Raw genomic sequence first — 55,674 nt, forward strand, 5'->3', positions numbered from 1 at the left:
TCTCCTTCGTCCACATGGGCGCCCCTTCAAATTCGGACCGCCTCCCTTGAATCACAAACGATTCCGATGATTCAAGATGTTCTCGGACAGATACTTAGGGCGTCCATCCCTGACGCGATCGGCGCGGTCAGTCGGAGAGCGTCGCCCGCGCATACGTGGGCGGAGGGACAAGCATGGAGAGGAAGAGTGCGGCCGTGGGAGGCCGTGACGGGTTGGAAGTTGCGAGAGAGGCTCGCGGCGCCCGTCGCGGAGATCCGCAATGTCCAAACACCATTCCCGGACGCGCACCAGGCAAGACCGGTTGTGCCTGTATGACGAAATTACCGATAAGATCATCGCTGAGCTGGAGGCTGGCCATGTACCCTGGGTTCAGCCATGGGAGAATGCTGCAGAAAAAGCACTCCCGGTCATGCCGAGAAACGCCGCGACGAATCGTCAGTACAGCGGCGTGAACATCCTGATACTCTGGAGTGCGGCCCGCGAGCGCGGGTTCTCAAGTCAGCGCTGGCTCACCTACCGTCAGGCGCTCGCGACCGGAAGTCACATCCGCAAGGGCGAACGCGGCACCACCATCGTTCACGCTGATCACTTCGTGCCGCGTGACGAAAAGCTGCGCGCGTACGAGACCGGCGAGGAGGCGCAAGCTGTTCCATTCTTGAAGCGCTTTACCGTCTTCAATGTCGACCAATGCGACGGTGCACTCCCCGCAGAAATAGCGACCGCTGCGCCACCGCAGCGACCCGACATGATTGAACCGACGGTTGAGGCCTTGATCAAGGCGACCGGTATCGATTTCCGCATCGGCGGCAACCGCGCATTCTATGCGCCGTCTGACGACTATGTCCAGGTGCCGCCGCCTGCAGCCTATTTCGAGCCGATCAATTGGCACCGCACTGCGCTCCACGAACTTGGCCACGCGAGCGGTCATCCCTCGCGCCTCAACCGCGATCTTGGTGGCTGCTACGGCACGAAGAGATACGCATTCGAGGAACTGGTTGCGGAACTCTGTGCCGCGTTCTGCTGCACATCACTCGGCATCGTACCGACCGTGCGCCACGCCGACTATATCGGCTCGTGGCTTGAGATCCTGCGGGAGGATAACCGCGCAATTCTGCGTGCGGCATCGAAGGCGAGCAAGGCCGCCGACTTCCTGCTCGGCTTCCTTCCAAAGCAGTCACGAGCCGTGCCGGCCGACTCTGTCGGGGCCGAGGAGGAAACATGATCGACATTTGGTGACGTGCCCGAAAGAAAGAGGGCGGCGCGTGGCGCCATGACGGGTTGGAGGCCGAGAGAGAGGTCCTTCGGTCGCCCGTCGTGGAGACCTCAAATGACAATCGCTGTCCAAACGAGACTGCTTTCACCCTCATGTAACGGTCCGGTTGCTCGGACGGGCAAAGAGGGGGCGGGTTAATGCGGCGCGATGCGTCCGAACTGGCACGTCGCCTCGCGCGTGAGGCCGAGGCGGTGTGTCGACACTATCTCTCCAACGGCTGCCGGCAGGGTCGCTATTGGGTCGTCGGGGACTGCAGAAATACACCCGGCCGCTCGCTGTTCGTCCGGTTGAACCAATCGCCCAAGAGGCCCGCCGGCAAGTGGACGGATGCCGCAACCGGGGAGCATGGCGATCTTCTCGACATTATCAAGGCCAGCTGCGGGCTGGTCGATTTCCGCGACGTCGTCGAAGAGGCGCGGCGATTCCTGAACATGCCTCGACCCGATTCCCGACCGGCAGTTGCTGACCGTCTGCTACGGCAACGCGGATCTGTAGAGGCCGCACGTCGGCTCTTTGCCATGTCACAGCCGATCGGTCGGACTGTCGCTCAAATCTATCTGCGGCAACGCGGCATCAATTCCATCCACGATGACGGCGCGCTGCGCTTCCACGCGCATTGCTACTACCGGCCCAACGTAGACTCTCCGCCCCTGTTCGGGCCGGCAATGATCGCTCGTGTGACCGATCTCAAGGGGAAGTTCACCGGCGTACACCGGACCTGGCTTCATCCGTCAGGATACGGGAAGGCGCCGGTCGAAACACCGCGGCGTGCAATGGGCGATCTCCTCGGTAACGCAGTGCGTTTCGGGTCAGTTGACGACGTGCTGGTGGCAGGCGAGGGCATTGAAACCATGCTGTCGCTTCGTTACGTGTTGCGGAGCATGCCGATGGTAGCAGCCCTTTCGGCCAACCACCTCGCCGCTCTACTGCTCCCGCTGTCGCTGCGCAGGCTCTACATCGCGCGCGATGCGGACGCGGCTGGAATGGCGGCAGCGATGACCTTGACGAGCCGCGCAGAGGCTGTCGGCATCGAGGTCTTCATTCTGTCGCCCAAGTTCGAGGACTTCAACGCTGACCTCTGCAAGTTGGACGCTGAATTATTCCGAGCGGCATTACGTGAACAGCTCGCTTCTCGGGACATCGTCCGGTTCCTGCCATGAATGAGCCGCGATCGATTCGGGATAGCGGCAATCTCGCGGTCACGGATCGTCGTGGTCGGCCGATGCGAGGTCACCTGTGCCGGGCGGGGCCCCGCCACGGCCTTCTAGAGGGCGATCGGACGGCAGGTGGACCGGGCCTACAATGGCTGCGCCCGGCTATTTTCCGCCGGCCCTGCGGGCCTTTGCATCGCGAAACAAAATAGCCGGCCTTCGCCATCCTCCGCTCCGCTTCGGCCCGTCGGCTTGCGCCTTTGGGTTCTGGTCCGCTCCGCCTGCCGTCTTCTGATCGCCACGAAGACCGCGATGGGCGCGGCCGATCCAGCAAAAGGAGCCTCACCATGACGACCGACCGTGACGATACCGAGTTCGAACCGCAGCATGCCTCATCACCAACGGATCACCTGCTCAACGAGCTTCAGCTCCACGGCCACCGTCCTTTCGAGGACGAGCTCGATCCCAGACCGCTTCCCGAGGGCAAAGCAATCGCGGGCGCCATTGCCGACATGTTTGACGCCTTGGTCGCGACCTTGGGCGACACCCGGCTCGAACCCGACCTGGAGAACCTGCTCTGGTCGACCGTCAATCTATTCCACCGTGCCACGGGCCGCATCGAGCGAGAGCTCGACGACAATGAGCAAGCGCAACAGAGGAGCCAGCGAGAGCAGAATGGATCGGAGGTGCGATCGCTTGAACTCGAGCGGCTTACGGCCGAAGGCGTCACACTCATAGAGCGCCGCAATGCCATGGAGCTTTTCCGTGAACTGGCCACCGATCAATTCGAACTTCACACCGGCTCGCCCTGGCGTCCCCGTGCCGGGTCGCTGGTCAATCATCGCACGCTCACGTCAGCGATGATCGATAGCCGCGACTTCCTGGCTGCCAAGCAGCGGGCGGAAACCGAGACGATGTTGCCGTCGGGATCCAAGATCGCGTTTACCGGGGGCTTCGATTTCAACGATCACCTCCTGATCTGGGACCGGCTCGACAAGGTCCACGCCAAGTACCCCGACATGGTCTTGTTGCACGGCGGATCTCCGAAAGGTGCTGAACTGATCGCCGCCAAATGGGCCACCGACCGCAAGGTGGCTCAGATCGCATTCAAGCCCGACTGGACCAAGCATGCCAAGGCGGCTCCGTTCAAACGCAACGACGCGATGCTCGCACTACTGCCAATCGGCGTCATGCACTTTCCTGGTTCCGGAATACAAGATAACCTTGCCGACAAGGCCCGGAAGTTCGGCATTCCCGTCTGGAAATTCGGCGGCGCGTAAGCGCCGCTTCATGCGCACCTCGTCATCAAAAGCCGGCGCTCTGAATAGTGAACGTCTCGCCGGGGGTACTCGGGCCAGGGCCCGCCGTCATCTGCGATGCCGGCGTCGCTATCACTGCCTCTGTCCCGGGTACCCTCTTGACCGGTCTCGACGTCCGCGGGTTCACTTCGCTGCGCTCCGTCTGACACGCTATTTCAGTTGAAGGCGATGCGCTTCGCGCCCGCCTTGCCTTCACGGCAACAGGTGTGTTTTGGCGCCATAGCAATCGGCACCACGGCTTGAATTTCAGATGACCAGCCTTGCCGGGCCCGGAAGATCGATCGGGGCCGTATCGGGCGAACCTTAGTCGGCTGTCTCTGCCAATGCGCCGTGGGGATGAGCCTGCCCGTCGATCGAAATTGCTCGCAATCGAGGCGTTGATCGGGCCGCGGGATAGACCGCTGGGTAACGTGGCCGAGGCCGAGCGCTTGATCGCTGACGTCTCTCACCTTGCTCGCACGACCAACGCAGCACACGGGCATCTCAACGCAAATGCTCAAGGCGATCAACTACGCCTATTCCTTCGCGTCTGTTTCCGTTTCTTCACCTGAACGCAGCGACATCTTGTGCAGTACAGCCGAGGTTGGCCAAGACTTCTCCGGAGGATGCCGTTCGATGACGGACCACCTGGCCTCTTGATGGCTTGATCTGGCCCAAGAGCGGCTGCGCCTCGATCGCCTCAACGCAACGCCGCGGGGCGACTTTCTTCCCCTGGGCTAACGCCCATTCCTCGCGAGGCAAGAAAGTCTCCCCACTGGCGTCCTCCGCTGCGCTCCGGCCCGCAGGCGGGTGCGTCGTCGATCGTCTTTGGCCCGTAGATCGCCATCGAGGCCGCGATGGTCGCACCTCGAAACATCAAGGAGAAGTGACATGGCTAACATCGGTTATTTCAAGAAAGTCGGCCGCGAGTTGCAGGGCGAGATCGTCACCCTGAGCCTCCAGACCAGGGGCGTCAGGATCGTAGCCGAGACCAACCGATCCAACGATAATGCCCCGAGCCATCGCATCTTCGTCGGCCGCGCAGAGATCGGCGCCGCCTGGTCGAAGCGCTCCGAGGAGGGCCGCGACTACCTCTCGCTCAAGCTCGACGATCCCTCGTTCAACGCGCCGATCTACGCGAACCTGTTCGAAGACGAGGAAGGTGACGGCTTTACCCTCATCTGGTCGCGGCTGCGCAAGAACGGCGACTGAGGTTCGACCACTAAAAAGAGCCCCGTCCGGTCCGCCGGGCGGGGCTTCGCATCAGCGGGCAAGCCATCGCCGGCCAAGCCGCGATCAAGGCATTGAACTGGCGCTCGAGGCACGAGCGACGAAGCATCTGAACAGGGGCATTGACTTCATGTGCCTGTCCGCGCGGCTCTCGAAGATGAAGGTGTTCCGCGCCGGTCCGTGTCAGCAATGCGTCCGGGATCGACCACGCACCGTAGGCCGCGGCGGGCGGCTGCAGCACTTTCTGAATTCCTGGGACCTTCGATCCCTGAGACCTCCAGATCGGCGGCGGCGCAAGGTAAATGGACTGGCACTGGCGGGCTCAAAAGCAGTGGAGGGTTGTCCTCCTTTATAGCGTCAGCGCCCGTTTGAGATCGTCGTGCTCGAAAGCGCTGGCCATGCGGTTGATCTCGGCCGAGCGGGCGCCGACCGCCCTGGCCGTGTCGCGCCAGGTCGCGGTCACGGTCGCGACTTCTTTGATGATCGTGCGAGCCTGCAGCAACGTGAGTGCGAAATATCCGGACGCCGCTTCCAGCAGGTCGAGTGAACAGGTGCCCTCGTCGAGATCGATGTTCGTCGTCAGCACCCGAGCCTTGAGATCAGTTGGAACGGGATTGAGATCATATGCCGGCGAGAGAGACCAACCCGCCTTTCCAAGCCACAGGAAGCCGTGATTGCGGAGGTGGTCGTCGACATTGGAAATCAGCACGTTGAAGGCGACACGCCGATAGAGGGCATGGGCGTCTGTCCTTGCCTGAGCGCCGTGTTGGGCAAGGGCATCGACGATCTCCGGATAGCTGCCGCGCTCGCCGTCCTTGGCGCCGATCATCGCCATCGCCGACAGGAATGGGATGCGGATCGCACCATTGCGGTCGAAGCGCCGCGACAACATGACCGGCTTGCCGGCGATGTCGATCAGCTCGTGCTGAGGAATGGCGATACCTGCCTTGCCTGCCAGCCGCAGAGCGATCTCTTCCCAAGTCTCCATGCTATAGTCGTCGGTCTCCTTTGGGAATTTGGCCATGGAGAGGTGACCATGCTGGTCGATGACCGACGCCTTCGGACGTGCGCCGCCGAGGGAAGAGCCGGGGGCAAAGATGAGTTGGAGGTCCTCATCCGTTTCCTCATCCCGGAGAATCCGCTCGGTGATTTGGAGCAACCGGCCAAGTTCGATCAGGGCAGGAACGCCGGCGCGAATTGGTTTCTGGAAAACCTCGTCGCCAGCCCAGCGGAAGCGGAGCGCGCCAAGCCGTGTCTCGTCGGCTACGCCGAGCAGGTAGTCGCTTTCCGTGAGGGGGCGAACGGCTCGGCCTTCGTGTTCCGCGAGGCGACGCTCGGCGCGTTGCATCAGGCGACGACCCCAGGTATCCGGCGCCGAGTCTCCGATCGAACCGAAGGTCGCTAGTCCGGCACGGGGAGCGAAGGGACCGCGGGTGAGCGCCAGTGCCGGCTCCAGCGAGAAGCGGTCCGGATCCTCAAGCCATGTGTCGTCATATTCGAAGAGGATGGTCTCCGCGCCTCGGACGCGATTGCTCCTCGCCAGCCCGATCGGGCGTGTGCGCCCGTCGAGGTCGATATGTACTTCGAAGTCAGCCATCGTGGGACGACCTGGCCGGCCGCTTGAGGTGGACGCGTTTGGGCAGATCAGCGCTAGCCAGAGCCCGCCCGACGCTGTCGTTGCTGATGTCGGCGACCTGGTTCAGGCCGTCGAGTAAACCGAGCGCCTGTAGGACGCCGGCATAAATGCCGATGCCGACGTTGGTGTCGCCGGCTTCGACCCTTTGCAATGTCGAGCGAGACGTGAAGGCGCGCTCGGCCACAACCGCCATCGGAAGCCGTCTGCGTCGACGGGCATCATGTATGTCCGTCCCCAGCTTGCGCACCACGCGTCGGACGGCAGCAGGGGGGGTATGTGGGGTGGGCATTTTGGCACCTTCGCACTACAAATTGAGCCGGTATGTAGCACCAAGCTCACAATTTATCCATACATCGGAAGCCTTACCCGATAATGGATTGAAGTATAATAATACCTCTATCTCGCGGCGTCGTTCACCGCCTTTGCCGCGCGATGATCTGTGATGCCCCCGCCATTGCACCACCGCGGGGCTTGAGCAAGCCGCCCGGCTCGGCGCCTATTGTTGGAACAGAGAGGTCGGCAGCAAGACGCTGGGGATTGCGAGCTTCAACCTCCGCGCTGTCTGCATGAACCGCAATCTCTGGGGTATCGAGAATTTCGATGAGATCTCTATCCGACATTCGAAGTTCGCGGCGCAACGCTTTGCGCATGAAGCCGCCCCGCACTGACGAGCTTCGCCAACTCGTCACCCGCGCCATTCGTCGCCGGCAAAGCGAAGCGCTTGATGGAGCGTGCTATCTGAAGACATAGGCCGCGTAACCGGGCGCCAGTTGCGCGGCCTCGCTTCTAGGCCCATCGCATCGCCGCCCGGATCGGCGGCGATGACGCGTTTTCGCGTCCGGCGCTCGCCGGGCCTCCGGCCCGGCTCACGATAAAGGAACAAACTAGAAGGGAGACACCCTTGGCATCTAGCCACTCCCAAGACGGAACAGCCGCGAACAGTTATTTCTTCTTGCGATTCGGTCGGATTGGCTTGCGACCCTTGGGCAATGTCTTGGGCGTCGTCGCTCCTTTGGGCGGCTGAACGAAGAATTCCGATAGCTGAACACCAAGCGTTTCCGCCAGTCGATCAAGCAGATCAATCGTTGGGTTCTCCGATTGCCGTTCGAGGCCGCTCATGTATGAGCGATCGATCCCGGCATCGTACGCCAATTGCTCTTGCGGAATGCCGCGATCGACGCGGATCCTGCGGACATTCCAGGCCACAAGCGCACGAGCTTTCATGCGCAAAAGCAGCCATTTGGTAGGCCATTAAACCACTGGCTATAACCGATCTATTTCGATAGTCTAATCCATAAGATAGGATCAGGCTTCAATGAAGCACCGTATGCTACATGAAAAGACCGCCAGTGGACCCCGACGTTGAAGATGTCGCGCCAAATGAGCCGGCGCTGACGGCCTATGACGAACAGCATGTCGTCACGTACATTCGTCTTCTGCAGGCGGAGGGTGAGGGAGCGGACTGGCGGGAGGTGGCTCGTATCGTCCTACATATCGATCCGGAGCGAGAGCCGGACCGTGCGCGGACTGCATATCAGACCCATCTCGCGCGGGCCAAATGGGTGACCGAGCAGGGGCGCCTCTTACGCGGCGCTGGCTCGAAATAGAAGAAAATCGCCGATTAGAGGCGTGCAGCCAAAATTATTTTCTCTCGCTAACCGGTGGTCATTCCGGTGCACCACGTGGTGCCAAACTAGGGGCTTCCTACAACCGCCTCGTTCATACCTATTGCGCCGCAATCCTTGTTAGCCACGTGCAATGGGGCGGAAGCAATGCCTGAATTCGACTGGCGGTCGCCGGATTCCTACAAAAGCCTACAAGACGCCGAAATCACCGACATCGCCTGGGAATGTCTTCGTCGAAACGCGGACTATCGACGTGATTACGAAGCGATGATCGCTAGCAGCCCAGATAGCCAAGCGACCGCGGAGTTCAGGAGGAGGTGGGGCATCTGCTTTCGCCCATGACCCCCAGCGGTCCTTCGACGAGCAGATAATCTTTTGGGCGCCTGAGGTTCTAACGACCGTGGTTCCAGTCAGGGTCGCGTCGACCGCAGATCGCAGTTCGGCCTCTCTGCCACTGCTCGACCTTACAGCGGGGCAGGTGCGCCACGCCGCTGACGGCTGGCATATTGTGCTGCGCATCGCGACGACGGATCACCGTGTCTGGTCCAAAGAGCCTCCCGTGGTCGGCGCGCCATACGCAGCCGAATTGCCGTTTGACGGCGATTTGGAAGCGCGCGCCTATGCAGCCCGGCGGCTGTGGCGCGCAATGAATGGACGCGCGCCAGGTCCTGTCTTTCACAAATTATCTAAGCAGCGGCGCGAACGCCTGAGCGCCGCCATCCGTGCGCTCGATGCGCATACTGCCGGTGGCAGCTATCGTATGACTGCGGAAGCGCTGTTCGGCAAAAAGCGCATCCCTGATCGCGCCTGGAAGACGCACGATTTGCGCAATCGAACGGTCCGCTTGGTGCAGGGCGGCCTCGCGTTGGTACGCGGAGGCTACCGCAAACTTCTGCGGCCCGGCCGCAGGCACAAGTAGCCCTTCGGCCGAGGGGTATCGAAAATTGACCCCCCGATATTCGGCATCCCCCTCCGATACCGCGCTTCTCCATGATGACCGCACACACGTCGGCGCCGCCATGCGCGGTGCGCCGTCACCTTGGAGTGCTCAAATGCCCGATTCGATGGCCGGTCTACCCCCGCGCTTCCTGCGCACGCCGGAGGCCGCGCGTTATCTTGGCCTCTCGGGTCGAACGCTTGAGAAGCACCGGACGTACGGCACCGGGCCGACGTATCGGAAGATTGGCGGACGTGTCGTCTACGCCCTGGATGATCTGAAGGCGTGGGCCGATCTCGGCGCCAAGACGTCGACGTCCGATCCCGGGAAGCGGACCGTGCTGCCCGCCAAGAAGCACCCGGTGCTGCGCCCATATGCGGGCCAGGAACGTCGCTGATCGCCGCGTGAGAGCAGTGACCATGCGGCGCAAAATCGGTGCGCGAGGTTTCGCGAACTGGTGCAAGGTTTCGCGAAACGGCTCCAGGATTCGCGAACTGGATTCACGAACCAGGAGCTGGATCATGAGTAGATCCTGCGATCTGCGTAGCTCTCTGCGGCTTGGGCTTCCATGGACGGTGACGCCGCCCCGGCCTGGCGCGATGGACGCGAAGCAATCTGGACGCCTGGTCCGGGCTGAGAATGATGCCGAACTGGGTCAGCGCTGCACTGATCACTGCGCCGCGACGCTGACGCGCGCGATCGGCAGCGATCCATTTCCCCAACGCCTCGGCTTGCGCTCCGCTCAGTTGCGACCGGCGTCGAGGACGCTCCAGCGCAGCTTCCAGGCCGTGCGTTGCAGCGTGGTGCAGCCAACGACAGAGCGTTTGCCTGGTGACGCCGACGCTCTCCGCTGCAACCTCGACGGGCGTTCCGTCGCGGACCCCCGCGAAGGCGAACAAACGCTGACGACGCAATCTGTAGCGCTCGCTGAGAGCTCGGTCGCGCAATTCATTTCCAGTCTCCGGAAGAGCTATGATCCAACTGCGCCAACTCCAGGGTCCTCTTGGCGAAGGAGCATTTGCCCGCGTCAGGATCACGCGCAGCCGGTCGCCGATCTCGGAGGACAGGTCTGGCACACGAGTGAGCAGGCGATCGAGCCGAGGGGCGTGCAGAATCGCGATAGTGGCCGGCAGGCGTGTCGGGAGGCCTCGCGCGGCGCCGGCAGCACGTCGACAAGCTGGCCGACATTGATCGAGCGGACGCGGGCATATCTCATCGCTTGCTCCGCAAGCACCGCGTCAACCGGCGCGCTCCTTAGCGGAAGCAAACGCTTTGCGGCTTCAAGGTGCGGACCGCGGATGCCGCGCTCGGTAGCGATCCTGAATCGCGTACCGTTGCTGCGCGCCCAACCCCGAGCAGCTGCAAAGGCTGGCCGGAGCCTGTGCCATCTCGCGCGCAAGTCAGCCCGATATTTGATCTCGACGATATCGGTGCGGCCGTCGCTCCAAATCACGCGGAAGTCCGGCGTATATCGGCGCTGCCGACCTTCATGCTCAAAACGGATTGTCACCGGCTGCGCCGTTATGACGGCGCCCGCATCCATGAAGCTCGCGAGCGTCACGAAGTCCCGCTCCAGCGCCCTCTCATGCTCCGTCACGCCAGTCGGCAACGACTGGAATCCGGTCACATGCGACCGCCGGCTCAGCGGAATGCGCCGCAAATCGCCCTCCATCCGGAAAACGACTCAGTACGCAATCCCCGCACATTTTGGGATCAGTTCACAAACATGGAACGGACTCTATGCACACAAGTCCTTGGTCAGACTCAGGTCCACTCGCCAGCCGATTCACGAAACCTCGCGCACCGACAGCCGCACTGGACTCGATTGGCGAGGCCGGGCCGCGAGTCGTGCTTGCCTTCGCCAGCCGCGTACGTACTTCGCCGACCGCAAAGCTCACGGCTCTCAGCTCCAGCATCAAGGAGCCGCGGCATGAGTGACCTCACCGAAGTAGAAGTCCTGTGGCTTGAGAAGCGCATCGAAAACCGCATTCGGTTCGGTCGCATCGTCAAGGAACGGAAGCTTGATCGTCACCGGCGTGTTCTGTCATTTGCGCCCGGCAGCATTTTTGCCTTCGTCCGTTGGACCTCCAACGACTTTGGCACGATCATTTCGCGGGTCGACATCTTGCGCGCGGTCGCGCCGCGACAGCGCTGCTCAACGGTGCCGTATGTGACGCCCGGCGGCGAGATCTTGCTGCGACTCTCCGGCTGGCCAAAGGTCGAACGCGTGCTGCAAATGACCGATGCCATCGAGGCGCTCGCTATCGATCCAGCCGACGTCGCTCCCGATCATTGGCATCACGTTCATAACCGTCTGTCCGTCAACGAAAACCCGCGTCCTTACACGAAGGCACGCCACCAGGCTTGGCTCCATCGTCAGAGAGTAATGCGATGACGAGCCGCCTGATGACGCTGACCACGATGTTTGCGGTAACTGCCGCACTTGTCGCGACAATCGTGCTGGAGCCGCTTCCGCTCTACATCTGGAATGCATCGGCGAGCGTGCCGGTCGGCCTCTATCGTTTACGGCCAGCGATGCGCTTCCATGTCACCGAGCTGGTCGCGGTTCAGCCGCCGGAGCCGCTCGCGACTTTCCTCGACCTGAACCGATATTTGCCGGTCGGCGTCCCTATGCTCAAGCGGGTCTTGGCGCTGCCGGGGCAGACGGTCTGCAGAAGCGGGCTCACTATTTCCGTCGATGGAATTGCTGTCGGCGAGGCGCGCGATCGCGATCGGGGCGGCCGGCCGCTGCCGAAATGGCAGGGCTGCCGCATCGTCGGCAAGGGCGAGCTCTTCCTCATGAACTGGCAGTCGGGCGACTCCCTTGACGGTCGATATTTTGGATTCCTTCCGGCATCGGCCGTGATCGGCCGCGCCCTCCCGGTGTGGACGCGGGAGGAATGATCGTGCCTGTTCTGCGTTTCTGTCCTGCCATTCCTCTGTTCGATCAAGTGCAGGACCATTCCTCCGTCCCGACCAAAGTTTGCAAGGCCGACGCGCGCAGCGGCGGTCCAGGGCGGCTGAAAGGCCGGCGCGAAGCGGCTTTACCCTGGACGGGCGAGAGCACGCCGGCACGCTTGCTTTTGTTCGAGAGGAGCTTGCACGCTGTCGTACTGTTGTTCGCTGCGCTCACCGTGGAGCACGCTACTGCTGTCGCCGAGACGCGACCCACCGACCCTACGGCAAGGTATGCATCTAGCAATCCATTTGTGGATTTCGTCGAGGCAGCCTCGCGTCGTTTTGGCATGCCGGTGGGCTGGATACTGCCAGTCATAGACGTCGAGAGCGCCGGAGACGTGCGCGCCAGGTCACCCAAGGGCGCCATGGGGTTGATGCAGATCATGCCAGAAACCTGGGCGGAGCTACGTCTGCGGTACGACCTCGGCAACGATCCCTACGATCCCCACGACAACATTCTTGCGGGAACTGCGTACCTTCGCGAACTGCACGACCGGTACGGTTCACCTGGCTTCCTTGCGGCCTACAACGCCGGGCCTGCTCGCCACGAAGAGTCTCTTTCCGGCCGCCCATTGCCGGCTGAGACCGAAGCCTATTTGCAGAAGCTTGCACCAGTCATCGGCAGCGACATTACCTTTTCCAGCGCGGTCGCCCGACTGCGGTCATCGGCCGGAGCGCTCTTCGTTGTGCGATCTGAAAGGCCAGAGACCGCTGCTGCAGCCCGGGCACGTGCCGAACTGGGGTCCGACGGCCGCCCCCGTTCGCGACATCTCGGCCATCGTGCCGGAAGCAACAGGATTGTTCGTCGTCAGATCTGATGCAGGAGGCCCGCGATGACGGCATGCGCAAGCAGGCATGCGTTGGCGTGCCCCGGCGAAGAATGGGCGAAACGGGGAGAGCAGTGGAGTTACTCGACGTATGCGTCCGGGGGCTGCACATGACGTTGGATCTTGACGAGCCTAGCGGTCTCGCGTGGCAATGCCCCGATTGGGCGAGCTCCTACTCTCTACCGGGGTCAGCTATGGCAGCTTCCGTCTTCGCGATCACCGCTTCAGCACGCTCTATCGCGGCACGGAATTCCTCACTCTTCCAAGTATCAACCGAATGGCCGTCGTCGAACGACTCGTCGGTGGCGTCATGCGCACGGGAGACCAACTCACGAAGCGCCGCAATGGCCTCGGAGAGCAACACGGCATCCGCTCCGTTTCGGGAAGACTGCACCTCTTTATCCCCATCACATCGCAATTATGGACCGTCAAGTAGTATCACTACAAAGGACGACTATTGCAATTGCCCGCGGTCTCATGTTCGCCGCTTGGCTAGAGTCTGGCTTTGCTCAGGTGGTGGCAGGTCCTGCGGAGCTCCAGTTCCACGGCAGCAGTTCATCGAGACGATTGACTGGTTGTCCCTTGACCATCCGCTGCAGCACGTCACGCAGATAGGCATAGGGTTCGACGTCGTTGAGCTTGCAGGTCTCGATGAGCGAGCAGGTGACTGCCCAACGATGTCCGCCGCCATCACTGCCGGCGAAGAGGTGGTTCTTGCGGCCGAGCGCCACCGGCCTAATCGCGCGCTCCACCGGGTTGGTGTCGAGTTCAATACGGCCATCCTGCAGGAAGCGTGTCAGACCGTCCCACCGCGAGAGCGCGTAACGGATCGCCTCGGCAAGCGTGCTGCTGCCGGGCACGCGAGAAAGCTGCACCTCGAACCACGTATGGAGGGCCTGCGCGACCGGCTTGGAGAAGGAGCGCCGCTCAGCGAGCCGATGTGCGGACGACTGCCCACGGACGCGGGCTTCAATGGCATAGAGTTCGCCGATCCGGCGCAACGCTTCCGTCGCTATCGGCGAACCGGTGGCCTCGGCAACCTCGTAGAACTTGCGTCTTGTATGGGCCCAACATGCCGCGAGCATGACATCGCCGTTGCTGGTCAGTTTCTCGAAGCCCGCATAGCCGTCGACATGCAGGACACCTTTGAAGCCCGCCAGGCGCGACACCGGACGTTCGGCCTTTCGGTCGGGTACGAACAAATAGACCGCTGCCGGCGGTTCTGGTCCGCTCCAGGGCCGCTGCTCGCGGACGTAGACCCACAGGCGTCCGGTTTTGGTGCGTCCTCTTCCCGGATCGAGCACCGGGATCGGCGTATCGTCTGCGAACAGATGGTCGGAGGCAAACACGTTTCTGCACAATCGCTCGTGCAGCGCTTCCAGCCACCAGCATGCGCCGCCGACCCATCCGGCCAGCGTCGAGCGGCCAAGATCGACACCATGCCGGGCGAAGATTTGCGACTGCCGATAGAGCGGCGTGTGATCGCAATATTTGCTGACCAGTACGTGCGCGAGCAGGGTTGGAGTAGCCAATCCACCGGCGATCGGCCGTTCCGGCGCAAACACTTGGGTCACCTTACCACAGGCTCGGCAGCCGTATTTAGGGCGCGTGATGCGCACCACGCGAAGCGTCGCCGGCACCCAATCCAGCATCTCGCTGACACTCTCGCCGATCGCATGCAAAGCGCCACCGCAGCAACTGCAGGCGTCACCATCGACGTCGAGCAGAATGTCCTCGCGCGGCAGGTGACTGGGCAGCGGTCGGCGTCGCGACGGTGCCTCGGGCGTCTCCGTTGCGGTCGCGGGCTTGCTTTCCTCAATGCGGCCGATATCGCTGTCGATATCTTCCAGGGTGAGTGCCAGTTGATCGGGATCAAGGCGCTCGGAGCGACGTCCGAACTGCGCGCGCTGAAGCTGTTTGATGATAGCCTGGAGGCGCTCGATCTCGCTGTCTCGATGCTCAATTGTCGCGGCGATATCGCGCACCAGGCGATGCAGAAGCGTCGCATCCGTGGGCAGATTGTTGAGATCGAGCTGCATGTTCGATTCTACTCGGACACGCTGATTCGAAGAAGCAACTTTGCTATATTCGACGCGGGTTTCTGCGATTCAGCCCGCGACGGCGGGGCGCCATCGACGCTCGGGTGTGCGCCAATCGATGCCTTCGATCAGCATCGCAAGTTGCGCTGGAGACAGCGCCACGGAGCCACCTGGATCGCTCATTCTGGGCCAGATGAAGCCACCTTGATCGATGCGTTTGGTGAACAGGCAGAGTCCGTTGCCATCCCAGAACAGGATTTTCAGTCTGCTCGCATTCCTGCCGCGGAAGGCAAACAGATGGCCGGAGAACGGATCCATCTTGAGGTGTTCCTGAACGAGCGTAGCGAGGCCATCGAGACCTTTGCGCATGTCGGTATAGCCCAAAGCCAGATGCACCTTCACCCCCGCCGGCACAATCATCATCCTGCTATCTCCTGCTCGTTGACGTGTCGACGGACTGCATCCGGATCGCTGCCGTCAGGTGCAAAGACCCGTCGCCCATCGTCTAATTGGACTGCTGTCATCCCGTCAGGCGGCGACAGCAGATCGTTCAAGACGAGTGTTCCGGATTGTGCTTCCGTGACCTTCACTGTCGCTAGCTTTGCCGGAAGGCGCTTGCTGAAGCCGTGTTGTACCCGCCAGCGGAACAACATGCTGGTGACAATACCGTGGCGCCGACAAACCTCGGCGGCGGTGGCGCCGGGGAGCTCAGACTCAGTCACAATCGCGAGCTTTTCATCGTTACTGAAGCGACGTCGGTTGGTGGGTGCTTCGTTCGGCGGATCACCGATCGGACCCGCCGTCAAGCGTTGCTCGGCGGCCGCGCCCTTAGCAGCGCTGCTAACACCGCTGCTTATTCGGGGGAGGGCGCTCGGATGAACATGCGTCCGCCAGTCGATCTGCACCTCGTTAGCGCCGATCAGATCGCGCCATCGCCGCAGGCTGTACCGCGAGATGCCGTGCGCCCATGCGTAAGCTTGCAGGCCCATGCCGCTCCAGTTCATCGCCTCGACATGCATCGCCCAGTACGCTTGAACCGCCTTCGAACGCATGCCGGTCGACAGCCGAATCCGTCGTTTGCGGTGACGTTGCCGTCGTTCCTCGCGCAGCAATTCTGCCTTTGCTTGCAGTGCGTTCGCATCGGTCAGCACGTTCAGCCAGCGCCTGAACGTGTTCTCGCCGAGACGATGTTGGCAACAGTATCGGCGGATCCCGAGGCCACTTCGGCGCCACGCCTCGATGTGAAGTGACCACCACTCACGCCTGGCTTTGTTCTCGAAGTGTTTCGGACCCACCGGAGAATCTCCAATGCAGCAGAGAACCCGATATGGAACGACAGCGCACTACTCGGAAGTCGTGCAAGGACCGGACGCTTACGTTGACTTTGCCCGCCCGATTAAGAGGGCGAGATAAAAGGGGCTCGCCGGTCGAACCGCAAGCCATTGACATGGCTTGGGTTCGGGCGTGCCGGTCGGTCGGGGCGCGTGCCGCGCCTTGGATTTTAAACAATGAAATCAAGGATGCTTTCGGCACTGTACGCGCCATCACTTGTTTGCAGGTCCGGCTGTGACCGCGGGCGACAGTGACCTACGTATTCGGCCCGGGCGCATCCGCAACACCCGCGCGCCGAAGCCCAAGAGCTTCATCAACCAGGTGCTGCGTGCGGCGAAGAAAGCAGGACACACATCGAGTCAGGCCGCGGCTGGCAGGCGTTCTGCGGCCTATGGGCGCTCGACGTTTGGCCGCGGCCGGCTCGCCTTTAGTCGCAACCGGTTGTTCAGCCCGACGCGCCGCGTTGTGGTGAAGGCGCGCGTGGTTCGCCACAAAGGGCGAGCCTTCCGTTCAGCCCCACTGACCGCCCATCTCTCATATTTGAAGCGCGACGGCGTGACTCAAAGCGGCGAGAGAGCCGAGATGTTCGATGCCGGCAGCGACCGCGCCGATAGCGCGGCCTTTGCTGACCGGTGCAAGGACGACCGGCATCATTTCCGGTTCATCGTCTCACCAGAGGATGCCGGCGACATGACCGATCTTAAGGCCTTCGCCCGCGATCTCGCCAGGCAGATGGAGACCGATCTCGGGACGCGGCTCGACTGGGTGGCTGTCGATCATTGGAATACCGACAACCCTCACGTCCATCTTCTCATTCGGGGAGTCGATGAGAAAGGTTCGGATCTTGTGATCTCCCGCGACTACATCAGCCGGGGCCTGCGCTCACGCGGCGAGGAACTGGTCGCCATCGAATTGGGTCCAAAGCCGGAGCACGAGATCCGCAATTCGCTTGAGAGGGAAGTCACGGCGGAACGATGGACGCGGCTCGATCGGGAGATCCGGTTGGCGGCGGATGAGACCGGCTTTGTCGACCTCCGCCCGGAAAATCCCGGCAAGTCCGATCCCGAGATCCGGCGCCCGATGGTCGGTCGCCTTCAACATTTGGAGAAGATGGGTCTTGCCGCATCCGCTCGGCCAGGCGAATGGATGGTCGGGCTCGAGGCCGAGCGCAGCTTGCGCGACCTCGGCATGCGCGGCGACATCATCAAGACCATGCACCGTGCCTTTACCGAGCGTGGAGAAGCGCGCGGCGTTGCCGACTTCGTCATCGAAGGTGGACAGCCTTCATCCCAGATCATCGGACGGCTGGTCGATCGGGGATTGCACGATGAGCTGACGGGTGAGGCTTACGCCCTGATCGATGGAACTGACGGACGCGCGCACCACGTCCGCTTGCGAGGGATCGAGGCCTTCGAGCATGCTCCGCCGGTCGGCGGCATCGTTGAAGTCCGGCGCTTCGGCCAGGCCGACGACCCGCGGCCGACCGTGGTGCTCGCAACTCGTTCCGATCTCGATCTCCGCGGGCAGGTCACGGCTAAAGGAGCGACCTGGCTCGACCACAGGCTGGTCGAACGCGATTCCATGCCGCTCGCCATGGGCGGATTCGGTCGCGAAGCCCGCGACGCCATGGAAGCCCGTACCGAGCATCTGGTTGAGCAAGGTCTGGCGCGGCGGCAGGGCCAACGCATCATCTTGCAGCGCGACCTTCTGGACACGTTGCGCCGACGTGAACTGGACGAGGTGGCCGCAAAAGTCTCGGCTGACACCGGCCTGCCTCACGTGAAGGGGGCCTCCGGGGAGCATGTGGCAGGTACATGTCGCCAGCGCCTGACGCTCTCCTCGGGGCGCTTCGCCATGATCGATAACGGGCTTGGATTTCAGCTTGTGCCCTGGTCGCGCGAGCTCGAACAGAAGCTCGGCCAACACGTCACCGGCGTCGCGAAGGACGGCGGCGGCATCGAATGGGGCTTTGGCCGCAAGCGCGACCTCGGCCTCTAGCAATCTCCCCAATTCAGTTGTGGAAGGGCGTTCGCGATGTCCGGAACCAAGATCCTCTGGGGACAGGTGACCGTTGTCGGCCTGATTGTTTTGCTGGCCATTTGGGGAGCAACCGAGTGGACGGCCTGGCGGCTCGCCTGGCAACCGGAGCTTGGGCGGCCGTGGTTCGAACTGTTGGGCGTCAAGGTCTACTATCCGCCAATCTTCTTCTGGTGGTGGTTCGTCTACGACGCCTATGCGCCTCAGGTCTTTGTCGAGGGCGCCTTCATCGCGGCGTCGGGGACCTTCGTTTCGATCGCGGTGGCGATCGGCATGTCGGTCTGGCGTGCGCACGAGGCCAAGAATGTCGAGACCTATGGTTCGGCGCGCTGGGCCGATGCGGAAGAGGTTCGAGCGGCCGGACTTCTCGGTCCGGATGGTGTGGTGCTCGGCAAGCTCGACCGCGACTACCTCCGCCACGACGGACCGGAGCATGTGCTGTGCTTTGCGCCCACCCGGTCCGGCAAAGGCGTCGGCCTCGTCGTTCCCTCGTTGCTGGCTTGGCCGGGTTCGGCCATCGTTCACGACATCAAGGGCGAGAACTGGCAACTGACCGCGGGCTTTCGCTCGCTGCATGGCCGCGTCCTGTCGTTTGACCCAACCAACCCGAGGTCTTCAGCCTACAATCCGCTGCTCGAGGTGCGGCGCGGGGAATGGGAGGTTCGCGACGTCCAGAACGTCGCCGACGTCCTCGTCGACCCCGAAGGCTCCCTTGATAAGCGGAACCATTGGGAGAAGACCAGTCATTCGCTCCTCGTCGGTGCCATCCTTCACGTCCTCTATGCCGAGGCGGACAAGACCCTGGCCGGAGTCGCCGCCTTTCTGTCCGACCCGAAGCGGCCGATCGAAGCGACGCTGAAGGCGATGATGACCACCGCGCATCTTGGCGAGCACGGTGCTCATCCCGTGGTCGCCTCGACCGCCCGAGAACTCCTCAACAAATCGGAGAATGAACGCTCCGGCGTGCTGTCGACCGCGATGTCGTTCCTCGGGCTCTACCGCGATCCCGTCGTGGCGCAGGTGACCTGCCGTTGCGACTGGCGGATCGCCGATCTGATCGCAGATGGCCGCCCTACGACACTCTACCTCGTGGTTCCGCCGTCGGATATCTCTCGGACCAAGCCGTTGATCCGCCTGGTGCTGAACCAGATCGGTCGTCGACTGACCGAGGACTTGCACGCCCGCGACCGCCGGCATCGCGTCCTGATGGTGCTCGACGAGTTCCCGGCGCTGGGACGGCTTGATTTCTTTGAGTCCGCGCTCGCCTTCATGGCGGGGTACGGCATCAAGAGTTTCCTGATCGCGCAATCGCTCAATCAGATCGAGAAGGCCTATGGGCCTAACAACGCGATCCTCGACAACTGCCACGTCCGGGTCAGCTTCGCGACCAATGACGAGCGGACAGCGAAGCGTGTGTCCGACGCGCTCGGTACGGCGACCGAGATGAGGGCGATGAAGAACTATGCCGGTCACAGGTTGAACCCATGGCTGGGGCACCTGATGGTCTCCCGTCAGGAGACGGCAAGGCCGCTGCTGACCCCAGGCGAGGTCATGCAGCTTCCGCCAATGGACGAGATCGTCATGGTGGCGGGCACGCCGCCGATCCGGGCGAAGAAGGTGCGCTACTACGAGGATCGGCGATTCACCGAGCGGGTTCTGCCGCCGCCCGATCCTGCGGCCGCCGGCCGGTCATCGCGAACGGACGGATGGTCAGCGCTCGGACCGCTGAAGCCGACGGGAGGTCCAACCGACAAAGCCGCGGAGGCCGAGGAAGACACAGCGAACAGCGGGCTGCGTCGCGAGCCCGAACTTCCCGATCACGTCGCGATTGCCAAGGAGACGACCGAACCGACGCCGGCAGAAGAATTTGCCGCCGTTTTTGACGACGACGATGCTGTCCGTCAGTCCCGGCTGATACGCCAACAGATGCGCGGTGTCGCCCGTCAAATCGCCATGGACCCGAATGACGGTATGGAGCTCTGAGGGAAATATGCGCGACCGGATGAACGTGTATTTCCCGCCGGAGCTTCTGAAGCAGATCTCGGATCTGGCAGATCGCAAGAAGCTTTCCCGATCTGCGATCGTGGAAGCGGCTGTCGCTTCATTTCTATCGCCGGACGGAGAGGACAGGCGGGAAGCCGCATTTACCCGTCGCCTGGACAGGCTGTCGCGTCAGATGCAGCGGCTGGAGCGTGACGTCGGTCTCACGGCTGAGACCCTTGCCCTCTTCATCCGCTTCTGGCTGACGATTACGCCGCCGTTACCCAACGAAGCCCAGGCGGCGGCACAAGTGAAGGGTCGGGAACGTTTCGAAGGATTTGTCGAGACGCTCGGGCGACGATTGCAAAAGGGTCAGAGCTTTCTGCGTGAAATTCCAGAGGATATCGTTCGTCAGGAGACGGACACCAAACCTGATTGAACCAGGTGGGCCGGGAATTTTGCCGATCTTTCTTTTTCCGCGCCAGCCTACGATGGCTCCAATTTAGCCAACCCGACAAGAAGCTGGACGCGCTATCGGCTCGAAAGAGCTGAGGAAAAAAAGGGCCAGCATGCAAAATTCGGAGGCATGGCGTCTCGTCGCGCGCGTTTTTCTCCCATTTGCTGCTGGATACTATCTTTCGTATCTCTTCCGAACGATCAACGCTCTGATCTCCAGTCATCTCGTCGCGGAGATCGGGCTCGGCACTGCCGATCTCGGGCTCCTCACGTCCGTGTACTTCCTGGTGTTCGCGGCGGCCCAGGTCCCGATCGGAATCTTGCTGGATCGCTTTGGCCCTCGCCGGGTTCAGAGCTGCCTGCTTTCGGTCGCCGCCGCAGGCACCTGCCTCTTCGCACTGTCCACGGGGTTGCCATCGCTCTTGATTGCGCGAGCAATGATCGGCCTTGGGGTGGCCGCGGCATTGACGGCCGGATTGAAGTCCATCGTTCTCTGGTTTCCGAGCGAACGAGTGGCCTTGCTGAACGGCTACATGGTCATGCTGGGATCGCTCGGGGCGGTGACCGCCACGAGCCCTGCCGAATACCTCCTCGGCTGGATCAACTGGCGACAGCTTTTTGAAATCCTCGCAGTCGCGACTAGTGCCACGGCCGTGCTCATTTACATCGTGGTTCCTGAACGAGCCATTGTCCCGGCAACAGGATCAATGCCCGGCACATTGAGCTCCGTTTTCGGCGATCGGCGTTTCCGGCGAATTGCCCCGTTGTCAGCCACTAGCGTGGGATCGGCCTGGTCTCTGCAAGGATTGTGGGCGGCGCCATGGCTGACCGACGTCGAAGAATTTGATCGTACGAGTCTTGTCGGACAGCTGTTCACGATGTCGCTCGTCCTTTGCGGCGGTGCCTGGTTGTTCGGCACACTGGTCCATTGCATCAGGCGAAGAGGGGGTGGAGTAGAGATCGTCCTGGCCGTGATCGCAGGGCTGTTCATCGCGGCCGAGCTATCGTTGATCCTTCGCGTGCCCTTGCCGTCACTATTGCCGTGGTCGGTGGTCGCAATTGTTGGAACGGCGACTGTGGTCAGCTTCGCGGCAATCGCTGAATACTTTCCGCCGGAACTCACCGGTCGTGCCAACGGCGCCTTGAATGTGCTGCACTTCGGTTGGGCATTTGTTTCTCAGTTCGGGACGGGCTTCATCTTGCAGCAATGGCCACTCGTGGATGGCCACAGGACCATCCTGGCCTATCAGGTCGCATTCGCTGTCAATGTCGCGGTGCAGATCACCGCCTTCGTCTGGTTCGCTCTACCGTGGCTTGGATCCTTCGGGCGGCGGATGCGTTCAATTCCGCTCTTTTTCCCTGCTAGCGTTTCCGACAAGGCCGAAACGTTCATGCCGTACGAACACTTGCTCGTGGTCATGCCGGCGGATGCCGATGCGGAGTGGTGAACCACGTCCGCAGCAAGCTTTCCGACGAATAGCATCAGCATTCAGCAGCGCTCGGCTCGCTTCGCTGTGCGAAGTATGAGTTTTCGGTCTTTCTTTTTCTACGCCAGTCTACGCCTCCCGTAAGCGCTTGTTGCGCCAAATCCGTGGGTGCCTTTTCTAATCAACCCATCTGAGAACGCTCCAGACGTTCTCATTCGGTGGGGACGGCAGTGGCAATCCATTCCATTCAATCGGAAGCGAATTCGCGCGGCGCACGAATGCTGCGGAGCGCACTTGGCGCGGCGATCGCAGGCTACCTGGAAGACGACGCTATCGTCGAGGTCATGCTCAATCCCGATGGGCGGCTTTGGATTGACCGACTGTCGATTGGCTTGGTTGACACTGGCGAAATCTTGTCTGCCGCGGACGGCGAGCGCATCGTTCGTCTCGTGGCTCACCATGTGGGCGCGGAGGTGCACGCCAGCTCACCACGCGTGTCAGCCGAGCTTCCGGGAACCGGCGAGCGCTTCGAGGGCCTGTTGCCTCCGGTCGTTGCTGCCCCTGCTTTCGCCATCCGCAAGCCCGCGGTCGCTGTCTTCACGCTCGACGATTACGTTACCGCCGGCACCATGACCTCCGGGCAAGCCGAGGCACTGAGGAGTGCGGTCGCCACTCGCAAGAATATCCTGGTGGCCGGTGGCACATCGACCGGCAAGACCACCTTGACCAACGCGCTTCTGGCCGAGGTAGCGAAGACCGCTGACCGCGTCGTCCTGATCGAAGATACGCGCGAACTTCAATGCAAGGCGTCCAATCTCGTAGCGCTACGGACCAAGGACGGCGTAGCCACTTTATCCGACCTTGTCCGCTCCTCGCTTCGACTGCGTCCTGACCGCATCCCGATCGGCGAGGTCCGCGGCGCCGAAGCTCTCGACCTGCTCAAGGCGTGGGGCACCGGTCACCCCGGCGGAATCGGCACCATTCATTCGGGTAGTGCGCTCGGCGCTCTGCGGCGGCTCGAGCAGCTCATCCAGGAAGCGGTCATCACGGTTCCGCGCGCCCTGATCGCCGAGACCATCAACCTCGTCGCCGTGCTTGCGGGGCGCGGAGCCGACCGTCGCCTCGCCGAACTCGCCGTCGTCACGGGGCTCGGGTCGGCCGGCGACTACAGCCTTTCACCAGCAGGAGACTGACATGCGTCCACGATTCCGTATTCTTCAAGGTGCTGCTTTGCTGGCGCTTGCAAGCCCGGTTGTGCTGACGACAGTGCCCGCATGGGCGGCCGGCTCGAACATGCCTTGGGAGCAGCCGCTCAATCAGATCCTGCAATCGGTCGAAGGTCCCGTCGCGAAGATCATCGCGGTCATCATCATCGTCGTAACCGGGCTTACCCTCGCTTTTGGCGATTCATCCGGCGGGTTTCGCAGGCTGATCCAGATCGTGTTCGGTCTGTCGATCGCGTTCGCCGCCTCGAGCTTCTTCCTGTCGTTCTTCTCGTTCGGCGGCGGCGTGGTGATCTGATGGACGAGGCGGTCGCAGGTTTTCTCGTGCCGGTTCACCGTGCGCTTACCGAGCCGATCCTGATGGGCGGTGCGCCGCGGGCGGTTGCGATCGTCAACGGCACGTTGGCGGCCGCCCTCGGACTTGGGCTGCGGCTCTGGATCGCGGGCCTTGTTCTCTGGTTCATCGGTCACATGGCCGCCGTCTGCGCCGCCAAGCGCGATCCCGCCTTCGTCGATGTGGTGCGCCGACATCTGCGCATTCCCGGTCATCTCAACCTCTGAGTGCTCGGTCATGATGAACCTTGCCGAATATCGCCATTCCAACGCGCGTCTTGCGGATTTCCTGCCTTGGGCTGCTCTTGTCGACAAGGGAATCATCCTGAACAAGGATGGCTCGTTCCAGCGGACAGCGAAGTTCCGTGGACCTGACCTCGATAGCGCGGTGCCAGCTGAACTTGTCGCGGTCGCCGGTCGTCTGAACAACGCACTTCGCCGCCTGGGATCCGGCTGGGCCGTGTTCGTTGAGGCGCAGCGCCATTTTGCCGGCAGCTATCCTCCGAGCACATTTCCGGATGTCGCATCCGCGCTGGTCGACGCCGAGCGCAGGGCCCAGTTCGAGGAGGCCGGCGCCCACTACGAGTCCAGCTACTTCCTGACTTTCCTCTATCTGCCTCCGGAGGAGGGCGCAGCCAAGGCAGAGCGACTGCTCTATGAAGGGCGCGATCGGACCGTTGGAGCCGATGCTCGCGAGGTACTTCGCGGCTTTATCGATCAAACCAGCCGCGTACTCGGACTTCTGGAAGGATTCATGCCCGAATGCGCATGGCTCGATGATCAGGCCACGCTGACCTACCTGCACTCGACGATCTCGACCAAGCGTCATCGGGTTCGCGTGCCCGAAATTCCCATGTACATCGATGCGTTGTTGGCGGACCAGCCGCTGACCGGCGGTCTCGAGCCGATGTTGGGCTCGGCCAATCTGCGAGTTCTTACCGTCGTCGGCTTTCCAGGCGCGACCGCGCCGGGAATTCTGGATGACCTCAATCGCCTGCCATTCTCGTACCGGTGGTCGACGCGCGCGATCATGCTCGACAAGACCGATGCCACCAAGCTTTTGACCAAGATCCGCCGCCAGTGGTTCGCCAAGCGGAAGTCGATCGGGGCCATTCTCAAGGAGGTCATGACCAATGAGGCCTCGACGCTCCTCGATACCGATGCACACAACAAGGCGCTAGACGCCGACGCTGCGTTGCAGGAACTGGGTTCGGATCAGATCGGACAGGCCTTTGTCACGGCAACTATCACCGTCTGGGACGGCGATCCAGGTGCCGCGGACGAAAAGCTGCGCCTAGTCGAGAAGGTCATTCAGGACCACGATTTCACCTGCATGATCGAGACGGTTAACGCCGTCGAAGCCTGGCTCGGCAGCCTGCCGGGACATGTCTATGCCAATGTGCGGCAGCCGCCGGTTTCGACGCTCAATCTGGCTCACATGATTCCGATGTCAGCGGTGTGGGCGGGCGAGGCGAGGGATCTGCATTTTGGCGGTCCGCCGCTCCTGTTCGGCAAGACCGAGGGATCAACCCCCTTCAGGTTTTCGCTTCACGCCGGTGACGTCGGCCATACCTTGGTGGTGGGACCGACAGGTGCGGGCAAGTCGGTGCTGCTGGCGCTGATGGCAATGCAATTCCGCCGTTACCCGAACTCCCAGGTGTTTGCGTTCGATTTCGGCGGTTCGATCCGGGCGGCCGCACTTGCCATGGGTGGCGACTGGCATGATCTCGGTGGTGCCTTGTCTGACGGAGGCGATCAGCCCGTCGCGTTGCAGCCGCTGGCCTGGATCGACGACGCTTCCGAGCGCGGATGGGCCACCGAATGGGTCGGTGGAATCCTGGCACGCGAAAAGGTCGAGATCACCCCGGAGGTCAAGGACCATCTGTGGTCGGCGCTGACGTCTCTCGCGTCAGCGCCGAGGGAGGAACGTACGCTGACCGGCCTGTCAGTCCTGCTGCAATCGAACTCCTTGAAGCGCGCTCTTCAACCCTATTGCTTGGGTGGTCCCTCCGGGCGCTTGCTCGACGCCGAATTCGAGCGCCTTGGGGAATCATCAGTCCAGGCGTTCGAGACCGAAGGGTTGATCGGGACGAGCGCGGCGCCAGCCGTGCTAGCCTACTTGTTTCATCGCATCGGCGATCGTCTCGACGGCCGTCCGACGCTTCTCATTGTCGATGAGGGTTGGCTCGCCCTCGACGACGACGATTTTGCCGGCCAGCTCCGGGAATGGCTGAAGACGCTTCGCAAGAAGAATGCCTCCGTCATCTTTGCCACCCAATCGCTTTCGGACATCGACGGCTCGGCAATCGCGCCGGCGATCATCGAAAGCTGTCCAACACGACTATTGCTGCCGAACGAACGGGCAATCGAGCCGCAGATCACTGCGATCTACCGCCGCTTCGGGCTCAATGACCGCCAGATCGAGCTTCTGAGCCGGGCAACGCCCAAGCGTGACTATTACTGCCAATCTCGCCGCGGCAACCGGATGTTCGAACTTGGGCTTGGTGAGGTCGCGCTCGCCTTCACGGCGGCCTCATCCAAGACAGACCAGGCCGCCATCGCGCAGCTCCTCGCCGAGCATGGAGCGGACGGCTTCGTGCCGGCCTGGCTCCAGCACCGCGGCGTCGCTTGGGCCACGGACCTGATTCCCAGTCTCGTCAATCTGGAGAAGTCGCAATGAGGCGCCTTGGTCTATTCGCCGCCGCGGGCACGATCGCCCTGACGCTTTGCGTCACGGCGCCCGCACGAGCGCAGTGGATCGTCTTTGATCCCAACAATTACGTCCAGAACGTGCTGACCGCCGCGCGCGAGCTGCAGCAGATCAGCAATCAGATCACCTCGTTGCAGAACGAAGCGCAGATGCTGATCAATCAGGCCAGGAATCTGGCAAGCCTGCCGTACTCCTCGCTCCAGCAACTGCAATCCTCGATCCAGCGAACCCAGCAATTGCTGGCGCAGGCCCATCGGATTGCCTACGACGTCCAGCAGATCGACCGCGCGTTCTCGACCAGCTATGCGCCGGCGAGCGGCAGCCAGTCCAGCCAGCTTCTGATCACCAATGCTCAATCGCGCTGGCAAAACTCGGTCGCCGCGTTGCAGGACTCGCTCCGGGTTCAGGCCGGTGTCGTCGGCAACCTCGATACCAACCGCGTCCAGACCTCGGCGCTCGTGACGTCGAGCCAGGGTGCCAGCGGTGCCCTGCAGGCGACCCAGGCTGGCAATCAGATCCTCGCGCTTCAGGCGCAGCAGCTTGCAGATCTCACCGCCACTGTCGCGGCACAGGGCAGGGCGCAGAGCCTTGAGGCGGCGCAGCGCGCGGCAGCCCAGGATCAGGGGCGAGAACAGCTCCGGCGGTTTCTGACGCCGGGGCAGGCCTATCAATCTCAGGACGTGCGGATGTTCCACTGATGACCGATACAGGCCCATTCAAAGCGCTATCGCTACTGATGTCGGTCGGGGTGCTGGCCGTAGCAGGCTGCGCGATCCAGCTTCGTGGCAGAGAAGATAGTTCTGCGCCGCCAGCGGCAGAGCAGACCAAAGACGTTGACCGATCCGAGCTTGCGCGCTGCCGCACCGTCTCGTCCGAAGATGCAGCGGACTATCAGCATTGCCAGAAGGTCTGGGCTGAAAATCGCCGTCGCTTCTTTGTCAGGCGGGACGGTGCTGCCGCTGCGGCAACCGGCGTGATAGCCGCGCCAAAAGATCAGAGCCGGATGCCGCAAGGATATCCGTCCGCCGCGGCGCCGGAGGTGGATAAGCCATGACGGGCACCGGCATCATCGACCAGTTCCTTGAGACATTCACCCGCTACATCGACAACGGCTTCGGGCTTTTGGGCGGCGAGGTCGGGTATCTCGCGACAACGTTGGCCGCGATCGATATCACCCTCGCTGCACTTTTCTGGAGTTGGGGCACAGACGAGGACATCATTGCGCGTCTCGTCAAGAAAACGCTGTTCGTTGGGGTCTTCGCGTATCTGATCGGCAATTGGAATAACCTGGCACGGATCGTCTTCGAGAGCTTTGCCGGTCTCGGACTGAAGGCATCTGGATCAAGTATTTCAGCGTCAGACTTCCTGCGGCCGGGAAAGATCGCGCAGGTCGGACTCGATGCCGGAAGGCCGATGCTCGAGTCGATCCCGAACCTGATGGGCTACATCAGCTTCTTCGAGAATTTCGTCCAGATCGTCGTTCTCCTGTTCGCATGGCTCGTGGTGCTGCTCGCCTTCTTCATTTTGGCGATCCAGCTCTTCGTCACACTGATCGAGTTCAAGCTCACGACGTTGACCGGCTTCGTTCTCATTCCCTTTGGCTTGTTTGGCAAGACGGCATTCGCGGCGGAGCGGGTCCTCGGCAATGTCATATCGTCCGGGATCAAGGTTTTGGTGCTGGCTGTCATCGTCGGCATTGGCTCAACGTTGTTTTCACAGTTCACGGCGGGATTTGGCGGCGTACAGCCTACAATTGAAGATGCGATGACGCTGGTGCTCGCGGCGCTCTCCTTGCTGGGTCTCGGCATCTTCGGTCCGGGAATTGCGAATGGCCTGGTATCGGGCGGACCGCAGCTCGGCGCCGGTGCTGCGATTGGGACGGGGCTTGCTGCCGGCGGTGTTGTTGCGGCGGGTGCCGGCCTTGCCGCCGGTGGCGCTGGTCTCGCTGGTGGTGCGCTCGCTGGTGCGGGGCGTGGTGGGGCTGCAATGGTGGGTGGTGCATCCGCGGCGTATCGAAGCGGCGGCCTTGCTGGCGTCGCGGAGGCGGGTGGCTCGGCTGTGATGAGCCCGTTACGTCGAGCCGTGGCTGCATTCGGCAGCAGTGGGCAAACAGGTGAGCCTGCCGCTAGCACTTCCGCGGATGGGCAACCCGATTGGGCACGGCGCATGAAACGCGCCCAGACCATTCGGCATGGTGCGTCGGCAGCCGGCCATGCCGTGCGCTCCGGTGACCATGGCGGAAGTGGCTCCTCAGTCGATCTGTCCGAAGGAGAGCGCTGACACAACAGAGCGCCGCTTTCGTCACCCGCCGCAGGCTGCGACGTCTCAAACACGGGACACTACTCGACCGAAACCAATCACTCGATCCCCGAGGGTAATAATCGATGTTCAAACGACCTTCCGTTCATTACGGGCGAATGCCCAAGCCGGTCACGCCTTACCAAAAGGCAGCGCAGGTATGGGACGAGCGCATTGGATCCGCACGCGTACAGGCCAAAAACTGGCGCTTCATGGCCTTTGGCTGCCTCACGCTGTCCGCCGGTCTTGCAATCGGACTTGTCTGGCAATCGGCACAAGGGTTGATCACGCCCTGGGTGGTCGAGGTCGATCGTCTCGGCCAGGCCCAACGGGTTGCGCCGGCCAACATCGACTATCAACCCACCGACGCGCAGATCGCCTACCATCTGGCACGCTTCATCGAGGATGTCAGGGGCCTGCCGACCGACGGCATTGTTCTGCGCCAGAACTGGCTCCGGGCCTATGACTTTACGACCGATCGCGGGGCGGTCGCGCTCAACGATTTTGCGCGTAGCAACGACCCCTTTGCCAAGCTGGGCAAGGCGCAGATCTCTGTCGATGTCTCCAGCGTCATCCGTGCGTCGCCCGACAGCTTTCGAGTCGCTTGGATCCAGCGCACCTACGACAACGGTTCGTTGAGCTCGACCGAACGCTGGACCGCGATTCTCACGGTTGTCGTCGAGACGCCGCACGATGCCGAACGCCTGCGCAAAAATCCCCTTGGCGTCTATGTCCGCGCTATTAACTGGTCGAAGGAGCTAGGTCAGTGATCAAGACGTCGCCGAACGCTTATACAAAGCCTTCCATTCCTCACCGCAGTTTCAACGCCGGTTTCCTAACCTCAAAGCGAGCGGCTTTGTCCGCCCTGCTGCTTTGTACGTCGGCCCTTGGAGGTTGCGCGACCTATATTCCGCCGGAGATCAGCTATGACGCTGAAGTGCCGGCGTTGCCAGCCCCTCCAGTGCCTGTCGACGACAGATCGAAACCGCTTCACGTTCCTCCGCTTTGGAAACCAGTCCTCGGCGGCAAGTCGGGAGGCAAGGAAGAGGCCGAACCTGTAAGCCGGGTTGAAACCGCAAACAGCGCGGCACGCGTCGAACCACGCAAGCGGGGATATTTCAACGCGGCTCAGATCTACGCGTATAGCCCGGGGGCGCTCTACCAAGTTTACGCCGCACCGGGCCAGATCACGGATATTGCGCTCGAAGAAGGAGAGCAATTGACGGGATCAGGACCCATCGCGGCCGGAGACACCGTGCGCTGGGTTGTGGGCGATACCGAAAGTGGGAGCGGTGACACGCGACGCGTCCATATTCTGGTGAAGCCCACCCGGGCATCGATCGAGACCAACCTTGTCGTCAATACCGACCGGCGCACCTACCTGATGGAACTCCGAGCCCGCGAGCGGCCATACATGCCATCCGTTGCCTGGTACTACCCGGAAACCGTTCGCGAAAGATCGCGAGCGGCCACGCTAAGACCCGTTCTTCCTGATCCGGCCCAGCGTGTTTTTCGTTACGCGATCGAAGGGGACAGCCCACCCTGGCGGCCGCTTGCCGCGTATGATGATGGCCGCAAGGTCTACGTCGAGTTCTCGCAAGGGATTGCCCAAGGTGAGATGCCGCCGCTCTTCGTCATCGGTCCCGACGGCAAGACTCAACTCGTCAACTATCGCGCCTACGGCAATGTGTTGATCGTCGATCGGTTGTTTGCTGCCGCGGAACTGCGGCTCGGCGGTGAGCACCAACAGAAGGTCAGAATTGTCAGGACTGACGGGAGGCCGTCGTCATGAATACCCAGAATCGAAACGATCAAGAGCAGTCGATTCCGCCGCAGACACAGGACGACCCGTCCAGGAGCTTCCGGCTAAAGGCGGAGCATCCGCGCGTGACAAGGTTGTCGCGGAAGGTCCTGGCGGGAGGAAGCGCGGTCGCCTTGCTCGTCATCGGCGGCGCCGTGTTGTGGTCGTTGCAGAGCAATCGCTCCCGAAATCAGGTGGCCGATGAGCTTTACAGCACTGACCATCACAACGTCGCCGACGGCATTACGGCTCTGCCAAAGGACTACACTGGCGTTCCGCGCCAACCAACCCCGCAGCTTGGTCCGCCGCTTCCTGGCGACCTTGGTCGACCAATCCTTGCCGCCCAGGGCCAGTCGCCGACGATCGGCGGTGATCCGGAACAGCAGCGCCGGGACCAGGAGACCGAGGCAGCCCGCATCAGTCATTTGTTCGCTTCGCCCAATGGGAGCAAAGTGCATCAGCCCACGGCTGGAGGCGCAGGGAGCGACCGCGCCGTGCCACCGAACGCAATGGGCACTGGCGACGACGGATCTGCGCAGAATGGTCAGGACCGCAAGCTTGCCTTCGTCAACACGTCCGTGGACCGTCGCACGGTCAGCCCTGACCGCGTCACGAGGCCAGCTTCACCGTATATCGTGCAGGCCGGGACGGTCATTCCGGGAGCCCTGATCACCGGAATCAGATCGGACCTGCCAGGCCAGATTACCGCGCAGGTAACCGAGAATGTTTTTGACACGCCGACCGGCCGCTTTCTGCTTGTACCTCAGGGAGCGCGTCTGATCGGCATCTACGATAGCCAGGTCACTTTCGGCCAGTCCCGCGTCCTGCTCGTCTGGACGCGGCTGATCATGCCGAATGGACGGTCTATCGTTCTCGAGCGACAACCAGGCGCTGACACCGCCGGGTATGCAGGCCTCGAAGACCAAGTCGACAATCATTGGGGCGAGCTGTTCAAGGCTGCGGCACTATCGACGTTTCTGGCGGTCGGGACTGAACTGGGTGCCGGCTCGGACACGAACAGCAACGACAGCGCAATCATCCAGGCGTTGCGACGCGGCGCCTCCGACTCACTAAACCAAACCGGACAGCAGGTTGTTCGGCGCAGTCTCAACATCCAGCCGACTTTGACCGTACGACCTGGTTTTCCAGTGCGTGTCATTGTCAATCGTGACCTCATCCTTGCGCCATACCGAGGGTAACGGCATGCCCAAGCTTAGAATAGGAGCACTGCCGGACGACAAGCCGGTCAAAGTCACCACTGATCTTCCAGCAGCGGTGCATCGGGATCTCGTTGCCTATGCAGAGGCCTTGGCGCGCGAAAGTGGGCAGCGCATCGATCCGGCGAAGTTGATCGCGCCTATGTTGACGCGCTTCATGGCCACGGACCGCGGATTTGCAAAGGCGAGACGAACCAATCATTCCCCAAGAGCCGGCGGAGACGAGGGATAGCGTTCTGTTAACAGGTTGAGGAAACGTTTCAGAACCGGATTTTCATTGTCATCGCGCCAATGCGCATAGAAGTCCAACCGGCTTGGTCCCGTTCCGTCCTGCAACTCGCGGTACGCCAAGCCGGCGAAGCTCGCTCCAATATCCGATTCCATCACGAGGCTGAGCCCCATGCCCATACTTATCAGGCTCTTGATGATGCCTCGGCTAACGTCATGGCGCTCGATCTTAGGACGGTCCTCAGGTAGTATGAGCTTCGAGATCAAGAGATCCTCAAGTTCTCGTCCAGGATCATACTGACTTAAGAGAATCGTTTCGTCACGCAGATCGGTCCAGTGGACGATCTCGCGTGCTGCCAAGCTGTGATCCTGAGGCAGCAAGATCAAGATGCGCTCGCTCCAAAGCGGTAGTGATTTGGTGTCCCTTGAAAGCAGACGTCCGGGACTGACGACCACATCGATGGTTCCGCTACGAAGGGCAGTCATTAGACGAAGGCGAGAGCGCTCCACCGTCGCCAACTCGATCTGCGGGAGCCGCCTCTTGAACTCCCCTAAGGTGGTTCGCAAATTACCGGTCGAGATGGATGTGCAGAAGCCCATCGTAAGGTGACCGTATTCGCCGCGGCCATTAGATGTTCCCGTGTCGACAAGCGTGTCCACTTGTTCCAATATCAACCGTGCAATCCGCAGAATCGCTCGGCCAGCGAAAGTAGGCTTGATCCCCCCGCTCGAGCGCTCGAACAGTGAAGTCCCAACCAGATACTCAAGCTGACCGATGGACCGGCTCAGGACGGTGTGCTTGATCGAAAGCACTTCGGCGGCTCGTCGAAAACTTCCATAGTCACAGGCAAGCACGGCCAATCGAAGGTGTTGCAGGTCAATCGCTCGTGCTGCTTTCCGCCGATCGCTTCTATTCTCAGCTTCGGTCATGTACGTAACTCGGTAGCAAACCCCGAGACACGGCGTCCCCGCTCCAGACGGCCTCCCCGCACCGGGCGGGGACATATATCTCGTTTGTTGACGTGGATGGCTCTAGGCAGCCGCGCAGATCACCGGCGTCCAAAGAGCCGGCGTCGAAAGGCCGCCAGCCTTACGACGGTTGGAGAGAATTTCGTTCGAAATCGAAAGGTAACCCGCCACGGCTGAGGTAGTGCCAATTGTGGAAGGTTTGCCGATGCGTCGCAGGGGCCAACCGGCTCGTCGAAGGAATCTTTCCATTCGTGCATCCGTGACGGTCACGATATCAGTGAGTTGTCGTGAAAGCCCGAACTCGACCATTCCAGGAAACAGGTCGTAAGCGGCACGAGTTATACCGTGATCTCCTTTCGGAGCGTCGGTAGCAACATCGATTGCGAATCTACTACTTTCCCAAACCAGAGGAGTCGACGGCGCGGGTTGGCCTCCAAGGAGCGCGGGAAAGGTGTCGCGAAGCATGGTCGGGCCAAGAGTGGGCAGGGGGCGAACGGAACCTTGCACCTGGCCGTTGTCAGAAAGCTGCGTTAGGTGGGCGGGATGGAGTGCATCGAAATCGTCTATCTCCATGTCGCCGCTGGTTTGAACGTCCCACGCCATGCGGAGCTTGGAAACACGATGCCGCAATCGATGCATTTCAACGAGAGTGTTTGAAAACGCTCCATACGACGGTGGTGTGATCAACTGAATCATAGTCCCTCCAAAGGTGTTCATCACCTAAGGTTGTTTTCTGTACACTCAACCGAATTGCCGTCCCTACGAACGCTTGCGATAGTTTTGTTCTCATCGTTTTGAGTCTCTCGCATAAACCCGTGATGGCAGCCATCGAGTGCCTCGTCATGTGCGCCGAGTGCTTCGAGAACGCGAAGGCCATTTTCCCATTCATAAATGCCCGGCCCCTGTTTCCCGAAGCATCGAGCTGCGTTCGTGAATTCGCACCTCCCATCCACGCTGCGCTAACGCGGTCCCAACTGCAAGTCCGACGCTGCCGGCTCCGACGACTTCCGCTCTCCTCCTCATCTGCTCTCCGCCATCTAGTTGAATGAAGTCGTGTCGTTGCCGAGCGGAGCGCCAGCCAAAGCAAATGGCGACGGCTGGGTCAGAAGACTGTTGCAATCTCGTCATATGCGATATAATATGCAAAAACATATTCGGTCGCAAATATTGGATTGGCGGCATTCGTGCGGAAACTGTGCTCGGCTTCATCCCTCTAAAGGTCCGGGTCAGTCGAAGTGCCCTGGTTGTTTTCTGAGGCGACGCATTCCGATCAGTTTTGAGATCCAAGGGGCATAACGATGCGGAACCGGCACGCTGAGATCGTTGGGGTAGGCCTCGCCGCGCTGACAGCAGAGGCAGCGCTGTGTGCGCGCGGGTGGAGTGTTCGCGTCCATGAGCGAACGGCCAAGATGAGGGCCGTCGGTTTCGGATTATCTATATTCGAGAACGGACTCCGACTGCTCCAAGCCATCGGAGCCGAAGAAGATTACCGTGCGCCGTGCAAGCCGCGGCTTAGAATTTGAAACGCGTGATGGCCCATGGCCGAACGATGTCCCGTGCCAAGTACCCGACTCGTATGTATGAGGTCACTCGTCAGCAAGTTCTTACCGCTTTAGCGGGTGCTGCAGGCCGCGCCGGCGCGGAAATCGTCACAAACTCGGATGTGGTGTCGGTTAATGAGAGCAGCGAGGTTGCCCCCAGCGAGTGGAGATAGGATGAAGACGGATGTCGTCATCGCTGCCGATGGCGTGCATTCGCGAATGCGCGACCGACTTGGGATACCCTACCGTCGCAAACGGCTCGCCGATTGCGCTATTCGCATCATGATTCCTCCAACCTCCGCTGAAGTTGTATCGGAAGACGGCGCCAAGAACATCGAACATTGGTCGGGCCAGCGGCCCATATTGGTGACCCTATCCAGTGAAACCGAACTCTACGTCGCGCTTACGATCTTAGATCAAGACTCTCCTAGAAAATCGATTCCTATGAATAAATGTCTTTGGAAGGCCTCTTTTCCATGTCTTGAGGCGCTCATCGAAAGGCTTGACGGTGACGCACGTTGGGATCGATTTCAAGTCGTCAAGCTATCCCGCTGGTCTCGGGGACGAGTTGCTACCCTCCGCGACGCTTCACATGCAATGGCCCCCGATCTCGGTCAAGGGGGAGCGTATGCAATGATGAACAAGCTCGGCCTTGCGATCGCCTTGGACGAAGAGCCAACCGTTGAGATCGCCTTCAACCGTTGGGAGGAGAGAGAGAGGCCAATGGATCATACTCAGCGTCTCTCCACCTTCTATAGTGCGCTAACGACTCGGCCGGACTTAGCCAGATCAGCCGCCTTTGCATTGGCCTCGAGATCGAGCTGGTTACGAATTCAATATCTACGGACGGCTTTGTGTACGCCAACGGGAACGACCGAGCCCGGTCCTCGTCAGGCATGAAATGCGAACATGGTCGGGTAGCCCTAGGTCACGAACGCGAGGACGTCACCCTATGGCTCTCACACGACGAAATAGGACTCCTTGCGTGTCCACGGATACGCTGAGGGACGTGCTTGCCGGCTACCGGCGCGCTCACGCGCATCGCTTCCGTCGCGATCACGACTGGCTACGGCTTTCGATTCTCGCAAGTGTTCTCCTGGCTTTCAGCATACTCGCGTTCGCCCAAGCCTTCGCGCCGGGGGCGACGTTCTTTCAGGATGCTCCGGGCAGTCTGGCGACATTCGCCGGCGCGGCGATTATCCTTTTCATCGGGAAGATTGGCCGGACGGAGATCTATGCCGACTGGATGGTGAGTGGGGCCACGTACGTCGGTGTCGGCCTTTCGCTCCTCGTTGGCGAGACCCATGGCGAAATGTCGTCTCAGATCCCGTTCTCCGCACTCCTGATGGCGTCAGGCGTAGTTCGAATTTGGATAGGTCTGACAATCGAGCCGCGGGCAACGGCGGCGTGGCTTTATTCCTCTGGCTGCATCGCCTTCATGGGCGGGCTCGTCACATTCGGTGCCTGGGCTTCGGAAACACCGCTCTCGTCGCTGTCGATCCTCGCCGTGGACTTGCTGTTTCTGGCGATATCTATAGCCGGATTCAGCTTCTCGCTACAAGACGCGCAAAGAGTACGCGGGAAATCATCTCGACCTTCTGAGTACCAGCATCCGTCAAACCGTCACAGGCAGGATTGAGAGGGACTGCAGGCTAGTGCGGTTGGTGTCCATTGCCCTTCTCGTCGATTTTTCGCCCGCAAGGGTGGCTTGCACACGCTACGTGTCGAGTTAGCGCTCCGGCACAGCGCTCATCTGATTGGAATATTCATGGCGTCGTCTAGACGGAGCGGAGACTTCGTGGAGTCCTAAGTTCGGCCGCCTCGCTACACCCCATCGATGAACACATTGAAGCTGGTGAAGCCAATTCCATCGGTATCCAGAACAACGTCGTTGGCCTGTTCCCGGTTCAGTTGACACCGGCCCAAAGCTAATCCCGCCAGCCTCTCGAAACTCCATAGGGCTCAGATTTGAGCTGCTGCTCGATGGACGCTGAGATTACGTGTTTCATGAAGCAACAGGGTAGGTTCGACCGCTGGCGGACCGGTTGATCTTTCATCTGTTTCCAAAGGGTTCTCTGTTTCAGCGAGCCTGAGCTATCGGTTGTGGGCACCAGATCAGGATACGTCTTCGACCAAGTGTCCCCTCAAAGTAACGGATCTGTCGGAGTGATGTTCCTGCTCCCCGGCAATTCAACGTACCAAAGCGCGCCACGTGAACTGACGAGAGGTCAACGCGCGCTTGGCGTTTCGATTCCTCGAACGACCATGTCAACGGCGTTGCCGATCAGCCGCGATGGTAGACGGCGTCCGAGATGGGTGGCGTAGATGTGAACGAGCCCGCCTAGGCTCAGCACGACCACCTGAGGATCTGCAGCCGGCGATACCTCGCCGCGGGCCTGTCCTCGTCGGATGATCTCTTCGGCCGCGGAGAGACGGAGTCGCCAGAACTCTCGTCGAGCTGCCTCGACCTCCGGGTCGGTCTCCGACACCACGGTCCCGCGAACGAGAGCGGTGCCGGCAGGGGTTGCGACGAAGCGGGCCAGGTCGCGCAGGAATGCCTGGAGGTCCGCCCGGACGGATCCCGAGTCGGGGATCGGGACTGCCGCCGATATCCGCGAGATCAGGGCGTCGACCAGCAGTCGCGGCAACGTCTTCCACCTGCGATAGATGGACGTTTCGTGCACGCCGACGGCCAGGGCGACATCGTTGATCCGCACCTTGTCGATCCCGACTTGCTCGATGCGCGTGATCGTCGCGTCGAGCACGGCCTTCTGCAGTCGTCTGCCGCGGATCGCGCCGCGATGGGTGTTGTTCGTTTCGTCCGTCATTTCCGGATTATCGCAAGAAGACTTGCAATACGCACGACAAAATCTTAGTCTCTCCTTAACGCAAGTCGACTTGCGATGAGGAGAGGAAATATGGAGGAAGTGACGGCACCTTCGGGGACGTGGCGTGGTCGGCAGGTAGGCAACGTCTTGATCTTCCATGGCATTCGGTACGCTCGGGCCGACCGCTTCGCGGCGCCGGGGCGCGAACCTCGCCACGACGGCATCCTCGATGCAACCAGTCCCGGCAACATCGCGCCACAACTGCCCTCCCGGCTCGAATCCGTCATGGGGTCTCCGAACCGGCTCTCGCAATCCGAAGACTGCCTCATCTTGCGGGTCACGGCGCCAGCCAACGCGGACGCCAGACCCTGTCCGGTTCTCGTATGGATCCACGGCGGCGCTTATGTTTCGGGCAGCGGAGAGTGGGAGGTTTACGACGCCGCAAAACTTGTCCGGGAAACCGGGATCATCGTGGTGTCGATCAGCTATCGGCTCGGCGTCCTCGGATATCTCCGCGCACCGGGGATATCGGCCGGCAACTTGGGCCTGCTCGACCAGATTGCGGCCCTCGAATGGGTTCACGACAACATCGCCGCATTTGGCGGCAATCCTGTCGAGATCACTGTGGCGGGGCAGTCGGCGGGTGCCCAATCCGTCGTTGCGATGCTGGGAATCGAAAGGACCCGAAGGCTGTTCACCGGCGCGATTTTGCAGAGCGCGCCACTCGGACTCGGTTTCCAGAGCCGCGAGCAGGCGGAGCGGGTGGGCAGGGTATTTCTTCAGAAGCTTGGCTCCGATCCGCGTCGCGTCCGGGTGACTGATCTTCTGGCAGCCCAGGCACAAACCGCGCGACAGCTTGCCGGACCCGGAGGACTGAATTCTGCTCCACCATTCCTTCCTATCAGCGGGGTCGAACCACTTCCCGATTTCGACCGGTGGCAGGAAGCCGTCAGACGTCGCGCGTCAGAGATCCGGGTGATGATCGGATGCACCGCGGACGAGATGTCTGCGTTCTACGTTGCAAATCCCGTCTTTTCCGCCCTCCGAAGAGGGCCGATCGTCGGGCCCCGGCTGGCGTCGAAGATAGAGCGCCGTATCCAGGAGAGGGTCTTTGATATTCCGATGTTCCGGTTCGCGGATCTGCTCGCGGACGCCGGCGCCAGCACCTATTGTTACCGGGTCGATCGCCTGCATCCTCATAATCCCTTCGGCGCCTGCCACTGCATCGATCTGCCGCTCCTGTTCGGAGATGCGCAGGCTTGGCGCGATTCCCCGATGCTCCGCGGTCTGCCAACCGCTGACATCGATCCCATCGGAATGCGATCGCGCAGGTACTGGGGCGAGTTCATCCGGAACGGTGCAATCGCCGATCCGCACTGGCGACCGCACTCATCCGGCGCGCGGCACGTGCAAGTGCTCCCCTAGCCAGTTCGATAGGCGGTTACCTGCGCCTGACCCGTCAACATCAGTGACCACCTCAAGATGAGAAGGAAGAGAACATGATCAACATAAAGACGATCAATGGTGTTCAAATTGGCTTCGACGATCAGGGCTACGCACCTGGCAAGCCGGCGATCGTCCTGCTCAACGGCTGGGGGCACGACCACCGCGCCTGGGACCGGCTTCTCCCACATCTTCGACCACATCGCCGGGTGATCCGTGTCCTGTGGCGCGGCCACGGGCCCGACCGGGATCCGGTCGGCGACTTCGGAGTCGCCGAGCAGGTCAGCGACACGATTGGGTTGCTGGAGGCGCTGGAGGTAGACACCTTTGTGCCACTGTCGCATGCTCATGGTGGGTGGGTTGCGCTGGACCTTGCCGAGAAGCTCGGACCCAGGCGGGTGCCGCAGGCGATGCTGCTCGATTTCATCATGACGCCTGCACCGCCCGAGTTCGTGGCGGGGTTACGAGCCATTCAAAAGCCCGAGACTTGGCAGGCTGGACGTGACGGGCTCGTGCAGACGTGGCTGGCCGGTACGACCAACGAAGCCGTCCTCGACCACGTGCGTTACGAGGGTGGGGGCCACGGGTTTGACATGTGGGCCCGTGCAGGCCGCGTGATCGAGAAGGCTTACGGCACCTGGGGTTCGCCGATGGGGCGCATGGAGAAGCTCACCGTCCCACGTCCGATCCGGCACGTGTTTTCGCATCCCAAGATCGCTGCATACGAGATGGTCCACGCGGATTTTCGCATGCGTAACCCGTGGTTCAGTTACACTCGCCTAGACGGCGATACGCACTTCCCTGGTATCGAGCTTCCCCTGCGAGTAGCCGAGGAGCTTTTCGATCTGATCGGCGAGACATCGGCTGCAGGCCGTTAGACATCCGCGCGGATCCGGGCACTGCCGCGGGCATCCACACCGCGGCAGTGCCCCGTGCGAGTTGGGCTGCGTAAGCTTCGTCTGCTAGAATACAGAGAGGCGGCGGCGTGCTCGGCCTTGCTACTGTGGCCTTCCGTATCAAGGGCTTATCGCTTCGAGCCCGGCGTCCTCGAAGGCGCTTCAAGCCATGGATATCGGGGGGTTACGACGTGATCAAAAATGCGTTTCAAGAGTTCCGAGAGAAGCTTCTTTTCTGCTGGACTCAAAACGCTCGTCGCATCGTCAACGATAGCCAAATAGAACGGCGGCAGTCCATTGTAGACCTTTTGTCCCTCTCGCGTGAGGCGTACGTCGACGATACGCGCATTGTCAGCGCGCTTTGTTCGCACGGCATAACCTCGCTCTTCCAGTTGCACGATGATGCGGCTGACCACAGATTGCTCAATGACAGTGTCATGCGAGATTTCTCCCACGCTCGCCGATTTTCTGGCATCGAGCATCTGCATGATTCGAAACTGCGGCACTGTGATGTTGAGAGGCCGCAAGTGTTCGAGAAGCCGCAGGTTGAGAATGTTTATGAGACGACTGAGATAGTGCGGCAGGTAGCCGCGCATGCTCGGCGGCTCCTGTGTGGTGTCGTTCGTATCAGCGCCTCGGCGGATGCGACTCATTGGGCTACTCCAAGAAGCAGTAGAAGTGGGAATCTACATATGTCATCGGGTAGCTTGCGCTGCTATTCGGAGTCAATTGACGGGTCCGCAACAATCTCCAGCCCAGTCTGAAATTCTGGTGGAAATGCGCTCATCCAAGCAAGTTTCCGGAACAAGAAATCCCGAATAACATATTGCAACATATGTAATATTTTCTTGTTCGACGTCGATGTGCTCGTGGCAGGCTGCCACGGCAGCCCCGCGCGCCTGCTTGAAATCACCCAGCGGCATCGAAGCATCCAACCGCACCAAATTGCAGAGCCGGAGTAGCCGATCTTGCGGAACTAGCAGTTCGGCAAGATTCACGTTGTCAAAATATATGATTTAAAATATGTAATCACATATCAATGTAGCAAGCTTCCTGGCAGGAGGGCAAAACATGGTATTCGAGTCGAGTTATGTGACATCGGCCGACACGCCCGCGAGACTGCGAGGCGATTATGGCGCTCCATGATCTGCCACTCCAGGCGCCTCTGCGCCGTCCGGAAGGTCAGGCCTATGCTGAGCGGGTCCTGGCAAAATCCCGTCCGGTTCTGTCATCCCATCGCGGTCTGCTCGACCAAGCCTACGGCTCCGACTATTGGCAAAAAGTCGACGTCTTTCTCCCTGAGGTCCGCCACGACAACTTGGTGCCCATCCTGATCTTCGCGCACGGCGGTTCCTGGATTGCTGGGTACAAGGAATGGATGGCGTTCATGGCTCCGGCCATGACAGCGCTCCCGGCAGTTTTCGTTTCGGTGTCCTACCGCCTTGCGCCGGCGATCAAGTTTCCGGGCCCATTTGATGATTGTGCGAGGGCGATCGCATGGGTCTACGAGCGTGCCGAAGCAATTGGCGGCGATCGCTCACGTCTATACGTCGGTGGTCATTCCGCTGGCGCTCACCTGATGGCCCTGGCTGCGTTGCGACGGGATGCCCTTATTGCGCATGGCCTCCCGCGCGACGTCGTGAAGGGCTGTATCGCCACGAGCGCTCCCTTCGACCTCAGGCTCCCTGATCCCCAGCAAGCGACGGAAAGCCATCGCGTGCTCTTGGCGGACCTTTTGGATGCCACCATCGCGAGTCCAGTCGCCCATGTCTCTCCGGGGGCTCCGCCCTTTCTGATCAGTGTCGGCGAATTGGACTTTCCACCGTTGCGGGAACAAGCCGAACGGATGCGGCAGGCGCTGTCGGCTGTATCGGTGCCTGTCGTGTTTCAGGACCTGGAGGGGCACGATCACTTCGACACCAGTGAGCGCGCGATCGAGCCTGGCCATCCGTGGCTCGCGCAGGTCGCGCGATTTCTTCGTGCACGTTAAAAAAAATCTGGGGGAGGGAACATGGACTACGAATTCGAAAAAGCGCCGCGAACTGCCGGCGTCGCACAGGGGACGGTGATTATCCTAGCCTCCATACTGCCCGTGATGGGGGTTGTGCTGATCTCGCCGATCGCGTCAATCCTCAAGGAGGCCTTCGCCAATGAACCTGGTGGTGAATATCTCGCCGCGGCGGCGCTGACGGCGCCGGCGCTTGCGGTGGCGATATGTTCTCCGATCATAGGAGCGCTGATCGATCGCATTGGATCACGTCATACGCTCATCACTGCTCTCCTGGCATATGCTGTGCTCGGTGTGGCACCGATGTGGTTGGATAGCCTGTCGACGTTGATCATCGCTCGGCTGGCCCTCGGCGTTGCCGAAGCTGCAATTCTGACTGCCAACTTGGCTCTTATCGCCGGCTATTTTGAAGATGAAAGGCGATCGCGTTGGATCGCCTACCAGACATCTGCCGCGGCGCTTGGCGCGACGGTGCTCTACGTCCTGGGCGGCATGCTCGGTCAGATCAGCTGGCGGGCACCGTTTGCGGTCTACAGCGTGAGCGGTCTCGTTGCCCTGGCGGCCGCCGTAAGTCTCTTCGAGCCCCCGCGGACGGCAATCGTGCCGCCGTGCGTGACGGATCGGCGGCTCGGCAAAACGGCCATGACCAAGGTGCTGCTCCTATGTCTTCTGACCGTTCTGAGCGCGGTGATGTTCTATGTGGTTCCCATCCAATTTGCGGTTCTCCTGTCCGCGGTCGGAGTGAAGTCTTCGGCACAGTTCGGTCTTCTGATTGCGATTGCTGGCCTCGGTAATCCCATCGGAGCCTTCACTTTCCGCTTTGTGAACCGAGTCCCGACCTCGCTCATCATGGGGGTTGCGGGCGGCGTCGGGGCTGTAGGCCTTGGACTTGCCGCCGCCACCGACGCGCTGCCGCTCGTGGTTGCAGGAGCCTTCATCAACCAGGTTGGCTGCGGCGTCTTTGTCCCGGCTATGTCGGCGGCCACCATACAAGCTCTGCCGCCGGAACGGCGCGGAATTGGTGGTGGCGGCTGGGTAACCTCATTCTTCTCCGGCCAGTTCCTGTCGCCCATGTTCGTCGCGTTGATGATTGATCTCGCTCAGGACGTGCGCGGTGGGTTCTTCGCGCTCGCGCTGGCAACGCTGGTCTTCGGGATGATCGCCGCGACTGCGCTTGCACTGGTGGTGCGCCCGTCCGTTACACGACGTTGGTCGTCGCATGGTGGCACTGCTGTGAGGTCCAAAGCGGTTGGACTGGAGGGATGACATGGCGACGAAGCGAAGGCGCAGGAACGAACTCTGCGAAGGCGTCGCATCCGTCCGCAGATGACCTGTAGTCGCTTCCGCATTTGACCGAGAGCGCGCTCGTTCGGCAATCTTCCGGTTCACGCGTGAAGTGCGTCTGCGCTCTCGTTCCTTTCCCACTGTTCACAGCTCCCTAGCCATCGGCGAGGAGGCGGTTGTCGGCCGCTCTTGCGGTCAGACGCAGACAAGACGCGAGCATGTTAGCCCGTTCGTCTTGTGACAAATCAAAAACGACCAAAGAAAAATTAAAACAGGGAGGAAGAAGAAAGTGTCTGTCAATCAGAAGTATCTGACCCTAGCGTTTGCGGCACTCCTCAGTACGTCGTCCATGCCGGCATTGGCAGGCTCCTGGGTTATTCCGGGCGCGACGACCGGCAATCCCGGGGGCGCTCTGCCGCCGCCTGGTATCTATTTCGCGAACACAGTGTACTACGGCTCCGGGGCCGGCACTGCGGACGCGACCATATCAAGCGGTGGCGAGTCACCATTCTTCACCTGGGTGCCTGGCTGGAATGTTCTCGGAGCCTCTTATGGAGCGACGATTGGATTTCCACTCATGACGGTTGGAATCGAAACGCCGGGACACCGGGCCGATCTCCATTTGAAGGGCGCTTTCAATCCATACATCAATCCGATTACGCTTTCGTGGAACTTAGGCAACGGTTTCTATCTGGCGCTTGGCGAAAGTGCTTACTTGCCAGTCAACACCGAGGTCGTGAATCCTCCGAGCGGAGGGAGGAGTGGTGCTGCTTTTGAAACAATGGTGAACATCAGCTATCTCGCGAACGGCTGGATCATATCGGCCAACAATTTTTTAGGAGTTACGACCCAGGGGGCAGGCGGCTACAAGACAGCCAACTATTTCAATTCCGATTGGACCCTTGTTCATACGTTTGGTGATTGGAAACTGGGCGCGATCGGCTTCGGATCCTGGGATCTGCAAACTGTTCCGCTCGTGCCTGGCTCGTCCTTCCGGACAAGTCCCGCCGCTCAGGTCGGGGTGGGTGGTCTGCTGGGGTACAATTTCGGAACTATGGAAATTGTTCTGAGGGCCACGCACCAACTGATATCGAAAGGCACATTCCCCGACTCGGGGAAGGGAGATACCCGCGTTTGGGCGACCGCAATTATTCCGCTCTGGAAGCCATCGCCCGAGGCGAATTCAAGGCAACCGATCGCCAAGTACTGATCAAGTCTTGACGAGAGTTGTCAATCCTCGAAGGCATCCGATCACACAGGCCAATGGTGTGCGGAAGCATCGCCTCACGCCTCGCCGAATGGCCCTGCCGACGCATCGAGGCATCGCAGGTGCTCACGCCTGTGAGCTCCATGTCTTGCGCGTGGAAGACGTGCCTCGACGATGCGGGCCTGTCGACCCGGTTAGGTCGATGCGCGCGCCGCCCCGCTAGGCCAACTTCGCCTGATCGAAATCGTCATGAGCAGGAATGGCTCGAGCACGATGTGCGTCACGCGAGACCAGCGTAGATCGGCGGAGTCTGCGGAGGTGGCTGCATCGTCGCAAAATGACATTGACATAAGATATGTAATAACATATGTAACCTAGAATAGGACGAAGAATTCAATGGAGCGCAATAAGGTGCCGGGATCAGTTGTCGCTGCGTTCGCCATGACGCACACGCCAGGGCTCGGAAATGGGCTTCCGGTTGCTCCGAAGGAGCAAGTTGAGCGCCTCATGGCTGGCTTCGCGGAGGCGAGGCGCATCCTCGACGCAGCCCGCCCCGACCTGGTGATCGCCTTGGTCAATGATCACTTCGATATGTTCGGTCTGGACAATATGCCGACCTTCACCATCGCGATCGCAGACGAGCACTGGGGGCCGCCGGCCGGCGCCGAGGCTTGGCTTCAGTTGAAGCGAGATCGCATCCCGGGCAATGCAAACTACGCGAGGGATATCTACCGCGAGGCGGTGCGCAGCGGGTTTGATCTGAGCCGCTGTGGCCCAGCGGAGTTAGTTCATAATGTGCTGATGCCCCTGAAGTATCTGCGGCCCGAGCGCGATCTGCCGATTGTTCCTATCTTCACCAATTGCCTCGCACCTCCGCTTCCGACCATGGCCCGATGCTACTCCCTGGGAGAGCTAATTGGTCGCGTCATTGGGCGTCGCTCCGAGCGGATTGCGTTGATCGCGAGCGGCGGGATCTCGCATTGGCCGCCATTCGCCAAGGAAGACGGCCCGAAGGGTGACGAGCTCAATCGACGGATGCTGGAGGTGCAGCGCAAGGGGCCCGGTGGCCGGGAGCTGGATCCCGGTGTGCGCGACCTCATCCTCAAGCGCGAAGCGGACATGGCAGCAAGCGGTCGCAACCTGATCAACGAGGCATGGGACCGCAAGATGCTTGCTGCTTTCGAGCGCGGTGACAAGCAACAGCTGCTCGAAATGACCTATGAGGACATCGAAAGGGATGGAGGTAACGGCGGCCACGAAATGGCGATGTGGGTGATGATGATGGGCGCGCTTGGCGGTGCTCCGAGCCGCACCATCGTCTACGAGCCGATCAAGGAATGGATGGGTGGAGTCGGCTTGATCTCATACGACGAGAGATTGTCGTCATGAGCGCATTAGCACCAACAGAACGAGAGCGGTGTCTCTGCGCGGCGAAAAGGAACCATTTATCTTGTGGAGGATGTGCCATGGTATCTGAGAACGATTACAAAGTCAGTGCTTCCGATCTCGATCGATATGAGGCGGATGGGGTTGTTTGCTTGAGAGGGGTGCTTGGTCCTGAATGGATCCGCGAACTGCCGGATGCGATGGAGGAGGTGCTCAATCACCCCGGACCCCAAGGTCGCTCCGGAAAGTTTGCGTACGATACATTCATGTGGACCCGCAATCCGGCGTTCTGGAGATTGCAGGCGGAATCCTCGATTCCATCCATCACCGCGCAGTTGATGCGCTCGAATATCTCTCACCTGATGGCCGACGTGCTATTCTCCAAGGATCGGAATACCCCGGATCCAACGCCCTGGCATCAGGACCAGCCGTACGGCTGGTACAATGGACGTCAGGTATGTTCGGTCTGGGTGCCTCTGGACCGAGTTACGCTGGAGAGCGGTGCGCTCGAATACGTTCGTGGTTCGCATCGCCCAGGCGTCTGGTATCGCCCGGTTGACTTTACGACGGGGGAGGATGGAGACACGGCGGAATTCGTTCCCATGCCTGATATCGAGGCGAACCGCTCGGCCTATGACATCGTGCATTTCGATCTCGAGCCCGGGGATGCTCTCTTCCACAACCTTCTTGTCCTTCACGGTGCTCCGGGAAATTCATCGTCGGACCGGCGACGCCGGGCGATCGCGTTTCGCTACGCCGGCGACGACGCTACCTATGCGGTGCGTGAGATCGGTCCGAAGCCCATTTGGGATCCAGGGCTCAAGCATGGAGACAGGTTCGGCTGCGATCTGTTTCCGCAAGTCTGGCCCCGAAACGGAAGTATTCCGAAGTTCTGGGAGCGCGCGTCGACGTGATCAATTGTGCGCAGTGAGGCGCTAAATCTGCGTTGCAGATGGGAGATGGAGGAAATCTGCCTCCATCTCCATTGCTTCACTTGGCCTTGTCTGAAGAAGATGAAGCAGACCAGCCAAACGCGAGCTGCGCCTGAATAAGGCCGGCAGAAGGGACTCGCCCCAAAGTGCGAATAGATATGGGGCTTGCAGGGGAGGTTTCTAAGCGTGAGTGATCGTCGTCATGTTGAAATCATTGGAGCAGGAATAGCAGGTCTTTCGGCCGCAATCGCCTTTGCGCAACGAGGCTGGACGGTCCGTGTGCATGAGCGGATGTCCGAGGTTCGTGTTGTTGGCTCGGGTCTTTCGATTTTCGAGAATGCGCTGCGAGTGCTCAGGGTGCTGGATGCGGATTCAGATACCATTCGCGGGGCTTGGATGGGGGATCGATTCCAGACGCGCGATCAATTTGGGCGCGTGACCTCATCCCGAGTACGCATGCAGCGCATGTATGAGGTCACCCGTCATCGTTTGATGGCTGCCCTTCTGGCGTCGGCTAAACGGGCTGGTGCCGAGATTGTCCTTGGATCCGCCGTGGCGGGCGTGACGACGGCGGGCGAGATCCACCTTCTGAACGGCCGCGTCCTGCGCGCAGATCTCGTCATCATCGCGGATGGCGTGGGCTCGCGTTTGCGGGACCAATTGGAGATCCCCTATCGTCGCCAGCTAATGCAGGACGGCGCCATCAGGACCATTACACGTCGTACGGCGGACGAGGTTTCGGGCCCCGACGCCTCGACAAGCGTGGAGTACTGGGCAGGTCACCGTAGGATCTTGGTGGTGCCTTGCAGCGACACGGATTTGTATGTTGCTCTGACAACGCTGCAGAGCGACGAAGCAGGCAGAAGCGTGCCTCTCAAGCACGATTTGTGGGCCGAGGCGTTCCCTGGTGCACGCGGCGTTGTCGAGCGCTTGACCGGGGAAGCGAGATGGGACCGATTTGAGAAGGTGAAGATGACGTCATGGTCGGCCAACCGCACGGTGATCCTGGGGGATGCGGCGCACGCAATGGCGCCCAATCTTGGGCAAGGCGGCGCCTGCGCGATGATGAATGCGCTCAGCCTGGCGACGCGCCTCGAATGGGCTCGAGACATTCCATCAGCACTGCGAGAATGGGAACGTCTGGAAAGACCTTTGACGGATCATACGCAGCTGATTTCGGGTCTTTACAGCGATCTCACCTATTGGCCGAACCGGGTTCGCGCGGCGGCATTCTGGGCAGTATCCAAGTCTAAATGGCTGGCCGCGCAGACCTATCGCTGCTCGTTGCATATTCCTACCGGTACGGAACACCTTCCTGAGCTGCAATCGTAAGCCTACGGGCTTGGTTGCAGCGTCAGGAAGTACGAGGCTCTATCGCAAGAGCGACGTTGTAGCTCGCGTTTAGAGTGTACAAAGAGAGTAACCGGCGACCGTACGCTATGAACGACGGTGGAAAGCGGCTTGTTTGCGGCTGGCGTTGCGGCGCACGCCTCCTCCCCCGTTTCTTTCATCGGATGCACGAGGTGCGCGGCAAGGGCTGAGAGAGAAAACATGAAAAGGACGATGAATGTGCAACGAGCTACGGAGTTCGGGCGCGCGTGGAACGGCAGAGGTCCGGACCTTGTTACAAGCGTCTTTTCCGATGATGGTGTCTACCACGCCTCCATGGGGCCCCGATCATCTCGGTAAGAGCTATTTGATGCGCAAGAATCTCTGGCTTGCTGTTGTCTACAACGTGCCGGCCGCACCGATCGCTGGTTCGTCGGTGATCGTGATGCTCAATGCGCTGAGGGCGCGAGCGAAGAAGGTGGTCTGATGGAAATTCTGGTCCTTCTAGTGCCGCTTGCACTCGCGCTGGGCTTTGTCGGCCTGCTCGGCTTCCTCTGGTCGCTCAAGAGCGGCCAATATGATGATCTCATGGCGCGGCGTGGCGCGCTACTGCCGACGACGAGCCGGTCAACAGTCACGGTGGGTCCAAGTAGTAAAAATACACCAGTGAAACCGCTGATGCCATGGCCTCAGCGCTGCGCTGGCAGCATCAACGGCGCGCACGCCGCGAACTGGGTTTTCCTTTGGCATCCCGCCGTCCGGTCTTGCTCAATCGAAACCGGCTTCACTTCCAATGCTTCGGCAATCTGGCAAAGTCCGGCAACTCTTTTTGCAGGAAAGACACGATCATCCGAGTTCGGGGAGGGACCGGCTTATTGGCCGCATAAAGGATATGCAGATCGAAACCTGGAACGGTAAAATCAGACAGGATTCGTTTTAGTCGGCCGCCGGCCAGATCATCGGAACATACGGGTTCCTGCAACACTCCGATTGCTCCTCCGCCAAGCAAAACGGCGTGCAACGCGCGCCAATTGCTCATGCTTAAGGCGACTTCGATTGGCACGGACACTGTTCGCCGATCTCTCGTTTGCAAGGGAAGCCGGCCGTTATTGAACAGACCCGACACACGGGCAAAGGGATGCCTTGTGAGATCGGCTGGCGTTGTCGGCACTCCACAACGGTCAAGATAATCGGGCGATGCCACCAGCACACGGGACACATGGCCCAGTTTGCGCGCAACGAAGCTGCCCTCGCCGGGATCTCCCAGCCGGAGCGAAATATCGACGCCTTCGGTGGTAGGGTCGACCATGCGATCATTGAGCACCAGGTCGATTTTGAGCTGAGGATGACGATCACGAAGGCGGAGCAGAATGCGCGGCAACACGACTTCGCCCAAGCCATGAGGCGCTGCTATCCGCAATGTGCCGCGCAAGGACATATCCTCATGCACACTTGCGAGGGCGTCATCGGCAGCTTCAATGGCGAGCTTGCAGCGCTCGTAGAACACCGCGCCTGTATCCGTAACTGAAATAGTCCGCGTATTACGGCGCAGCAGGCGCAAGCCCAAATCTGCTTCCAGACGTTCGATCCGTTCGCTGACTGCTGGCTGGCCGATACCAAGATCACGAGCAGCGGCCGACATGCTGCCCCTCTCTACGACGCGTACATAAACGCGCATTGCCGCTAGATAATCCATGCGCCGAATATATCGGTTGATCCGATAAATAAAAGCGGATCAAGCGGCCTACCGATCAGTGGTGCTTTCATCCAAGTATGAGGCGCCGCTTCGCTCACTCCGCGAAAGGGCGAAGATCGGTTTCAACTCTTCGATTGTCAGGACGGTTTATGAGCAGCGCCAGACTCTACATACTTCAATCGGGCACTCAGCAGTGCAAGGTTCACGATATCAGGATGAACCAGGGTAACGGAGCCGACTACGAGATACCTGTCCCGTGGTTCCTCCTTGCTCATCCCAAGGGCAATGTCGTCATCGACGGCGGGCTGGCGGCGGAGGGGGTGGCCGATCCGCGCGGCTATTGGGGTGCTTCGGTTGATTCCTACAAGCCCGTGATGACAGAAAACCAAGGCTGCATCGCGCAGTTGGCGACACTTGGCCTTGCTCCCGAAGATGTTCGTTTCGTCGTGCTGTCGCACCTTCATTCGGACCACACCGGCGCGATCGGTCGCTTTCCCGATGCAACGCACATCGTCCAGCGGCGCGAATATGAATATGCCTTCACGCCCGACTGGTTCGCCGCAGGGGCCTATGCCCGCAAGGATTTCGACCGTCACGGGCTACATTGGCAATTTCTCGAGGGCGACGCGACCGATCACTACGATCTCTTCGGAGATGGTGTGCTGCGGATGATCTTCACACCGGGACACACGCTCGGCCATCAGTCCTTTCTTGTGACGCTGCACAGCAGCGGACCGCTCTTGTTGGCCGCCGATGCCGTCTATACGATGGATCACTGGAATGAAAGGGCGCTTCCCGGCTTCATGGCGTCTGCCGTGGATTCTGTGCGGTCGGTGCGTAAATTGCGCGCGCTTGCGGAACAGGTCGGTGCTGCTTTGGTCACGGGACATGACCCCGAAGCATGGTCAGGTTTCAGGCTTGCACCGGGCTATTATGACTAATCGGCCACTACAGATTTGACGCAGGGAGGCGCCATCCGCACTTTAGCGGTGGAGACGCGGCAAATCGCCGGGATTTGGATGCGCTTCATGACGCGATCTTTGACTACTCGATATCGGCGAAAGCTCATCACTGGGATGGGGACGGACCCGCCATGTATCTAGCTGGGCTCATCGCAATATGTCTGGCTCTCGGCAGCCTTGCGAACGTCGAACAGGTGCTGATCCCAGGTCGGGATCTGAAGGGCTTTGAACCCCAATTTGCCTGCCTAGTCTGCAATCGTGGCAAGCTGGTCAAAGGGTGGGCGGGCATCACTGAACTGCGCCAAATGGATGCTCGATCTCGCGGGCGAGACGGTTGCGACCGAGCGTGTCGGCAATCTTGTTCAGCCCCTTTTCGGTTTCCTTCCAGGAAGGTTTGTTTGCGGCTTTGAGCGACGCGACATAGCCCTCGAAGAGATCGGCGACGGTGCCGGGGCGGGTGCTCGTCCTTGATGCCGTTGTCGTCCATCAGCTTCAGGCCGGTCGAGGACTCGAAGCGATGGAGCGAGCAGCCGTCGATCTTGCCGCGCACGATCAGGAGATAGAGCTGGCGCAGCGCGTCTCGGGCGTAGCAGGATTCCAGATTGTCCTCGGGTCGGAACAGGCCCTGGCCGCCGGTCTGGCGCTGCCCGCGTGTAATCGCGCCGAGCGTGTCGAGCCGCCGCGCGATCGTGCTGAGGAAGCGCTTCTCCGCCTTCACGTCGGTCGCAATCGGGCGGAACAGCGGCGGCTGCGCCTGGTTCGTCCGGTTAGTACGGCCGAGGCCCTGGATGGCGGCGTCGGCCTTCCAGCCCGGTTCGAGGAGGTAATGCACGCGCAGCCGCTGGTTCTTCGCCGACAGCTCTGCGTGGTAGCTACGGCCGGTGCCGCCGGCCTCGCTGAAGACGAGAACACGCTTCAGGTCGTCCATGAAGGCGGCCGTCTCGGCGAGATTCGAGATTCGCCGACGGCGCGCGGTTCTCGACGGCCAGGCGGCCGCCCTTGCGGACGATCCTCCGAGAGCGGCCCGTCACCTCGGCCACCATGTCGGTGCCGAAGCGCTGCACGATCTGATCAAGAGCGCCGGGCACCGGAGGCAGGGACACGAGGCGCTCGATCAGTTCGTTCCGACGCGCGACTGCCTCACGGCTCTCGACAGGCTGACCATCACGATAGACCCGACGCGACGACAGATTACCCTCGCCATCGGTGAAGGGCTCGTAGAGCTGCACCGGGAAGGAGTGGGCGAGATAGTCGAGCACATATTCGCGCGGCGTGATGTCGACGCGAACGTCACCCCATTCCTAGGTCGGGATCTCGGTCAGGCGCCGTTCCATCAGCGCTTCGCCGGTCGACACGATCTGCACCACGGCGGCGTGTCCGGCCTCTAGATCGCGCTCGATCGAGCCGATCAGGGTCGGCGTTTTCATCGACGTCAGCAGATGCCCGAAGAAGCGCTGCTTCGCGGATTCGAATGCCGAGCGGGTGGCGGACTTCGCCTGCCGGTTCAAGGTCCCGGTCGAGCCGCTGATGTTGGCGGCTTCCATCGCCGCGTCGAGGTGATTGTGGATGATGGCGAACGCGCCAGCATAGGCATCGTAGATGCGGCGCTGCTCATCGGTCAGCGCGTGCTCGACCAGCTCGTATTCCACGCCATCGTAAGAGAGCGAGCGGGCGGTATAGAGGCAGAGCGATCGCAGGTCGCGGGCCAGCACCTCCATCGCTGCGACGCCGCCGTCCTCGATAGCCTCAACGAACTCCACGCGGGTGGCGAAGGGGAAGTCTTCGCCACCCCATAGGCCGAGCCGTTGGGCATAGGCGAGATTATGGACGGTGGTCGCGCCGGTCGCGGAGACATAGACGACACGAGCATTCGGGAGGGCGTGCTGAAGCCGCAGGCCAGCGCGGCCTTGCTGCGAGGGGGCGACGTCACCCCGTTTGCCCCTGCCACCGCCGGCATTCTGCATCGCGTGGCTCTCGTCGAAAATGATCACTCCGTCGAAGTCGGAGCCCAACCATTCGATGATCTGCCGGACACGCGAAACCTTCTCGCCGCGGTCGTCGGAGCGAAGCGTGGCGTAGGTTGCAAACAGGACGCCCTCCGACAGGGTGATGGGCTTGCCCTGTGGGAAGCGGGACAGCGGAGTGACCAGCAGACGCTCCATCCGAGTGCGGACCAATCGCGCTGCGCGTCCTCGATCAGCTTGTCGGACTTCGAGATCCAGACCGCCTTGCGGCGACCGCGCAGCCAGTTGTCGAGGATGATGCCGGCCGACTGACGGCCTTTCCCGGCTCCGGTGCCGTCGCCGAGCATGAAGCCGCGGCGGAAGCGAACGGTGCCGACGGCGTCGGCGGGCGCGACATCGAAGGTCTCATCGACCGTCCACGATCCGGAGAGAAAGTCGCTGTGCCCCTCTCCGGCATAGATCACCGTTTCGAGCTGGGCGTCCGACAGAAGCGCGGATGTTCGCCGACAGCATCGGGCGATAGCCCGGCTTGGGCGGGGCGACGCTCGCCATCGCCGCCGACTGGACCAGCTTCGTCGGATGCTTCTCAGAACCGGGAATACGGATCGACTGCAATCCGTATTCTTCATAGATAGCATCGGTGAGGTTCGCGCCCTCTGGCGGCGTCCAGTCCACGGTCTCATAGGTGAGTTCGACGCCTTCTGGATCGGCCGAAGACTGTGCGGCCGGACGCGCGATGGCGGCGCGAGAAAGATAGCCGCGCACGGTCTTCGGCGAGGCGGCAGAGATCGGCGCAGCGCCAACAGGCAGCGTGACGGGGAGACGCAGCGGAACCTGTGCACCGATCCAATCGAGCAGCGTGGCAGCATCCGACGCCATGCCCGGCGAGACCGGGAATACGGTCGGATCGTCGGCGGGCCGCTTGTCGATGACGGTCAGCCGGGTCGGGAAGCTGGTGCCGAGCTTATAATAGACCGCGCCGTTGATCGCAGCCGAGAACACGACACGCCCGCGCGTCTGTAGGGCCACGAAGGCATCGCGCCAGTCCGGCAGCTCCGGGCCGACATTGGCGCCGGTGATCGCGACCAGTCGCCCGCCAAGTGCAAGCCTTGCAAGCGCGGAACCGATATGACGGAGCGCGGTGTCATGGACGCGCCCGGCGACATTCGCCAGAGCGGAGAATGGCGGGTTCATTAGCACGATGGAGGGAACGGCGGCAGGTTCGAGATGGTCGTCGATCTGCGCGGCGTCGAAGCGGGAGACGGGGATGGCCGGAAAGAGGGAGGCGAGAAGCTCGGCGCGGGTGTCTGCGAGTTCATTGAGGATCAGCGATGTACCTGCCGTCTGCGCCAGGATCGCCAGCAGGCCGGTGCCAGCGGATGGTTCCAGCACCCGGTCATCGGGCGTGATCGCCGCAGTAGTCAGTGCCGCAAGACCGAGCGGCAGCGGCGTCGAAAATTGCTGGAGCGCCCGACTTTCCTCCGAACGGCGGGATTGCGTCGGCAAAAGGCAGGCGATCTTCGTCATTACGGAAAGCCGCGCAGCCGGAGAGGCGGCCTTGCGGAACAGCGCTTTTCCGTATTTGCGCAGGAACAGGACGGTCGCGACCTCGCACGTCTCATAAGCCGCCTTCCAGTCCCAGATGCCTGTCGCATCGGAGGCGCCAAAGGCTTCCTCCATCGCACCGCGCAGGATGGCGGCGTCGATCCGTTCGCCTCGTTCGAGACGCGGCAGCAGAAGATGGGCGGCGGTGAGAATGCCCGACGAAGGACCAAGCCGAAGCGGCGTGGCCGACGCAACGGCCACGGGGGACAGGATGTTCATGGGATGAGCTTTCAGGAGAGCGGAGACGGACAAGCCCGCGCGACGCTCTCTCTAGACCGCCCGGACTCAATCCCGTCCGGGCGGACCTCTCACTCGAAATGCCGAAGGCGAAACGGCATCAGCACGATGATGCCGCCGACCTCGTGATCCCCCTCTTGACCCTGCTCGGTCCCCCGCTTTAATTGATGTGTCGAAATGGCAGGCTTGGTCTGGGTAGGCCCAAGCCCTTTCCCGAGATCGGGAAAGCTCTCTTCGCATCGAGCGATGCGATCCCCGACAGTCCCCGCGCGGCACGCCGTGCTTTCGGGTCTGATCGGTGGCGTTGACGACGTAGCTGCTCCGACAGGCCATTTTGATGGAGCAGTCTATGATCGACAGATCGAAACCCATTCTCGTTTTTCTCGCCGCGGGTGTTCAGGGCGGTGCCGTGGTGCGCGCCGCGTTTGCGCAGGGCCTGAAAGTCCGCGCGCTGGTGCGCAACCGGGCGCGTGCTGCGGCACTGGCCGCGCCCGGCGTTGAACTGGCCGAAGGCGATCTCGGCGATGCTGTCTCGCTCGAGAACGCCAGCACCGGCATCGATCATGCCATGCTTCAGGTGCCGATCGGCCCGGCCGAGCCGATGGCAACGCAGGCGCAGAACGCGCTCGTTGCCTTCAAGGCGGCGGGCATCCAATCCTTTGTCCTCAAGCTCGCCAGCGCCAGCCGGCCAGCGCCCTGCGAGGAGCCGAGCTTCATCGCCAATCAAATGATCGAGGATGCCGCACGCGCCTCCGGCATTCCCTTCGCCATCGTGCGCCCGACCATGTATCTCGACAATATGCTGAAACCCTCGGCGCTGGCGGAGATCATGAGCGAAGGCGTGTTCGCACCGCCGATCCCGGCCTCACAGCGCATCGCCTGGACCTCCGCCGACGATTGCGCCGAAGCGGCGCTGACGTTGTTGGAGCGCGACGCGATGGGAGGCGATCATCGCATCGCCGGGCCGGAAAGCCTAACGGGCGATGAACTCGCAACCCGTCTCAGCGCAGGTCTTGACCGCCCTGTCCGCTATCGTGGTCAGCCGCTCGACGAATTCGAGCACGAGGTCGATGTGGCCATGGGCGAAGGGGTCGGCCGGCGCGTCGCCTCGAAGTTCCGCTACTTTGCCACCTATCCCAACGAGGCCGACATCATTCTCGCGCAGCCCTTCGCGCCGCAACCCGGGCTGGAAGGTTTTCAGCCGAAGAGCGTCGAAACATGGGTTCAAGCGCACCGGATAAGTTTAGCGATGCGGTTGCCCTGAAGTGCTGAGCGTCTCGTGGCTGAAAACACCAACATGGGAAAAGCGCCCGACCATCAGGTGGGCGCTTTTCCGGCTGAACCGACGGTCGGCTCCGGCAAGGAAATCCA

At 61.2% G+C, this 55,674-nt stretch carries 54 protein-coding genes and 4 pseudogenes (1 of these 58 only partly in view); 41 read left to right on the plus strand and 17 right to left on the minus strand.

Annotated features, from left to right (window positions below):
• Positions 1–259 precede the first annotated feature (259 nt).
• The 4 genes from ABIB78_RS33400 to ABIB78_RS33415 all read left to right on the plus strand — a co-directional run bounded on the left by ABIB78_RS33400 (position 260) and on the right by ABIB78_RS33415 (position 4,934).
• Positions 260–1,222, plus strand: a complete 963-nt coding sequence (locus tag ABIB78_RS33400) for an ArdC family protein (protein WP_429032559.1) — start codon at positions 260–262, stop codon at positions 1,220–1,222.
• Between the two features lie 188 nt (positions 1,223–1,410).
• Positions 1,411–2,433, plus strand: coding sequence for a DUF7146 domain-containing protein (locus tag ABIB78_RS33405; protein ID WP_429032562.1), 1,023 nt, complete (start codon positions 1,411–1,413; stop codon positions 2,431–2,433).
• 338 nt (positions 2,434–2,771) lie between these two features.
• Complete coding sequence (locus tag ABIB78_RS33410) at positions 2,772–3,704, plus strand: DUF2493 domain-containing protein (RefSeq protein ID WP_429032565.1); 933 nt, start codon at positions 2,772–2,774, stop codon at positions 3,702–3,704.
• A gap of 909 nt (positions 3,705–4,613) precedes the next feature.
• Positions 4,614–4,934, plus strand: coding sequence for a DUF736 domain-containing protein (locus ABIB78_RS33415; RefSeq protein ID WP_429032568.1), 321 nt, complete (start codon positions 4,614–4,616; stop codon positions 4,932–4,934).
• Positions 4,935–5,301: 367 nt separating this feature from the next.
• Here the strand turns inward: ABIB78_RS33415 and ABIB78_RS33420 are convergent, their stop codons facing one another.
• Positions 5,302–6,549 (minus strand): type II toxin-antitoxin system HipA family toxin, encoded by a 1,248-nt coding sequence (locus ABIB78_RS33420; protein WP_429032571.1) that lies wholly within the window; start codon positions 6,547–6,549, stop codon positions 5,302–5,304.
• Complete coding sequence (locus ABIB78_RS33425; RefSeq protein WP_429032573.1) at positions 6,542–6,877, minus strand: helix-turn-helix domain-containing protein; 336 nt, start codon at positions 6,875–6,877, stop codon at positions 6,542–6,544. Before ABIB78_RS33425 ends, ABIB78_RS33420 begins: the two co-directional genes overlap by 8 nt.
• Positions 6,878–7,079: 202 nt before the next feature.
• On the opposite strand from ABIB78_RS33425, the pseudogene ABIB78_RS33430 reads away from it, so the two are divergent.
• Positions 7,080–7,309, plus strand: a pseudogene (locus ABIB78_RS33430) (DUF932 domain-containing protein); the annotation flags it as partial.
• Positions 7,310–7,530: 221 nt separating this feature from the next.
• Here the strand turns inward: ABIB78_RS33430 and ABIB78_RS33435 are convergent.
• Positions 7,531–7,812: a helix-turn-helix domain-containing protein gene (locus ABIB78_RS33435; RefSeq protein ID WP_429032576.1), complete on the minus strand. Its 282-nt coding sequence runs from the start codon at positions 7,810–7,812 to the stop codon at positions 7,531–7,533.
• A 110-nt stretch (positions 7,813–7,922) separates the two neighbouring features.
• Here ABIB78_RS33435 and ABIB78_RS33440 point away from each other — a divergent pair, with 110 nt between their 5' ends.
• The 4 genes from ABIB78_RS33440 (at position 7,923) to ABIB78_RS33455 (ending at position 9,547) form a co-directional block, all read left to right on the plus strand.
• Complete coding sequence (locus ABIB78_RS33440) at positions 7,923–8,195, plus strand: DUF2285 domain-containing protein (RefSeq protein WP_429032578.1); 273 nt, start codon at positions 7,923–7,925, stop codon at positions 8,193–8,195.
• 165 nt (positions 8,196–8,360) lie between these two features.
• Positions 8,361–8,555: a transcriptional regulator domain-containing protein gene (locus tag ABIB78_RS33445; protein ID WP_429032581.1), complete on the plus strand. Its 195-nt coding sequence runs from the start codon at positions 8,361–8,363 to the stop codon at positions 8,553–8,555.
• A 136-nt stretch (positions 8,556–8,691) separates the two neighbouring features.
• Positions 8,692–9,132, plus strand: coding sequence for a DUF2285 domain-containing protein (locus ABIB78_RS33450; protein ID WP_429032584.1), 441 nt, complete (start codon positions 8,692–8,694; stop codon positions 9,130–9,132).
• Positions 9,133–9,265: 133 nt separating this feature from the next.
• Complete coding sequence (locus ABIB78_RS33455; protein ID WP_429032586.1) at positions 9,266–9,547, plus strand: helix-turn-helix transcriptional regulator; 282 nt, start codon at positions 9,266–9,268, stop codon at positions 9,545–9,547.
• Positions 9,548–9,650: 103 nt separating this feature from the next.
• On the opposite strand, the gene ABIB78_RS33460 is transcribed toward ABIB78_RS33455, so the two are convergent.
• Both ABIB78_RS33460 and ABIB78_RS33465 read right to left on the minus strand, forming a co-directional pair.
• Positions 9,651–10,226 carry a helix-turn-helix domain-containing protein gene (locus ABIB78_RS33460; RefSeq protein WP_429032589.1) on the minus strand — a complete coding sequence of 192 codons (576 nt, stop codon included), beginning with the start codon at positions 10,224–10,226 and terminating at the stop codon, positions 9,651–9,653.
• Complete coding sequence (locus ABIB78_RS33465) at positions 10,184–10,822, minus strand: Tn7 transposase TnsA N-terminal domain-containing protein (protein WP_429032591.1); 639 nt, start codon at positions 10,820–10,822, stop codon at positions 10,184–10,186. The genes ABIB78_RS33460 and ABIB78_RS33465 overlap by 43 nt, the downstream gene beginning before the upstream one ends.
• A 258-nt stretch (positions 10,823–11,080) precedes the next feature.
• Here ABIB78_RS33465 and ABIB78_RS33470 point away from each other — a divergent pair, with 258 nt between their 5' ends.
• The 3 genes from ABIB78_RS33470 to ABIB78_RS33480 are packed head-to-tail and all read left to right on the plus strand — an operon-like array spanning position 11,081 to position 12,926.
• Positions 11,081–11,545, plus strand: a complete 465-nt coding sequence (locus ABIB78_RS33470; protein WP_429032594.1) for a DUF2840 domain-containing protein — start codon at positions 11,081–11,083, stop codon at positions 11,543–11,545.
• On the plus strand, positions 11,542–12,054 hold the full coding sequence (locus tag ABIB78_RS33475; protein ID WP_429032596.1) for a S26 family signal peptidase: 513 nt from the start codon (positions 11,542–11,544) through the stop codon (positions 12,052–12,054). The genes ABIB78_RS33470 and ABIB78_RS33475 overlap by 4 nt, the downstream gene beginning before the upstream one ends.
• Entirely contained in the window at positions 12,051–12,926 is an 876-nt protein-coding gene (locus ABIB78_RS33480; protein WP_429032598.1) for a lytic transglycosylase domain-containing protein, read from the plus strand. Before ABIB78_RS33475 ends, ABIB78_RS33480 begins: the two co-directional genes overlap by 4 nt.
• A gap of 181 nt (positions 12,927–13,107) precedes the next feature.
• On the opposite strand, the gene ABIB78_RS33485 is transcribed toward ABIB78_RS33480, so the two are convergent.
• From ABIB78_RS33485 to tnpA, 4 genes are all read right to left on the minus strand, one after another.
• Entirely contained in the window at positions 13,108–13,299 is a 192-nt protein-coding gene (locus ABIB78_RS33485) for a hypothetical protein (RefSeq protein ID WP_429032599.1), read from the minus strand.
• A 145-nt stretch (positions 13,300–13,444) separates the two neighbouring features.
• On the minus strand, positions 13,445–14,974 hold the full coding sequence (tnpC, locus tag ABIB78_RS33490; protein ID WP_429032601.1) for an IS66 family transposase: 1,530 nt from the start codon (positions 14,972–14,974) through the stop codon (positions 13,445–13,447).
• 69 nt (positions 14,975–15,043) lie between these two features.
• Positions 15,044–15,397 (minus strand): IS66 family insertion sequence element accessory protein TnpB, encoded by a 354-nt coding sequence (gene tnpB / locus ABIB78_RS33495; RefSeq protein ID WP_429032603.1) that lies wholly within the window; start codon positions 15,395–15,397, stop codon positions 15,044–15,046.
• The gene (tnpA, locus tag ABIB78_RS33500) at positions 15,394–16,269 is read right to left on the minus strand and encodes an IS66 family insertion sequence element accessory protein TnpA (RefSeq protein ID WP_429032605.1); all 876 of its coding nucleotides are present in this window, start codon (positions 16,267–16,269) and stop codon (positions 15,394–15,396) included. The genes tnpB and tnpA overlap by 4 nt, the downstream gene beginning before the upstream one ends.
• 271 nt (positions 16,270–16,540) lie before the next feature.
• Between tnpA and ABIB78_RS33505 the strand changes: the two genes are divergently transcribed.
• From ABIB78_RS33505 to ABIB78_RS33575, 15 genes are all read left to right on the plus strand, one after another.
• The gene (locus ABIB78_RS33505) at positions 16,541–18,304 is read left to right on the plus strand and encodes a relaxase/mobilization nuclease domain-containing protein (RefSeq protein WP_429032608.1); all 1,764 of its coding nucleotides are present in this window, start codon (positions 16,541–16,543) and stop codon (positions 18,302–18,304) included.
• A gap of 36 nt (positions 18,305–18,340) precedes the next feature.
• Positions 18,341–20,326 carry a conjugal transfer protein TraG gene (locus tag ABIB78_RS33510; RefSeq protein WP_429032610.1) on the plus strand — a complete coding sequence of 662 codons (1,986 nt, stop codon included), beginning with the start codon at positions 18,341–18,343 and terminating at the stop codon, positions 20,324–20,326.
• Positions 20,327–20,333: 7 nt separating this feature from the next.
• Positions 20,334–20,762 (plus strand): CopG family transcriptional regulator, encoded by a 429-nt coding sequence (locus ABIB78_RS33515; protein ID WP_429032612.1) that lies wholly within the window; start codon positions 20,334–20,336, stop codon positions 20,760–20,762.
• A gap of 130 nt (positions 20,763–20,892) precedes the next feature.
• Positions 20,893–22,227, plus strand: coding sequence for an MFS transporter (locus ABIB78_RS33520; RefSeq protein ID WP_429032614.1), 1,335 nt, complete (start codon positions 20,893–20,895; stop codon positions 22,225–22,227).
• A 257-nt stretch (positions 22,228–22,484) separates the two neighbouring features.
• Positions 22,485–23,399 carry a P-type conjugative transfer ATPase TrbB gene (gene trbB / locus ABIB78_RS33525; protein WP_429032725.1) on the plus strand — a complete coding sequence of 305 codons (915 nt, stop codon included), beginning with the start codon at positions 22,485–22,487 and terminating at the stop codon, positions 23,397–23,399.
• 1 nt (position 23,400) lies between these two features.
• Positions 23,401–23,727, plus strand: coding sequence for a TrbC/VirB2 family protein (locus ABIB78_RS33530; protein WP_429032615.1), 327 nt, complete (start codon positions 23,401–23,403; stop codon positions 23,725–23,727).
• Positions 23,727–23,990 (plus strand): VirB3 family type IV secretion system protein, encoded by a 264-nt coding sequence (locus tag ABIB78_RS33535; protein WP_429032617.1) that lies wholly within the window; start codon positions 23,727–23,729, stop codon positions 23,988–23,990. The genes ABIB78_RS33530 and ABIB78_RS33535 overlap by 1 nt, the downstream gene beginning before the upstream one ends.
• A gap of 10 nt (positions 23,991–24,000) precedes the next feature.
• Positions 24,001–26,442 (plus strand): conjugal transfer protein TrbE, encoded by a 2,442-nt coding sequence (trbE, locus tag ABIB78_RS33540; protein WP_429032619.1) that lies wholly within the window; start codon positions 24,001–24,003, stop codon positions 26,440–26,442.
• Positions 26,439–27,170 (plus strand): P-type conjugative transfer protein TrbJ, encoded by a 732-nt coding sequence (trbJ, locus tag ABIB78_RS33545; RefSeq protein ID WP_429032621.1) that lies wholly within the window; start codon positions 26,439–26,441, stop codon positions 27,168–27,170. The genes trbE and trbJ overlap by 4 nt, the downstream gene beginning before the upstream one ends.
• Positions 27,170–27,526 (plus strand): putative entry exclusion protein TrbK-alt, encoded by a 357-nt coding sequence (gene trbK-alt, locus ABIB78_RS33550; RefSeq protein ID WP_429032624.1) that lies wholly within the window; start codon positions 27,170–27,172, stop codon positions 27,524–27,526. The genes trbJ and trbK-alt overlap by 1 nt, the downstream gene beginning before the upstream one ends.
• Positions 27,523–28,752 carry a P-type conjugative transfer protein TrbL gene (gene trbL, locus ABIB78_RS33555; RefSeq protein WP_429032626.1) on the plus strand — a complete coding sequence of 410 codons (1,230 nt, stop codon included), beginning with the start codon at positions 27,523–27,525 and terminating at the stop codon, positions 28,750–28,752. Before trbK-alt ends, trbL begins: the two co-directional genes overlap by 4 nt.
• 104 nt (positions 28,753–28,856) lie before the next feature.
• A complete protein-coding gene (trbF, locus tag ABIB78_RS33560; protein ID WP_429032629.1) occupies positions 28,857–29,540 on the plus strand; it encodes a conjugal transfer protein TrbF in 684 nt (227 codons plus the stop codon).
• Positions 29,541–29,575: 35 nt separating this feature from the next.
• Entirely contained in the window at positions 29,576–30,562 is a 987-nt protein-coding gene (gene trbG, locus ABIB78_RS33565; RefSeq protein WP_429032727.1) for a P-type conjugative transfer protein TrbG, read from the plus strand.
• Positions 30,559–31,770, plus strand: coding sequence for a TrbI/VirB10 family protein (locus ABIB78_RS33570; RefSeq protein ID WP_429032632.1), 1,212 nt, complete (start codon positions 30,559–30,561; stop codon positions 31,768–31,770). Before trbG ends, ABIB78_RS33570 begins: the two co-directional genes overlap by 4 nt.
• A gap of 4 nt (positions 31,771–31,774) precedes the next feature.
• Positions 31,775–32,020 carry a DUF2274 domain-containing protein gene (locus tag ABIB78_RS33575; RefSeq protein ID WP_429032635.1) on the plus strand — a complete coding sequence of 82 codons (246 nt, stop codon included), beginning with the start codon at positions 31,775–31,777 and terminating at the stop codon, positions 32,018–32,020.
• Here ABIB78_RS33575 and ABIB78_RS33580 read toward each other — a convergent pair.
• Both ABIB78_RS33580 and ABIB78_RS33585 read right to left on the minus strand, forming a co-directional pair.
• Positions 31,987–32,946, minus strand: a complete 960-nt coding sequence (locus ABIB78_RS33580) for a LysR family transcriptional regulator (protein WP_429032637.1) — start codon at positions 32,944–32,946, stop codon at positions 31,987–31,989. The genes ABIB78_RS33575 and ABIB78_RS33580 overlap by 34 nt on opposite strands.
• 102 nt (positions 32,947–33,048) lie before the next feature.
• The gene (locus ABIB78_RS33585; protein WP_429032639.1) at positions 33,049–33,681 is read right to left on the minus strand and encodes an acyl-homoserine-lactone synthase; all 633 of its coding nucleotides are present in this window, start codon (positions 33,679–33,681) and stop codon (positions 33,049–33,051) included.
• 1,019 nt (positions 33,682–34,700) lie between these two features.
• On the opposite strand from ABIB78_RS33585, the gene ABIB78_RS33590 reads away from it, so the two are divergent.
• Both ABIB78_RS33590 and ABIB78_RS33595 read left to right on the plus strand, forming a co-directional pair.
• Positions 34,701–35,426 (plus strand): FAD-dependent monooxygenase, encoded by a 726-nt coding sequence (locus ABIB78_RS33590; protein ID WP_429032642.1) that lies wholly within the window; start codon positions 34,701–34,703, stop codon positions 35,424–35,426.
• A gap of 85 nt (positions 35,427–35,511) precedes the next feature.
• A complete protein-coding gene (locus ABIB78_RS33595) occupies positions 35,512–36,165 on the plus strand; it encodes a hypothetical protein (protein WP_429032643.1) in 654 nt (217 codons plus the stop codon).
• A 589-nt stretch (positions 36,166–36,754) separates the two neighbouring features.
• On the opposite strand, the gene ABIB78_RS33600 is transcribed toward ABIB78_RS33595, so the two are convergent.
• The gene (locus ABIB78_RS33600; protein ID WP_429032645.1) at positions 36,755–37,354 is read right to left on the minus strand and encodes a TetR-like C-terminal domain-containing protein; all 600 of its coding nucleotides are present in this window, start codon (positions 37,352–37,354) and stop codon (positions 36,755–36,757) included.
• A gap of 90 nt (positions 37,355–37,444) precedes the next feature.
• Between ABIB78_RS33600 and ABIB78_RS33605 the strand changes: the two genes are divergently transcribed.
• Together ABIB78_RS33605 and ABIB78_RS33610 are read left to right on the plus strand one after the other, a co-directional pair.
• Positions 37,445–38,779 (plus strand): carboxylesterase family protein, encoded by a 1,335-nt coding sequence (locus ABIB78_RS33605; RefSeq protein WP_429032648.1) that lies wholly within the window; start codon positions 37,445–37,447, stop codon positions 38,777–38,779.
• A 74-nt stretch (positions 38,780–38,853) separates the two neighbouring features.
• Positions 38,854–39,675 carry an alpha/beta fold hydrolase gene (locus ABIB78_RS33610; RefSeq protein WP_429032651.1) on the plus strand — a complete coding sequence of 274 codons (822 nt, stop codon included), beginning with the start codon at positions 38,854–38,856 and terminating at the stop codon, positions 39,673–39,675.
• Positions 39,676–39,821: 146 nt separating this feature from the next.
• On the opposite strand, the gene ABIB78_RS33615 is transcribed toward ABIB78_RS33610, so the two are convergent.
• Together ABIB78_RS33615 and ABIB78_RS33620 are read right to left on the minus strand one after the other, a co-directional pair.
• Positions 39,822–40,346 (minus strand): MarR family winged helix-turn-helix transcriptional regulator, encoded by a 525-nt coding sequence (locus ABIB78_RS33615; RefSeq protein ID WP_429032654.1) that lies wholly within the window; start codon positions 40,344–40,346, stop codon positions 39,822–39,824.
• A 72-nt stretch (positions 40,347–40,418) separates the two neighbouring features.
• Positions 40,419–40,616, minus strand: coding sequence for a hypothetical protein (locus ABIB78_RS33620; protein WP_429032656.1), 198 nt, complete (start codon positions 40,614–40,616; stop codon positions 40,419–40,421).
• A 209-nt stretch (positions 40,617–40,825) separates the two neighbouring features.
• Here ABIB78_RS33620 and ABIB78_RS33625 point away from each other — a divergent pair, with 209 nt between their 5' ends.
• From ABIB78_RS33625 to ccoS, 7 genes and pseudogenes are all read left to right on the plus strand, one after another.
• Positions 40,826–41,683, plus strand: a complete 858-nt coding sequence (locus tag ABIB78_RS33625; RefSeq protein WP_429032659.1) for an alpha/beta hydrolase — start codon at positions 40,826–40,828, stop codon at positions 41,681–41,683.
• A 21-nt stretch (positions 41,684–41,704) separates the two neighbouring features.
• Positions 41,705–42,967, plus strand: a complete 1,263-nt coding sequence (locus tag ABIB78_RS33630; protein WP_429032661.1) for an MFS transporter — start codon at positions 41,705–41,707, stop codon at positions 42,965–42,967.
• A 307-nt stretch (positions 42,968–43,274) separates the two neighbouring features.
• The gene (locus ABIB78_RS33635; protein WP_429032663.1) at positions 43,275–44,195 is read left to right on the plus strand and encodes a transporter; all 921 of its coding nucleotides are present in this window, start codon (positions 43,275–43,277) and stop codon (positions 44,193–44,195) included.
• Between the two features lie 393 nt (positions 44,196–44,588).
• Positions 44,589–45,581, plus strand: a complete 993-nt coding sequence (locus tag ABIB78_RS33640) for a hypothetical protein (protein ID WP_429032666.1) — start codon at positions 44,589–44,591, stop codon at positions 45,579–45,581.
• 77 nt (positions 45,582–45,658) lie between these two features.
• Positions 45,659–46,492 carry a phytanoyl-CoA dioxygenase family protein gene (locus ABIB78_RS33645; protein ID WP_429032668.1) on the plus strand — a complete coding sequence of 278 codons (834 nt, stop codon included), beginning with the start codon at positions 45,659–45,661 and terminating at the stop codon, positions 46,490–46,492.
• A gap of 204 nt (positions 46,493–46,696) precedes the next feature.
• Positions 46,697–47,842: an FAD-dependent oxidoreductase gene (locus ABIB78_RS33650; protein ID WP_429032670.1), complete on the plus strand. Its 1,146-nt coding sequence runs from the start codon at positions 46,697–46,699 to the stop codon at positions 47,840–47,842.
• Between the two features lie 483 nt (positions 47,843–48,325).
• Positions 48,326–48,492: pseudogene (ccoS, locus tag ABIB78_RS33655) on the plus strand (cbb3-type cytochrome oxidase assembly protein CcoS).
• A gap of 131 nt (positions 48,493–48,623) precedes the next feature.
• On the opposite strand, the gene ABIB78_RS33660 reads toward ccoS, so the two are convergent.
• Positions 48,624–49,535 (minus strand): LysR family transcriptional regulator, encoded by a 912-nt coding sequence (locus ABIB78_RS33660; protein ID WP_429032672.1) that lies wholly within the window; start codon positions 49,533–49,535, stop codon positions 48,624–48,626.
• A 149-nt stretch (positions 49,536–49,684) separates the two neighbouring features.
• Between ABIB78_RS33660 and attM the strand changes: the two genes are divergently transcribed.
• The gene (attM, locus tag ABIB78_RS33665; RefSeq protein ID WP_429032674.1) at positions 49,685–50,476 is read left to right on the plus strand and encodes an AttM family quorum-quenching N-acyl homoserine lactonase; all 792 of its coding nucleotides are present in this window, start codon (positions 49,685–49,687) and stop codon (positions 50,474–50,476) included.
• A 333-nt stretch (positions 50,477–50,809) separates the two neighbouring features.
• Here attM and ABIB78_RS33670 read toward each other — a convergent pair.
• Together ABIB78_RS33670 and ABIB78_RS33675 are read right to left on the minus strand one after the other, a co-directional pair.
• Positions 50,810–50,962: pseudogene (locus ABIB78_RS33670) on the minus strand (site-specific integrase); the annotation flags it as partial.
• Positions 50,949–54,285 (minus strand): annotated as a pseudogene (locus ABIB78_RS33675) (strawberry notch-like NTP hydrolase domain-containing protein); the annotation flags it as partial. The pseudogenes ABIB78_RS33675 and ABIB78_RS33670, both read right to left, overlap by 14 nt.
• 367 nt (positions 54,286–54,652) lie before the next feature.
• On the opposite strand from ABIB78_RS33675, the gene ABIB78_RS33680 reads away from it, so the two are divergent.
• Positions 54,653–55,567: an NmrA family NAD(P)-binding protein gene (locus tag ABIB78_RS33680; protein WP_429032676.1), complete on the plus strand. Its 915-nt coding sequence runs from the start codon at positions 54,653–54,655 to the stop codon at positions 55,565–55,567.
• 15 nt (positions 55,568–55,582) lie between these two features.
• Positions 55,583–55,674, plus strand: the 5' portion of a protein-coding gene (locus ABIB78_RS33685; protein ID WP_429032677.1) for a hypothetical protein. 115 nt of this gene lie beyond the right edge of the window; 92 of the gene's 207 nt are visible here — the first part of the coding sequence; its start codon is at positions 55,583–55,585; its stop codon lies off the right edge, out of view.

Source organism: Bradyrhizobium sp. I1.14.4 (assembly GCF_050435825.1).
Classification (GTDB): Bacteria; Pseudomonadota; Alphaproteobacteria; order Rhizobiales; family Xanthobacteraceae; genus Bradyrhizobium.

Coding starts and splice junctions, on each gene's coding strand:
- ABIB78_RS33400 (WP_429032559.1), top strand. CDS start 260: ATGTCCAAACACCATTCCCGGACGCGCACCAGGCAAGACCGGTTGTGC.
- ABIB78_RS33405 (WP_429032562.1), top strand. CDS start 1,411: ATGCGGCGCGATGCGTCCGAACTGGCACGTCGCCTCGCGCGTGAGGCC.
- ABIB78_RS33410 (WP_429032565.1), top strand. CDS start 2,772: ATGACGACCGACCGTGACGATACCGAGTTCGAACCGCAGCATGCCTCA.
- ABIB78_RS33415 (WP_429032568.1), top strand. CDS start 4,614: ATGGCTAACATCGGTTATTTCAAGAAAGTCGGCCGCGAGTTGCAGGGC.
- ABIB78_RS33420 (WP_429032571.1), bottom strand. CDS start 6,549: ATGGCTGACTTCGAAGTACATATCGACCTCGACGGGCGCACACGCCCG.
- ABIB78_RS33425 (WP_429032573.1), bottom strand. CDS start 6,877: ATGCCCACCCCACATACCCCCCCTGCTGCCGTCCGACGCGTGGTGCGC.
- ABIB78_RS33435 (WP_429032576.1), bottom strand. CDS start 7,812: ATGAAAGCTCGTGCGCTTGTGGCCTGGAATGTCCGCAGGATCCGCGTC.
- ABIB78_RS33440 (WP_429032578.1), top strand. CDS start 7,923: ATGAAAAGACCGCCAGTGGACCCCGACGTTGAAGATGTCGCGCCAAAT.
- ABIB78_RS33445 (WP_429032581.1), top strand. CDS start 8,361: ATGCCTGAATTCGACTGGCGGTCGCCGGATTCCTACAAAAGCCTACAA.
- ABIB78_RS33455 (WP_429032586.1), top strand. CDS start 9,266: ATGCCCGATTCGATGGCCGGTCTACCCCCGCGCTTCCTGCGCACGCCG.
- ABIB78_RS33465 (WP_429032591.1), bottom strand. CDS start 10,822: ATGGAGGGCGATTTGCGGCGCATTCCGCTGAGCCGGCGGTCGCATGTG.
- ABIB78_RS33470 (WP_429032594.1), top strand. CDS start 11,081: ATGAGTGACCTCACCGAAGTAGAAGTCCTGTGGCTTGAGAAGCGCATC.
- ABIB78_RS33475 (WP_429032596.1), top strand. CDS start 11,542: ATGACGAGCCGCCTGATGACGCTGACCACGATGTTTGCGGTAACTGCC.
- ABIB78_RS33480 (WP_429032598.1), top strand. CDS start 12,051: ATGATCGTGCCTGTTCTGCGTTTCTGTCCTGCCATTCCTCTGTTCGAT.
- tnpC (WP_429032601.1), bottom strand. CDS start 14,974: ATGCAGCTCGATCTCAACAATCTGCCCACGGATGCGACGCTTCTGCAT.
- tnpB (WP_429032603.1), bottom strand. CDS start 15,397: ATGATGATTGTGCCGGCGGGGGTGAAGGTGCATCTGGCTTTGGGCTAT.
- ABIB78_RS33510 (WP_429032610.1), top strand. CDS start 18,341: ATGTCCGGAACCAAGATCCTCTGGGGACAGGTGACCGTTGTCGGCCTG.
- ABIB78_RS33515 (WP_429032612.1), top strand. CDS start 20,334: ATGCGCGACCGGATGAACGTGTATTTCCCGCCGGAGCTTCTGAAGCAG.
- ABIB78_RS33520 (WP_429032614.1), top strand. CDS start 20,893: ATGCAAAATTCGGAGGCATGGCGTCTCGTCGCGCGCGTTTTTCTCCCA.
- trbB (WP_429032725.1), top strand. CDS start 22,485: ATGCTGCGGAGCGCACTTGGCGCGGCGATCGCAGGCTACCTGGAAGAC.
- ABIB78_RS33530 (WP_429032615.1), top strand. CDS start 23,401: ATGCGTCCACGATTCCGTATTCTTCAAGGTGCTGCTTTGCTGGCGCTT.
- ABIB78_RS33535 (WP_429032617.1), top strand. CDS start 23,727: ATGGACGAGGCGGTCGCAGGTTTTCTCGTGCCGGTTCACCGTGCGCTT.
- trbE (WP_429032619.1), top strand. CDS start 24,001: ATGATGAACCTTGCCGAATATCGCCATTCCAACGCGCGTCTTGCGGAT.
- trbJ (WP_429032621.1), top strand. CDS start 26,439: ATGAGGCGCCTTGGTCTATTCGCCGCCGCGGGCACGATCGCCCTGACG.
- trbK-alt (WP_429032624.1), top strand. CDS start 27,170: ATGACCGATACAGGCCCATTCAAAGCGCTATCGCTACTGATGTCGGTC.
- trbL (WP_429032626.1), top strand. CDS start 27,523: ATGACGGGCACCGGCATCATCGACCAGTTCCTTGAGACATTCACCCGC.
- trbF (WP_429032629.1), top strand. CDS start 28,857: ATGTTCAAACGACCTTCCGTTCATTACGGGCGAATGCCCAAGCCGGTC.
- ABIB78_RS33570 (WP_429032632.1), top strand. CDS start 30,559: ATGAATACCCAGAATCGAAACGATCAAGAGCAGTCGATTCCGCCGCAG.
- ABIB78_RS33575 (WP_429032635.1), top strand. CDS start 31,775: ATGCCCAAGCTTAGAATAGGAGCACTGCCGGACGACAAGCCGGTCAAA.
- ABIB78_RS33580 (WP_429032637.1), bottom strand. CDS start 32,946: ATGACCGAAGCTGAGAATAGAAGCGATCGGCGGAAAGCAGCACGAGCG.
- ABIB78_RS33585 (WP_429032639.1), bottom strand. CDS start 33,681: ATGATTCAGTTGATCACACCACCGTCGTATGGAGCGTTTTCAAACACT.
- ABIB78_RS33590 (WP_429032642.1), top strand. CDS start 34,701: ATGAAGACGGATGTCGTCATCGCTGCCGATGGCGTGCATTCGCGAATG.
- ABIB78_RS33600 (WP_429032645.1), bottom strand. CDS start 37,354: ATGACGGACGAAACGAACAACACCCATCGCGGCGCGATCCGCGGCAGA.
- ABIB78_RS33605 (WP_429032648.1), top strand. CDS start 37,445: ATGGAGGAAGTGACGGCACCTTCGGGGACGTGGCGTGGTCGGCAGGTA.
- ABIB78_RS33610 (WP_429032651.1), top strand. CDS start 38,854: ATGATCAACATAAAGACGATCAATGGTGTTCAAATTGGCTTCGACGAT.
- ABIB78_RS33615 (WP_429032654.1), bottom strand. CDS start 40,346: ATGAGTCGCATCCGCCGAGGCGCTGATACGAACGACACCACACAGGAG.
- ABIB78_RS33620 (WP_429032656.1), bottom strand. CDS start 40,616: ATGCCGCTGGGTGATTTCAAGCAGGCGCGCGGGGCTGCCGTGGCAGCC.
- ABIB78_RS33625 (WP_429032659.1), top strand. CDS start 40,826: ATGGCGCTCCATGATCTGCCACTCCAGGCGCCTCTGCGCCGTCCGGAA.
- ABIB78_RS33630 (WP_429032661.1), top strand. CDS start 41,705: ATGGACTACGAATTCGAAAAAGCGCCGCGAACTGCCGGCGTCGCACAG.
- ABIB78_RS33640 (WP_429032666.1), top strand. CDS start 44,589: ATGGAGCGCAATAAGGTGCCGGGATCAGTTGTCGCTGCGTTCGCCATG.
- ABIB78_RS33645 (WP_429032668.1), top strand. CDS start 45,659: ATGGTATCTGAGAACGATTACAAAGTCAGTGCTTCCGATCTCGATCGA.
- ABIB78_RS33660 (WP_429032672.1), bottom strand. CDS start 49,535: ATGGATTATCTAGCGGCAATGCGCGTTTATGTACGCGTCGTAGAGAGG.
- attM (WP_429032674.1), top strand. CDS start 49,685: ATGAGCAGCGCCAGACTCTACATACTTCAATCGGGCACTCAGCAGTGC.
- ABIB78_RS33680 (WP_429032676.1), top strand. CDS start 54,653: ATGATCGACAGATCGAAACCCATTCTCGTTTTTCTCGCCGCGGGTGTT.